General features: G+C 41.1%; 38 protein-coding genes, 4 tRNA genes, 1 rRNA gene and 1 pseudogene (1 of these 44 only partly in view). 6 read left to right on the forward strand and 38 right to left on the reverse strand.

All coding sequences use genetic code 11. From position 1 onward, the window contains the following. Positions 1-1,496: the 5' portion of a GMC family oxidoreductase gene (locus F907_RS03785; protein ID WP_016652979.1), read on the reverse strand. It extends 109 nt beyond the left edge of the window; only the first 1,496 of its 1,605 coding nucleotides appear in the window; its start codon is at positions 1,494-1,496; the stop codon falls past the left edge of the window. A gap of 392 nt (positions 1,497-1,888) precedes the next feature. Between F907_RS03785 and F907_RS03780 the strand changes: the two genes are divergently transcribed. Continuing rightward, the gene (locus tag F907_RS03780; RefSeq protein ID WP_016652980.1) at positions 1,889-2,419 is read left to right on the forward strand and encodes a PAAR domain-containing protein; all 531 of its coding nucleotides are present in this window, start codon (positions 1,889-1,891) and stop codon (positions 2,417-2,419) included. Next, on the forward strand, positions 2,409-3,035 hold the full coding sequence (locus F907_RS03775) for a type VI secretion system amidase effector protein Tae4 (RefSeq protein WP_016541606.1): 627 nt from the start codon (positions 2,409-2,411) through the stop codon (positions 3,033-3,035). The genes F907_RS03780 and F907_RS03775 overlap by 11 nt, the downstream gene beginning before the upstream one ends. 710 nt (positions 3,036-3,745) lie before the next feature. On the opposite strand, the gene F907_RS03765 is transcribed toward F907_RS03775, so the two are convergent. From F907_RS03765 to rpe, 14 genes are all read right to left on the reverse strand, one after another. Beyond that, positions 3,746-3,822: transfer RNA gene (locus F907_RS03765), tRNA-Pro, on the reverse strand. Between the two features lie 4 nt (positions 3,823-3,826). After that, positions 3,827-3,902 (reverse strand) — tRNA-His (locus F907_RS03760). A 36-nt stretch (positions 3,903-3,938) separates the two neighbouring features. Beyond that, positions 3,939-4,015, reverse strand: a tRNA-Arg gene (locus F907_RS03755). Positions 4,016-4,083: 68 nt separating this feature from the next. Continuing rightward, a tRNA-Pro gene (locus F907_RS03750) sits at positions 4,084-4,160 on the reverse strand. Between the two features lie 143 nt (positions 4,161-4,303). After that, positions 4,304-5,368, reverse strand: coding sequence for a quinolinate synthase NadA (gene nadA, locus F907_RS03745; RefSeq protein WP_016652982.1), 1,065 nt, complete (start codon positions 5,366-5,368; stop codon positions 4,304-4,306). Positions 5,369-5,511: 143 nt separating this feature from the next. Further along, entirely contained in the window at positions 5,512-6,732 is a 1,221-nt protein-coding gene (argJ, locus tag F907_RS03740; protein ID WP_016652983.1) for a bifunctional glutamate N-acetyltransferase/amino-acid acetyltransferase ArgJ, read from the reverse strand. Between the two features lie 307 nt (positions 6,733-7,039). Further along, positions 7,040-7,525: a methylated-DNA--[protein]-cysteine S-methyltransferase gene (locus F907_RS03735; protein WP_016652985.1), complete on the reverse strand. Its 486-nt coding sequence runs from the start codon at positions 7,523-7,525 to the stop codon at positions 7,040-7,042. 17 nt (positions 7,526-7,542) lie between these two features. Next, positions 7,543-7,860 carry a DMT family transporter gene (locus F907_RS0118145; protein WP_004655532.1) on the reverse strand — a complete coding sequence of 106 codons (318 nt, stop codon included), beginning with the start codon at positions 7,858-7,860 and terminating at the stop codon, positions 7,543-7,545. A 168-nt stretch (positions 7,861-8,028) separates the two neighbouring features. After that, positions 8,029-8,574, reverse strand: a complete 546-nt coding sequence (locus F907_RS03730; protein ID WP_016652987.1) for a hypothetical protein — start codon at positions 8,572-8,574, stop codon at positions 8,029-8,031. Between the two features lies 1 nt (position 8,575). After that, a complete protein-coding gene (locus F907_RS03725; RefSeq protein ID WP_016652988.1) occupies positions 8,576-9,076 on the reverse strand; it encodes a hypothetical protein in 501 nt (166 codons plus the stop codon). 82 nt (positions 9,077-9,158) lie between these two features. Continuing rightward, the gene (locus F907_RS03720) at positions 9,159-10,061 is read right to left on the reverse strand and encodes a copper resistance protein B (protein ID WP_016652989.1); all 903 of its coding nucleotides are present in this window, start codon (positions 10,059-10,061) and stop codon (positions 9,159-9,161) included. After that, positions 10,048-12,003 (reverse strand): multicopper oxidase domain-containing protein, encoded by a 1,956-nt coding sequence (locus F907_RS03715; protein ID WP_016652990.1) that lies wholly within the window; start codon positions 12,001-12,003, stop codon positions 10,048-10,050. Before F907_RS03715 ends, F907_RS03720 begins: the two co-directional genes overlap by 14 nt. Positions 12,004-12,072: 69 nt before the next feature. Beyond that, complete coding sequence (locus F907_RS03710) at positions 12,073-12,495, reverse strand: hypothetical protein (protein ID WP_016652991.1); 423 nt, start codon at positions 12,493-12,495, stop codon at positions 12,073-12,075. A 369-nt stretch (positions 12,496-12,864) separates the two neighbouring features. Then, the gene (gene rpe / locus F907_RS03705) at positions 12,865-13,551 is read right to left on the reverse strand and encodes a ribulose-phosphate 3-epimerase (protein WP_005272933.1); all 687 of its coding nucleotides are present in this window, start codon (positions 13,549-13,551) and stop codon (positions 12,865-12,867) included. 184 nt (positions 13,552-13,735) lie between these two features. On the opposite strand from rpe, the gene F907_RS03700 reads away from it, so the two are divergent. After that, positions 13,736-14,011 carry a DUF2218 domain-containing protein gene (locus F907_RS03700; protein ID WP_016652992.1) on the forward strand — a complete coding sequence of 92 codons (276 nt, stop codon included), beginning with the start codon at positions 13,736-13,738 and terminating at the stop codon, positions 14,009-14,011. A 126-nt stretch (positions 14,012-14,137) separates the two neighbouring features. Next, positions 14,138-15,145, forward strand: a complete 1,008-nt coding sequence (locus F907_RS03695; protein WP_016652993.1) for an OmpA family protein — start codon at positions 14,138-14,140, stop codon at positions 15,143-15,145. Positions 15,146-15,176: 31 nt separating this feature from the next. On the opposite strand, the gene fghA is transcribed toward F907_RS03695, so the two are convergent. From fghA to F907_RS03660, 7 genes are all read right to left on the reverse strand, one after another. Continuing rightward, entirely contained in the window at positions 15,177-16,016 is an 840-nt protein-coding gene (gene fghA, locus F907_RS03690; RefSeq protein WP_016652994.1) for an S-formylglutathione hydrolase, read from the reverse strand. Further along, complete coding sequence (locus F907_RS03685; protein ID WP_016652995.1) at positions 15,985-17,430, reverse strand: C13 family peptidase; 1,446 nt, start codon at positions 17,428-17,430, stop codon at positions 15,985-15,987. The genes fghA and F907_RS03685 overlap by 32 nt, the downstream gene beginning before the upstream one ends. A gap of 209 nt (positions 17,431-17,639) precedes the next feature. Then, positions 17,640-18,443, reverse strand: a complete 804-nt coding sequence (locus F907_RS03680; RefSeq protein ID WP_016652996.1) for a class I SAM-dependent methyltransferase — start codon at positions 18,441-18,443, stop codon at positions 17,640-17,642. After that, positions 18,443-19,264: an undecaprenyl-diphosphate phosphatase gene (locus F907_RS03675; protein ID WP_005272920.1), complete on the reverse strand. Its 822-nt coding sequence runs from the start codon at positions 19,262-19,264 to the stop codon at positions 18,443-18,445. The genes F907_RS03680 and F907_RS03675 overlap by 1 nt, the downstream gene beginning before the upstream one ends. Before the next feature lie 8 nt (positions 19,265-19,272). Beyond that, positions 19,273-19,971 (reverse strand): tRNA (adenosine(37)-N6)-threonylcarbamoyltransferase complex dimerization subunit type 1 TsaB, encoded by a 699-nt coding sequence (gene tsaB / locus F907_RS03670; protein ID WP_016652997.1) that lies wholly within the window; start codon positions 19,969-19,971, stop codon positions 19,273-19,275. A 131-nt stretch (positions 19,972-20,102) separates the two neighbouring features. Continuing rightward, positions 20,103-20,630 (reverse strand): gamma carbonic anhydrase family protein, encoded by a 528-nt coding sequence (locus F907_RS03665; protein WP_162616986.1) that lies wholly within the window; start codon positions 20,628-20,630, stop codon positions 20,103-20,105. A gap of 24 nt (positions 20,631-20,654) precedes the next feature. Further along, positions 20,655-21,269 (reverse strand): CoA pyrophosphatase, encoded by a 615-nt coding sequence (locus F907_RS03660; RefSeq protein ID WP_005272911.1) that lies wholly within the window; start codon positions 21,267-21,269, stop codon positions 20,655-20,657. A 120-nt stretch (positions 21,270-21,389) separates the two neighbouring features. Here F907_RS03660 and F907_RS03655 point away from each other — a divergent pair, with 120 nt between their 5' ends. Then, positions 21,390-21,938 carry an NUDIX hydrolase gene (locus tag F907_RS03655; protein WP_032862360.1) on the forward strand — a complete coding sequence of 183 codons (549 nt, stop codon included), beginning with the start codon at positions 21,390-21,392 and terminating at the stop codon, positions 21,936-21,938. 41 nt (positions 21,939-21,979) lie between these two features. Here the strand turns inward: F907_RS03655 and filF are convergent, their stop codons facing one another. The 6 genes from filF to filA form a co-directional block, all read right to left on the reverse strand. After that, complete coding sequence (gene filF, locus F907_RS03650; protein ID WP_016652999.1) at positions 21,980-23,998, reverse strand: putative pilus system protein FilF; 2,019 nt, start codon at positions 23,996-23,998, stop codon at positions 21,980-21,982. A 19-nt stretch (positions 23,999-24,017) separates the two neighbouring features. Then, positions 24,018-25,259: a putative pilus assembly protein FilE gene (gene filE, locus F907_RS03645; RefSeq protein WP_016653000.1), complete on the reverse strand. Its 1,242-nt coding sequence runs from the start codon at positions 25,257-25,259 to the stop codon at positions 24,018-24,020. Further along, a complete protein-coding gene (gene filD, locus F907_RS03640; RefSeq protein ID WP_171068391.1) occupies positions 25,259-26,923 on the reverse strand; it encodes a putative pilus system OmpP1/FadL family transporter FilD in 1,665 nt (554 codons plus the stop codon). Before filD ends, filE begins: the two co-directional genes overlap by 1 nt. Before the next feature lie 15 nt (positions 26,924-26,938). Further along, positions 26,939-28,099, reverse strand: a complete 1,161-nt coding sequence (gene filC / locus F907_RS03635; RefSeq protein ID WP_016653002.1) for a putative pilus system protein FilC — start codon at positions 28,097-28,099, stop codon at positions 26,939-26,941. 46 nt (positions 28,100-28,145) lie between these two features. Beyond that, positions 28,146-28,979, reverse strand: a complete 834-nt coding sequence (gene filB, locus F907_RS03630; protein WP_005239555.1) for a putative pilus system C39 family peptidase FilB — start codon at positions 28,977-28,979, stop codon at positions 28,146-28,148. A 411-nt stretch (positions 28,980-29,390) separates the two neighbouring features. Beyond that, on the reverse strand, positions 29,391-30,338 hold the full coding sequence (gene filA / locus F907_RS03625) for a putative pilus system protein FilA (RefSeq protein WP_005272895.1): 948 nt from the start codon (positions 30,336-30,338) through the stop codon (positions 29,391-29,393). A gap of 526 nt (positions 30,339-30,864) precedes the next feature. On the opposite strand from filA, the gene F907_RS03620 reads away from it, so the two are divergent. Further along, complete coding sequence (locus F907_RS03620) at positions 30,865-32,208, forward strand: anthranilate synthase component I family protein (RefSeq protein WP_016653003.1); 1,344 nt, start codon at positions 30,865-30,867, stop codon at positions 32,206-32,208. A gap of 6 nt (positions 32,209-32,214) precedes the next feature. On the opposite strand, the gene hisC is transcribed toward F907_RS03620, so the two are convergent. From hisC to rrf, 10 genes and pseudogenes are all read right to left on the reverse strand, one after another. Beyond that, complete coding sequence (gene hisC / locus F907_RS03615; RefSeq protein WP_016653004.1) at positions 32,215-33,300, reverse strand: histidinol-phosphate transaminase; 1,086 nt, start codon at positions 33,298-33,300, stop codon at positions 32,215-32,217. A 61-nt stretch (positions 33,301-33,361) separates the two neighbouring features. Next, the gene (hisD, locus tag F907_RS03610) at positions 33,362-34,651 is read right to left on the reverse strand and encodes a histidinol dehydrogenase (protein ID WP_005272886.1); all 1,290 of its coding nucleotides are present in this window, start codon (positions 34,649-34,651) and stop codon (positions 33,362-33,364) included. 131 nt (positions 34,652-34,782) lie between these two features. Then, positions 34,783-35,022, reverse strand: a pseudogene (locus F907_RS19305) (DUF4272 domain-containing protein); the annotation flags it as partial. Between the two features lie 94 nt (positions 35,023-35,116). Continuing rightward, positions 35,117-35,806: an ATP phosphoribosyltransferase gene (hisG, locus tag F907_RS03605; RefSeq protein ID WP_005239568.1), complete on the reverse strand. Its 690-nt coding sequence runs from the start codon at positions 35,804-35,806 to the stop codon at positions 35,117-35,119. Then, positions 35,803-37,062 carry a UDP-N-acetylglucosamine 1-carboxyvinyltransferase gene (gene murA, locus F907_RS03600; protein ID WP_016653006.1) on the reverse strand — a complete coding sequence of 420 codons (1,260 nt, stop codon included), beginning with the start codon at positions 37,060-37,062 and terminating at the stop codon, positions 35,803-35,805. Before murA ends, hisG begins: the two co-directional genes overlap by 4 nt. A 6-nt stretch (positions 37,063-37,068) precedes the next feature. After that, complete coding sequence (gene ibaG, locus F907_RS03595; RefSeq protein WP_005151378.1) at positions 37,069-37,320, reverse strand: BolA family iron metabolism protein IbaG; 252 nt, start codon at positions 37,318-37,320, stop codon at positions 37,069-37,071. A gap of 135 nt (positions 37,321-37,455) precedes the next feature. Further along, positions 37,456-37,797, reverse strand: a complete 342-nt coding sequence (gene hpf / locus F907_RS03590; RefSeq protein ID WP_004655596.1) for a ribosome hibernation-promoting factor, HPF/YfiA family — start codon at positions 37,795-37,797, stop codon at positions 37,456-37,458. 168 nt (positions 37,798-37,965) lie between these two features. Further along, entirely contained in the window at positions 37,966-39,414 is a 1,449-nt protein-coding gene (locus F907_RS03585; protein WP_016653007.1) for an RNA polymerase factor sigma-54, read from the reverse strand. 323 nt (positions 39,415-39,737) lie between these two features. Continuing rightward, positions 39,738-40,418, reverse strand: coding sequence for a response regulator (locus tag F907_RS03580; protein ID WP_016653008.1), 681 nt, complete (start codon positions 40,416-40,418; stop codon positions 39,738-39,740). A 156-nt stretch (positions 40,419-40,574) separates the two neighbouring features. Then, positions 40,575-40,689: ribosomal RNA gene (rrf, locus tag F907_RS03575) — 5S ribosomal RNA — on the reverse strand. Positions 40,690-40,716: the final 27 nt, after the last annotated feature.

Genomic DNA, 40,716 nt, shown 5'->3' on the forward strand with positions numbered 1-40,716 from the left:
CGCAGCCCTTCAATGCCATATACTTTTAGCTCAGGATCGACCACCGCCATCTCATCTACACCCATTTTACAACTGCCAACGGGGTGATAGACCGTGTCGACACGTTGGCGCAAAATCTCACGAATTTCATCATCAGATTGCACATTCACTGTAAACATATCTTCTTTAATTTTTTCACTTAAAGCAGGTGCATTCATTAACTTTTGCGTGACTTTAAACCCATCGACCATATCTTGCAGATCTTGTTCATCTTCAAGGAATTTAAAGTCGATTAATAATGGATCATCAACATTTTTACCACTGAGTTTGACTGAACCCCGCGCACGCGGATTCAGCAAGCAGACATGGCATGAAATCCCATGCCCCATATGCATGGTTCGCGCATGGTTATCCACTACCGCAATCACAAAATGCAACTGTAGATTCGGCTTATCCAACTCAGGACGACTTTTTAAGAAACCACCACATTCAGCAAAATTGGTCGTAATCAAACCACGACGTTCTTTACGATAACGCCCGATCTGTTTGACCAAATCAATACTGCCCCCAACTGACACCCCAAAGGTTCCTTCCATTTGCTTGGTCTTATAAGCAAAAATAAAGTCAGGATGATCATGTAGGTTTTCACCAACACCTGCTAAATCTTTAATTACAGGGATACCGTGTTTTTCCAGTTCTTGACGTGGACCAATCCCCGACAGCATCAAGACTTGTGGCGATTGGAATGCCCCAGCTGACAACAAGACTTCTTTATTGGCACGAACAACTGTGCTTTGTCCGTTGTGTTTATATTCCACCCCGACTGCACGACCATTTTCAATCACAATACGGGCAACTTTAGCTTGAGTGATCACCTGTAAATTCGGGCGTTTACCTAAATAAGGAAACAGGTAACCGCGCGCTGCGCTCCAACGTTCGCCATTTTTTTGTGTGACCTGATAAACCCCTAGCCCTTCTTGTTCTGCGCCATTAAAGTCATCATTGAGTGGATAATTGACCTGCTTCGCAGCTTCAACAAAGGTCTTTTGATATGGATTGTCAGAATGTAATTCACTGACATTCAATGGCCCGTGTTGACCATGATATTCATTACGAATGCGCTCGTTATGCTCTGATTTTATAAAGTATGGCAATACATCCTGATAAGACCATCCTGTATTGCCTAAAGCAGCCCAATGGTCATAGTCGCTATGATGTCCACGGATGTAGACCATCGCATTGATCGCAGAACTGCCACCTAAGCATTTTCCACGAGGTTGATAACCTTTACGCCCATTTAAACCTTTTTGTGGAATGGTTTCTAAAGCCCAGTTATTAATTTTAGTTGGAATACTGATCACCGCTGCTGAAGGTGTATTCACCAACCAGCTATTTCCATCACCACCAGCTTCTAATAAACATACCGAAATATTTGGGTTCTCAGATAATCGCCCAGCCAATACCGAGCCTGCCGAACCACCACCTATAATTACAAAATCAAAAGCTGTTTCTGTCATCTCTATACTCTGTTTTTTCTTTTTAAAAAGTGGAAGCATTATGCCGAATACAACATTTAAATACTGTTGTAGTTGTCTAACCAATTTATTTCATTAAGAGCAACTTAACTGCAACGCAATAAAAGCGCAATAGCCAAATCCAGCAGTCGCGTTGTTGTAAAAAGAGAGTCGATCAGAAATTGATAAACCACTTCTTTATATTACTCATTAGCTTTAGAAAAATGCGCTGAATAGTCCTGCTAATCAACACTTCAAGCTTATTCATTTAACAGATCAGGTCAATGTTTGCATTTCGCTTTACTTTGAATGGCTGAACCAAGTAAATAAACAATTTATTAGTTTTATTAAAACAAGTTTTTTAAATAACTGAATATTATTTACTGGATAACATAATGAAAGCACTCATCACCAAAGGCTGCCATACAGACCATGGCGGCATTATACAAGAGGCTGACCACACCTTTCTCATTGAAGGTATTCCAGCACATGTAGAAGGCATGAAGCACTACTGCCCCAGATGTAAAGTGATGGCTACAGCTCAATCCTCAGGCAGAGGTTTTTTAATTTCAGGCACCAGAACAATTATTATGGCAGGTGACAAAGCCACTTGTGGTGCGACTTTTTTCCCGAGTCAAAGCCTTGTGGTGAGAGATGCTGGGGGCGGTTCAAATCCTAATAGCTCATCTGCTGTCAGCAACTTTCTCAATACCAGCAGTCCTCAAGTTTTTGATGAGCAAGTTGCAGCTGAGTTTAGTTTTGCCGAAGGTATGCCCTACTTGATCGAAACAGCTGAGGGTAAAATCTTTCAAGGTACAATTGGCGCTGATGGAAAACTACCACGGATTGAAACTGAGGGACATGCTTCTTATAAGCTCTATTTAGGTGAAGAAGCACTCACCAAGCGTGGTGGTGATGCCAGTTAATCAATCAGGGACAGTTAAAACAAATCCCAAACGAGGTTCTGTTGCGGCTTGTAGTATGGTGGGAATCGTCCCGATTACCTTTAAAGAACTATGGGATAATTACTATGGTGACAAAACTCCGCCATATAACATTAATGGACAAGCCCCTAAAGGGTTTGAAAATCAATGTGCAATTCGAATGAGTGTGACTTTGCATAAAGTAGGCGTGAAGATGACTACTTTTTCTCAGAACAATCTTAAACCTGAAGGGAAAGCACCTACACTTGGTCGTATTGTATTAAACAATAAAGCGACAGCAACAAGAGCAAATGAAATGGCGATCTGGCTTCAAACAAGACCTGTTTGTGGAATTGGCCCTGCTATCGTCATAACAGGGAGAGATTGGCAATCAAAAATCAAAGGTAAAACAGGAATAATATTTTTCGGAGAGTATTGGGAACGCGATGATGAAAGTGCAGATGCAGCGAGCGGTGGACATATAGATTTATGGAATGGGAAATCACTAACTCCCAATTGGGCTTCAATGTTCCGCTTTACGCTCGGTATCAATAGAATATTCTATTTATATGCTGATTTAGGTAAATCTAAAAGAATTTGGTTTTTCGAGGTAAAATAGTGAAAAAAATAATATATCCAATTTTAAGTATCATCCTTGTAATAATTATTTTTTTTGGTCTACCTCTAATCTATGAGTTTATGATTCCTCATTCATCTGTATGTGCTGAAGGGTGTGACCCAGCATTTAGGAAATTTGTATTTTCGTTTGGTCTTATAAGTTTAATCATCGCACCAATACTTGGTTACTTATTAGCAAAAAAAACTGTTAATCGTAAAAATATTTATTCCATTCTTGCCTTCTATTTAATGATTTATTTAGTCATTGTTTGGTACAGCACAGGTTATGGCTATGGACTAAATCTAAGCTACTAATTTTGAGGTCAAATGATAAAAAAGATTATATACCCTATCTTAGGTCTCATCATTATCATTGTTTTAATGCAACTTTCGCATGAAATTTTTATTAACTTATTAAAACATAAAAAGCCATGTATAGAAGGTTGTAGTGGTTCATTTAAGAACTTTTTAATGATCTACACTTGGTTTTGGTTCATCTTAAGCATGTTGGCTGGTTACCTTATAGCGGCAAGAAAAGCTAGCTATAAATTCATCATGATCTTAGTTCTTATATTTTTAATCTCTACATTTATCGTGAATTGGTACGCCTCGACCTATGGCTACGGACTCAATTTAAGTTATTAAATTCAAAAAATCCAGACGTAAAAAAACCGCTAACTTAGCGGTATTTTATCTCATCTTTTAAGATGATGGTCGGAGCAGTAGGATTCGAACCTACGACCCCCTGGTCCCAAACCAGGTGCACTACCAGGCTGTGCTATGCTCCGAAATTGGGGTGAATGACGGGATTCGAACCCGCGACAACCGGAATCACAATCCGGGGCTCTACCAACTGAGCTACATCCACCATCAAAACTTTGATTCTATATACCAAGCTGCCAAATGGCGCGCCTGACAGGATTCGAACCTGTGACCATCCGCTTAGAAGGCGGATGCTCTATCCAACTGAGCTACAGGCGCATAACGATGATAATACTATCACGATACTTCGCCGATATTTAAAACTATGTTTTTCAACATATTTTAAATGGTCGGAGCAGTAGGATTCGAACCTACGACCCCCTGGTCCCAAACCAGGTGCACTACCAGGCTGTGCTATGCTCCGATTTCTTTTCAGCTTTTATTGTATCGCACATCGTGCGGTACGGTGTGCATTCTAGGCGCGACGCCTTAGAACGTCAACACCTATTTTCCAAAAAACTAATAAATCCTTATCAAATGTATATTTAACAAGCATTTTCAGACATTTTAGCGTTTCAAAGAAGCACTAAAGTTCAACATTCGATCTAAGGGTAATTTCGCTCGTTCAGCTAGGGCTGGATCAACGTGTATTTCTTGATCAGCATGCTGTAATACATGCAAAATGCCATCAAGTTCATTCATTGCCATCCACGGGCAATGTGCACATGAACGACAAGTTGCCCCCTCACCTGCAGTTGGTGCTTCAAATAATTCCTTATCTGGCGCTGCTTGCTGCATTTTATAGAAAATGCCCCGATCTGTTGCCACGATCATTTGTTTATGTGGCAAGGTCTGTGCAGCTTTGATCAGTTGTGAAGTACTCCCCACTGCATCTGCAATATCCACCACCGATTCAGGTGATTCAGGATGAACCAATACCGCCGCATCAGGGTAAAGCGCTTTCATCTGTGCAATACCACGCGCACGGAATTCTTCATGCACGATACATGCACCATCCCACAACAACATTTCAGCGCCTGTTTTCTTTTGAATATAACGACCTAAATGCTGATCTGGTGCCCAAATAATTTTTTCACCCAAACTATCTAAATGCTCAATAATCTCAACCGCACAACTTGAAGTCACCACCCAATCGGCACGTGCTTTCACAGCCGCCGAGGTATTGGCATACACCACCACGGTATGATCAGGATGTTGATCGCAGAATGCTGTGAACTCATCCACAGGGCACCCCAAATCGAGTGAACAGGTTGCTTCTAAAGTTGGCATCAATATTGTTTTTTCAGGAGATAAAATTTTAGAGGTTTCACCCATAAACTTCACCCCAGCAACCACCAAGGTAGTCGCAGAATGATCACGACCAAAACGCGCCATTTCCAATGAATCAGAAACACAGCCACCTGTCAGTTCGGCAAGCTCCTGCACTTCAGGATCACAGTAATAGTGAGCCACAAGCACTGCATTTCGTTTTTTCAACTCTGCTGCAATTTGGGCAAACTTTTCTTGTTTCACTTCTGGGCTAAGGCTATTGTCCTTTGGCTCGCCCAAACGATCTAAATGCGCCTGCACAATATTTTTGGCTTCGTTCGCAATTAAATTCGCATCATTCATAAAACGTCTTCTCTATCCTGCGTGCTTGCATCACTGCAAACTTTTAACGTGGGTAATGGCGTGATCATTTGGGAAAAATCACCTCATCCACAAACTAGCTTATAAAAAAAGCCCCACTGTGGAGGCTTTATTATAACGCAAATTTATGAGCGATAATCGGCATTAATTTTGACATAGTCGTAAGAAAAGTCACAGGTATATACCGTGTCTTTTGCTGTACCACGACCGAGGTCGATACGAATGCTAATTTCTTTCTCAGCCATGACAGCTGCGCCCGCTTCTTCGGTATAGTCTGGGTTTGCACCACCATCTAGGCAAATCTGTACATCACCCAGCCAGACTTGAACTTTGCTCGTATCTAAGTTCGGTACACCCGCTTTACCAATCGCCATCACAATACGCCCCCAGTTTGGATCTGAAGCAAATAAAGCAGTTTTAATTAACGGTGACTCAGCAACACTATAGGCAACATCACAACATTCTTGGGTATTGGCTCCGCCTTCCACCTGAACGGTAATGAACTTGGTCGCACCCTCACCATCACGCACAATCAGTTGCGCCAAACGATTCATGATACGTGCAAGCACATCGAGCACTTGTTGATAACGTGCATCATCTTGGCTCTGGATTTCAGCACCGCCAGCTAGACCTGTTGCTACAAAGATACAAGAGTCATTGGTCGAGGTATCACCATCAATGGTAATACGGTTAAAAGAATGCTCAACCGTGGTTTGCAATAAACGCTGTACCAGTTCAGCACGAATCGGAGCATCGGTTGCAACGAAGCTGAGCATAGTCGCCATATTCGGACGAATCATGCCTGCGCCTTTGCTAATCCCCGTCATGGTATAGCTCACACCATCCAGCTCAAACTGTTCAGATGCACCTTTAGGTGTCGTGTCTGTGGTCATAATGCCTGACGCAGCGTCCGCCCAATGATCGGCATTTAAATCATTTAATGCAGGTTGAATGCCTTGCACTAAGCGTTCAATCGGGAGTTGCTCACCAATCACACCCGTTGAAAAGGGTAAAATCTGATTGGCTTGAACACCAGTTAACTCAGCCAACTTGGCACAAGTGGCTTCTGCATTTTTATAACCGACGGTACCTGTTGCAGCATTGGCATTGCCTGTATTGATAATCAGGTACCGTGGTGTGTTCTCGGCCAAATGCTTTTTACTCAATTGAACAGGCGCAGCAGCAAAGGCGCTTTGGGTAAATACTCCAGCAACATTTGAGCCTTCGGTAAATTCAAAAATGACTAAATCTCGTCGATTTGGATAACGTACATACGCCTCAGTTGAGCCAATTTTTACACCCTGCACCACATGCATAAGTGGCATTGTTACGTCACCAACAGCCATTTTTAAATATCCATTCAATTTGTTATGAAAGGCTTAAGCTTATTCCAAAAGGCGATTAAAATCGAGTATTAACGACAGGGATAATTTATAAAATAAAGTTAGTTTTTTTAGAATTATATTCAACATTGACTATCGTGATAGGCGGCATGGATGCCGCTCGTTGGACAGGGGTTACATGGATGTACCCTCTGTCCAATAAAAGATTTTTGTTACTTTTCATCTTTGAAAAGTAAAAGAATGCCTACACAAAATACATCTGATCCATTACAGATTTATGAGGCTATGCAGACTTTGGAATTAAAATTATTTAAGCTTTGTTTTGCTCTAAACTCAGTAAAATCTGCTTCTTATCCAGACCGCCTGCAAAACCCACCAACGCCCCACTCGATCCAATTACCCGATGACACGGCGCAATAATCGAAATCGGATTCTTACCATTGGCGGCCCCAACAGCACGTACCGCTTTTTCATTGCCCAGCTGAACGGCGATCTCTTTATAACTCCGTGTTTCGCCATAAGGAATCTTCAATAAAGCCTGCCAAACTTGTTGCTGAAATGCGGTACCTTGAAAGTCCAAAGGCAAATCAAATTGCTGACGCTGCCCTGCAAAATATTGTTCTAATTGTTGTTTAACCTTATGCAGCATTGGATGCTGACGATCTTCTATCAGTTCAGAAAGCCGCACCCGTTTATGGTCTTCATTGTCCCACATCACGGCGACCAGAGCCTGATCATGAGCAACCAGTTTTAATGCACCGACAGGAGAATCCATGTACATATACACCAGTTGCATCATACTCTCCTAAAGCATTAATTTGATGACAATTTCATCAATACAAGACCTGAAACGATTAATACCGCTGCGATCATGCGCATAGCCGTCATTGGTTCATTCAAGATCAAAATGCCAACAACAAACGATCCAATCGCACCAATTCCCGTCCAGATGGTATAGGCCGTTCCAAGTGGAAGTGTCCGCATCGACATGGAAAGTAATACCACACTTAAAATCATGAAAACAATGGTCACGATACTCGGCGTTAACTTGGTAAATCCTTCAGACATCTTCATGGAATATGCCCAAATGACCTCAAAAATACCTGCCAAAATTAAAATTGCCCATGCCATTTTATTACGCTCAACTTTATCGAGTGTCGGGTCGTCCCAACGTGATTCTTTCGGGGGAGGTCGTCCTCCTAGGTGCAGCAGTGTACTGTAAAACATACAAATTATGTGATTTGTTATGTATCTAAAATGACTAAGATATTGAAACAATAAACTTTCTATGGAGATGAATCACTGCCAGACAATCTGATCGACACGCATCAATTCACATGCGCCATTACCCGTATCCTCTCGAGATAAGGAGCTCTTCCAACGCCAACCATCTTCGGCCTTAATCTCAATCAGTGAGCCTTTTAAATACACCAAATCATCTTGTTTAATTTTTTTCATTTGTGAGGCAATCGCGGCATTGGCAGGCACCAAATGCATATTGGCACTGTGGGTTACAATCTGCTGAAGTGGGATTGGAGGTTCGTGATCAATGGACCAACGATACCAACGGTTACTTTGAGAAATATCAATCTGTTTGTAGACCTGAGGATTGGCCATATCACCCCAACCTACGGCAATATCCATAGGAGAAAACTCAGCTTCACGCCCCAAGTTATAGTCTTCTCTTGAAAGCACACGGAATGAACCTTCATAATTTTCTAATGCCACAACTTGCACACCTTGCTGAGTCGTAATCTGACTGATATCAGGTGTAGGCTTAATCCATTTTGTCCACAGCATCCAACCGAGTGCAATCACCAGCAAGCCATACATCCATCTTGGCATGTTATTGATCCTGTTTATTTTGTATGGCTCTTATCCATTGCTTAAATCGATCTAAAACAGTTGAAAAGAACTGTTGAATCAGACTTAAAACATTTTCATCTTGCTGCTCATATTTATCCTGAACCACATGTTGTTTAGAGGTCGCCAGTTCCATCGGTTCATAATGCGGCATGGTTTGCTGCAATTCCGCACCAAGATTCAAACGCTGTAATGCGGCAGTCACCTCAGCAATCGGATCCTGATGATAGAGGGCTAAATGTCGTGCTTCTAAATCGATACAGTGCTCAATCAATTGATCTGAAAAAGGAAGTAATGCTTTTCTAACCCGCAGCACTTCAACAGGACTACTCATATGGGGAATATAGTAAAAACTGACATTCATACTGCCATCGGCAGGAATCAACTCAAGCTGAGAAGCCGACACACGTGCAGCTTTTTCTCGTAAATTGGTCGACGAGTTTGCTTTATCTATTATTGGATTGTGTTGTTGTTCTAAAGCCATTTATGCACCATGAATGACTCAAAAAAGATACTGTTAGTATAAACCAACAGTATCTCGAAAAAATGACATTTTAAACAAAATATCAGAACTTTAGCGAAAGACCTGCACCGTAGACCCAACCATTTTTGGAATCACTGGCAGTTTGCCAATTGGTCTGCTTACGCCCGTTACTATAAGCATAGCCAACATCGATAAAAGGCATGACGCGGTTCTTGACGATTTCATAGCGTGTTTTGATCCCCACTTCTGCATCGGCAAGACCGGTTTTAGATGCATACTTGGATTCATCACGCAGTACCCATTCCATTTCCAGATAAGGCTGCATAATCAACTTTTGAGTCAGTAACAGATCGCGTTCCGTTTCCAATACAAAGCGCCATTGTTGATCTTGTCCGATATACAGATGCGCATCGGTTTCAAAGAAATACTGCGCCATGCCGTGCAAACCGACGACACCCTCAAATTGCTCTTTATCCACTTCACGATCAGGGTTATATCGGTAATTCACCCCTGCTTGCACATCCCAGAAATCTGCAATGTTTCGACTGTATAGCGCCGCCAGACTTTGCTCCGATTTTTCTGACTCAGCTTTGGCATAATCGGCAAGGATGAATAATTTATTTTCATCGGTTCCCACCCAAGTTTTTAACTTGGATTTGAGTGTGCCTTGTCCATCTTCATCAAGTAGCCATTGCGTATCTAACTGCGTCGCTTGATAGATCTGCCCACCATGCTCCTTATAATGGCCCGCATGTTCATCTTTATTTTGCGTCTGCGGAGAAATACTTGGACTTTGATGTTGCGAATGATCCATCGCAGAGGTAGCGCTCATGGGCATATTCTGCTGCGCCGACATATCCATTTGCATCATTTGATCATGTCCTTCATGTGCAAAAGTGAATGCACTTAAAGAAGAGACCAATCCGCCCATCGCCAATAATTGTGTATAGCGTTTCATCTTGGAAGATTGCTTAGTGATGTGCATGGCTCGCTCCTTGAGACGATTGAACTGGGGTTGCTGGTGCAGCTGTGCTTCCATCTACATTGGCGACAATTAACTTACTCATCATGCCCGCACTCATGTGATACAACAGGTGGCAATGGATCGCCCACTCTCCAATTTCATCCGCTGTCAGTAAAGCCGTAACGGTCTTGCCTGGCGGCACAATCAAAGTATGTTTATTTGGCATATCCTGTGGTGCCTGACCATTTTCCAACTGCATAAACATGCCGTGTAAATGCATCGGATGCGCCATCATACTGTCATTGACAAATTTGAGACGGATACGTTCACCATAACGGACGGTTAAAGGCTTAAAGTCAGGATCACTAAACTTCTTACCATCAATGGTCCAGATATAACGCTCCATGGTTCCACCCAAACGAATCACCACTTCACGTTCTGCTGGGCGACTATAGCTTTCAGGCTGCGGATTTAAGGATTGCAAATCTGCATAACTTAACGCTTTATGCCCCGCAGGCGTTGCCGCATTGGCCCAGCCCTGCACGGTATCCGTGTTTGATGCTTCAGAAGTTGCAGCTGATTGATGCTGGCTATGATCCATATTCGCCATATTCATTTGAGTATGTGCACTGTGATCCATAGCGGGCTGCGAAGTTGTTTCAGTCTTCACCTGATCTTGTGGCATCTGGTGCTGGCTATGATCCATATTTGCCATATTCATTTGAGCATGTGCACTGTGATCTATAGCTGGCTGCGAAGTTGTTGTAGTTTTCGCCTTGTCTTGTGGCATCTGATGCTGGCTATGATCCATATTGGCCATATTCATTGGCTGATCTGAACCATGATTCATTTTGCTCATATCCATCTGACCATGTGAACCGTGATCCATGCCCATATCTTCCATGGTCAACAAGGCACGTGGTCGCGCTTTAGGGATTTGAACTGCTTGGGTATTGGGTGTCATGTCATTGTGCAATGACGCAATAGCAAAGCCCGTACGGTCAATCGATTCCGCTTCGATTTGATAATGGACTTGTTTTGGTTCGACCAGTACGTCATAGGTTTCAGCTGTACCGATACGGAACTCATCCACAGGAACAGGTTTGACTGGCTGACCATCAGCACTGACCACGGTCATTTTTAAGTTGGGAATACGTACATCAAAGAAAGACATTGCTGAAGCATTGATAAAGCGTAAACGTACTTTTTCACCCGCGTTAAAAGCACCGGTCCAGTTTTGTTGTGGGGTCTGACCATTGACCAAGAAGGTATAGCCGTCTACATCGCCCATGTCAGTTTTGGCCATACGCATCTGATTCCATGCGGAACGATCTTGCCAGGTGGCTTTTAAACCCTGCGTTTTAACTTGTTTCCAGACATCACCCAGTGTTTCACGATGGTTTTGATAGTATTCAGCAGACTTTTTCAAATTTGCCATGATCTTGTCACTTTCCGTTTCATGGAAATCCGACAACATCACCACGTAGTCGCGCTGTGCTTTTTCATGTGCAGCAACAGGTTGCTTGCCTTTTGGATAAATCACCAAAGCGCCATACAAACCGTCTTGTTCCTGTCCCTTGCTATGTGCGTGATACCAATAGGTGCCGTTTTGACGTACTTTAAAACGATATTCAAAACTGCCATTTGGCTTAATCCCTTGGAAACCATTAAAACCAGGCACGCCATCCATCAGCCCAGGCAATAACAATCCATGCCAATGCAAAGACGTATCTTGATTTTTAAGCTGGTTATGCACATGAATCACCGCTTCATCGCCCTCTTCAAACTCTAATAGCGGGGCGATAAATTTACCGTTTACAGTAATACGCTTGACGGGCTTGCCGGTGACATTCACCGTCCCTTCATTAATGTTCAGATGATATTCTTTAATTGCAGCCAGCGTATAAGGGGCAAACAATAGACTTAAGCTAGCAACAACGCCAGCATATAGTTTTGAAGACATGATAATTTCCTAATCTGTTAACTTTTCAAATTGCTCTTTTCATGGACAGAAAGAGCCTGTAAAGACAGATCAGGCTTTAGGAGGGCGTAGAATCTCTTGCCAGTAGCCCGCAAGATGTCGAGCCTGATAATCCGTATTGGTACGGGTATTCAGCTCTAAAAAGGGTGTCGCCCTTAAACTTGGGCCATACGGATCCAAAGCCAGATTAACGCTTTGACAATGCGAGATACTATTGCAGTCCTGACAATGTTGATCGCTATGCAGTTTCCCATCATGACATTGTGCTGAACTCAATGAATCTGTTTTCGATTGCATATGATGATGTTGATCCATCATTTGCTGATCATGACAGGCCATGGCTGGAATTGAAACTGAGCTATTTTGATCGGATTGAATCGCTTGAACAGCAGCCACAGCCACGCCACTTCCCCCGATGAAAAATATCATCAGGAATACAAACCACACACGTTTGTATCGCTTGAGAAGTTGCACTTAATGTCCCTTGTTTCAATCATCAAAAAAGATTTAACCTTGCCTAGGATAAGTTCTTTTGCAGTTATACACAATCATCTTTGTGTTTGAATTTCAGCAATTGCAGCGACACCCCACCCTAAACTGCTGCTTTATCAAACGAATTGACCTATTGATAAGCACGAGCAAAAATAAAGCAAAATAAATAAGTTAGTGCACAAAAAAAGGACAGAAAACTGTCCTTTTTTGATTATTTTGCTGTTAATATAAACAACTGAAATCATTTTGTTTATTTTAACAACATCTTATCCACCTGCTTATCAACACGGTTATCCACCGAGTTATAAACAAAGTTATCCACAAGTTTATGTGAATAATAGAATGAAAATACTAAACTTCTGTTGCACCAACTTGAGCCAGTTCTGCACGCATTTGATCAATCACAGTCTTATAGTCAGGTTGACCAAAAATGGCCGATCCCGCAACAAACATATCTGCACCCGCTTCTGCAATTTCACGGATATTTGCAGGGCCGACACCACCATCGACTTCTAAACGGATATCACGACCACTGGCATCAATGATCTGACGTGCTTGGCGTAATTTTTCCAACGTCATTGGAATGAATTTTTGCCCGCCAAAACCTGGGTTAACGCTCATCAATAAAATTTGATCAACTTTATCCAGCACATAATCAAGATAGTGCAACGGTGTTGCTGGGTTGAAAACCAAACCGGCCTTGGCACCACCGGCCTTAATCAACTGTAACGAACGATCAATATGATCCGTTGCTTCAGGATGGAAGGTAATGATGTCTGCACCGGCCTCCAAGAAATCGCCAATCATACGATCAACAGGAGATACCATCAGATGCACATCAATCGGTGCTTTGATGCCGTAACTTTTGAGCGCCTTACATACCCCTGCACCAAAAGTCAGGTTCGGAACGTAGTGGTTATCCATCACATCAAAATGTACAACGTCTGCACCTGCAGCTAAAACTTTCTCTACATCTTCACCTAAACGTGCAAAATCAGCAGATAAAATCGAAGGTGCAATTAAATAAGGCTTGGACATGGATGACCTGGCAAACTCTGAGAAAAATGATGCATACATTATAGCAAACTTAGTCCGTTTAGGTCTGTTACAAAGTCATTATTAGAGCATTGCAACCTTGCAACACCACGTTGCATCTAGACAGTTTTTATCTCCTGTTAGCTTTGCTATGTTATTCAATGAAATTTTAGGATAGAAGAGCAATATGAATAGCAGTACCAATATCACTACGACTGAAGGAAAACGAATCAGTAAACGTTTGGTCAACCACTGGAAACATAAGTTTGAAGTCTTGGAAACTGAAATAGATTCAAAAATTTTTATGCCGACCGCGACAGTTACGCTCACACCACAGGAACAACATTTAACCGTACTGATTGAAAATCAACAAGAAGATGTGGCTCGTCTGGAACAGGTCGTGATTGATCATTTAAATCGTATGGCGCAACAGGAATTTGTTGCTGAATGGCAGCATAGTTAAAAAACTGAAAAAAGTGTTCAATCAGCTGGCAGATCATTTTCTAATTCGATCTGTCAGCCTAAATTAAGTTAATTAAAAATCGTATTTTGTTTTGGATATCATGTATGCCTTAACTAGGGAAAGCATATGAACAATAAAATTTCATCCGTGATTTTAATGACTGCAATCATCAGCCTAACGACCATCGGTTGCAGCAAAAAACAAGAAAAGCCTGAGACAGCCGAAACAAGTGCCACGACCACAGAACATCAATCAGCAGAAGCACAAACTCAAGCAAATACTTTCAGTCTCAATCAAATTCCGATTTCAAATATTGAACTTGGAGATTTTCCATTTATTCAACTGCCTAAAGGCTATTATTTTGCTCATCAAGCCACTGAAAACTTTGCTCAAATGGAATTCTGGGTCGGAGATCGACTAGAGAAAGTTGAAGGTCAGCTTTTTAATGGACGGATCGATGCTGAAGAGAATAACAAACAAGCCTCCTTCTTAGAGTTGCAGCGTAATTTAGAGGCCGTTATTACCCGCTTAGGTGGGAAAAAAATCACAGACAGTAAAATCCCGGCAGAACTCGCCACCCAACTTTCAGAGAAATATGGGGTATCGTATGTAGAAGGCTTAGGTGATATTTATAATAATCCAACACAAAGCTATGTAATTCATCAGAATCATCGAGATATCTGGTTTCAAATCACCCAAAGCGGAAATTCAGCGGGTCTATTGGTCTTAGAAACCCGACCCATAGACATAACGGCACGTCCCCTATCCGCAAGTCAGTTAAAAACAGCTTTAGATCAATATAATAAAGTGGATATACACCTCAACTTCGAAACAGACAAAGCCACACTGTTAGCAAACTCAGATGAACAAATCACGCAAATACTGAACTTGTTGAAAAGTGATGATGCTCTAAAACTTGAAATTAATGGCTATACCGATAACTCTGGTGAGTCAGCACATAACTTAAAACTCTCTCAGGCAAGAGCACAAGCCGTCGTTAAAGTATTGACGGATGCAGGGATTGATCCATCCCGTTTAAAGGCGCAAGGCTTTGGTGATAGTAAACCCGTTTCCAGCAATGATACTGAGGAAGGTAAAGCAAAAAACAGACGCGTCGAATTAGTAAAATTATAATGATCTAAAAAAATTAAGAACCTTTCGGTTCTTAATTTTTTTCTAACTGAATCGCATGAAACTGTAAATGATCATCGATAAAACTTTGAATGAAATAATAGCCGTGATCATAGCCTTTGTGTTGGCGTAAAGTCAGATGTTGGCCTGCATCCAGACAGGCCTGCTTAAACTTTTCAGGATTTAATTGCGCATAGAACTGATCATCCAAACCTTGATCAATTAAGATTTCGTCAAATACACTGCCTTTTTGCAGCACCAAAGCCGTCGCATCATGCGCGAGCCATTGTTGTTGGTCTGCACCTAAATATTGAGTGAATGCCTTTTCCCCCCAAGGGCAAATGCTGGGTGCACAAATTGGGGCAAAGGCCGAAACTGATTTAAATTGTGCTGGATATTTAAAGGCCAAGGTCAAGGCACCATGCCCACCCATTGAATGTCCAAAAATACCAACTTGATTTTCAATTACAGGTAATTGTTGCAAGACCTGTGCATAAAGTTCATCAACCAGATAAGATTCCATTTGATAATGCGCTGCCCATGGCTGTTGGGTTGCATTGAGATAAAAACCAGCCCCCTGGCCAATATCCCAATGATCACCTTGTGCAACATTCTCACCGCGAGGCGAAGTGTCAGGTGTAATCAAAATCAGGCTTAATCGAGCAGCCATCCGTTGTGCATGTGCTTTGATGGCAAAGGTTTCTTCGGTACAGGTCAGTCCCGCAAGATAAAACAAAGCGGAACAAGGCTTCCCTGCTAAAGCAGCGGGTGGTAAATATACCCCGACTTTAGTTGTTCCCTTAAGGTGCCGAGACTCAAGTTGATAAATACGTTGCTCGCCCTCAAAACAACGGTTTTTTTGCAGTAGCTGCATGTTCATCACCCTGTGTTTTCGTTATATCTGTTGATGCAATATTCTGGGTTGGAAATAAATATGGCTCAAGCTGTGGCAGCATCAACTCCATATTTTTCCCAATTGCCCACTGCGGCTCAGAAGGTTCCACCCCCTGCGCAACTTCCCATTTGGTCACCGTTTGTTTGGCCTGCTCAAATGCGGTTTTCATTGAATATTGTTCGCGCATTGCCAAGTCAAAGAATGCTCGACCGAAATAAGTATAATCCGCTTCGTTGTTACAGCCAAAAGAGGTTTTATCCGCCGCAGATGCGGTAATAATTAAAGTATCAGGTGACTGTAATGCAGGAACAAAACTCCCTGAATAACAGGCTGAAATTACAATCACACGCCAGCGAATACCCGATTTATCCAAGGTTTCCCTCAACCATTTTGGATCAACTTGATCTAAATCCAAAGGTGCATTTTCAATTTCAAAATGATTACGCTCACCATGTGAAGTCATGTAAAGAAACAAGACATCACTGTCACGATTCATTTGTTGACCAATACGGCGTAAAGCCAACTCCATACTGGTTTTAGACGCAATCGGGACATCCAAACGTGTCGCTGGATTATTAATCAGCATAATAGAACGTCCGAAGGTGCCAAAACGCGTATCAAACTGTTCTCTTATACGTTCGATTTCAGACTTAAATACATCCACATAACTATCGCCTGCGACGCCCATAAAGTACCAGTGACTTTTGGCAATATCCCCATATTGAATCTGATCCAATGCTTTATCAAGCAAATGACTTTGTGCATAAAAGGCATTTTCGGCAAAACTTGGTGGCGTTTCTTCCACTTTCCAGATCGGCTGATCTTTCACTGAAAGTTGCCAAACCACCATGGTGGCAATGGTTGCAACAAAGACCAAAGCACGTTCCCACCATGGCCAGTTCAAGGCGCGAGAAAATACCCAAATCACAGCCAGACTTTGCCAAACAAACAGCCCAACGAATAGTGGCGGTAAGAAACCGTTATAAATACTGTCAGGAATGAAATTGAGATAGCCGTTTGAGCCGAGATATTGGATGATGCATTGCAACAGCAGAATATTGGTATCCAGTACCAGCCATAACAAGGCTGGCACTAACATTAAACGTGGCTGATTCATGCGTTGCGAGAGGAAAATACCGACAATCAAGGCAATAAATGGCCAAAGGGCATAACCAATCAGGCCTTGTGTATTAAACTCCCCCATCTGACCAGCAACCAGCCAGCTATAAAGCGAGTTGGTACAGCCCCCTAAAATACCCCAGATAATCAGTTGGGTAATCGAGGGATGTACGACCTGCAAGGAACGGCGCGACCCCAGAAACAACCACATGCCAGCAATTTGGTTACTTTTAAAATCATGCCAGATATTAATGGAGGGTTTGAGGTCTATCATAAAATTCTTCGGGAGTTTCTCTTTTCAAGCCTAAACTGAAAATATGCCATTCTAGTGATTGAATGCGCAGTACTTTTCCTAAAAGACGCAATGCGTGACTGTAGTGTAAGCTCGACAAGAATTTTTTAGCAATCATGCTTTTGCACTATATCACAAATCTTTACCGAGCATTGACGCAAGCCAAACAATCATTCAATTCTGATTTAAATTTAACCTTTTGGAAAATAAGCATCGAAACGACAGGCATCCCCTAGCCATTGGTGGTCTGGAGCTTGGTCGGCCAGATAAACTGCGTGACGTGGACGCTTCACAATGACACGCTTAGCAATCTGTGTTGCTAAATGTAGCAATTGATCCCCTAAATCCATCTCCCCATCTTCAGGTAACAACATATGCAATAGTTGCATTTGTTTTTTGACTTGTGCCTGTTTCTTGGCCGCCTGCTGATTCTGATCACGCTGTGGGAACATTGGATCTAAATACACCACATCCACTTGCTCACCTTGCTGAACCAGTTGCTGTAAATACGTGTTGGAATCAGCATAAATCAGCGTTATCCGCTGCATAAAGCTTTGCAAAAATGGATCGTGCTCAGCACTTGCTTTGCTATATTCCAATAACACAAATAAGATTGGATGACGTTCAACCAAACGAACATCAGCACCTAAATAGGCCATGAGTAAACTGTCATGGCCTAAACCTGCGGTGGCATCAATTAATGTTGGCTTTTCACCCAGTTGGCATGCGCGTGCAATCATTTCAGATTTTAGGCTGGCTCTTTTCAGGCGAGCAATTTCCCCACGCCAATCTGGCTGCATTTTCATACCATTGGCGGCAAGGCTGAGGCCATCTTCATCCAGAACCAATGCCATGTCAGGATTCAAACGCAAAAAACGGGCATTGATCTTTTCAACCACCTGCCCGTTGAGCTGTACATTCAGTGCAGCCAAACGAGTTTGCAGTTGTTGAAACGGCTGTTCATATTCCGCTGGGTACCAACACCCCATCTGCATTACCAATGCACCCAACCTGTCCACCATGTCACGAGAATAAATAAACCAAAGATAATGCGATAATAAGCAAATGCAGTGAAGTCGTGTTTAGACACATAACGGATCAACGCACGGATCACAATCAATGCTGAAATAAAAGCAACGATAATTCCAACGCCTAATACCAGCATGTCATTGCTATGCAACTCATGACGCATCTTATACATATCCAGTAAGCCAGCACCCATCAGTACCGGAATTCCTAAAAAGAAGGAAAACTCTGCTGCTGCTTTACGTGACACGCCTAAGAATAATGAACCAATAATGGTCGAGCCAGAACGAGACGTCCCTGGAAATAAAGCCAAACACTGGATCAAACCAATTAAAGTGGCTTGTTTAAAACTCAGATCATCCACTTCTTGCGTGACGATCTGATGTGGACGGCGTTCCGCCCATAAAATAATAAAGCCGCCCACAATCAAGGCAATCGCAACCGTAATCGCATTAAATAAATAGGCCTTGACCACATCACCAAAGGTCAACCCAATAATCACAATCGGGATTGAAGCAATAATTAAGTTAAGACTTAAACGACGCCCTTGTTCCTGCCCCGTCAGTGCACCAATCAGTGCACCCCACAATTTACCCCAATATTCGTAAATTACAGCTGCAATCGCACCAATCTGTACCGCGACCGCGAACATATCTCGTTTTTCAACGGTCCAGAAATCCAGCAGTTGGCCTGCCAAAATCAGATGCCCTGTACTCGAAATGGGGAGGAATTCAGTAATCCCTTCCACCAACCCCATAATTGCTGCTTTAAATAGCAATAAAAGATCCATAATTAACCTTAATTTGTTTTACCTTGTTCGGGAATTTTTTTCCAAGCATCATCACGCAAATACACAGGCAGTGCCTGTTCAGCATCCACCCATTTTTGTTGTTCCGCATAAACTCGAGCAATTGCAGCAATATCTTGCGCCGTTGCCTTGATATTTACATTTGTCGCTTGATGACCAGAAGCCTCTTCTGAGTTTATTTCAGTGGGCTTAATTAATTCTGAACCCGAGCCAATGGCTGTAAATTTACAATAAGCAGTAGCCTGCTCATAACTCAACAATTTCTCTTCATCAATGGCCTGCATGATGCCCTGCGCATCCAGACTAAAATTGGCAATGTAGACTTCTTGCATACGTGCATCAAGGACAGCAGTTACTTGCGATAAACCGTTAAGGCGATAAGCTGCTTGTGCCAAAGCCTGCAAACTTGAAACAGGAATGACAGGTAAATCCTGAGACCATGCTAGAGCCTGTGCCACTGCTGCATTAATGCGTACCCCACTAAATGAACCCGGACCACGGCTAAATGCAATCGCAGTTAAATCGGCCAGCTCAGTACCAGTTTGCAATAAGGCTTGTTCAGTTAGAGGCAAAATGGTTTGGGTTTGTGCTTTGGTTCGCTCATCCAATTGAAAATAGAGTTCTTCAGTATCATGGATTAATGAAACAGAACACTGCTCGTTTGCAGTTTCCAATGCCAGCAACTTCATGCAAAAACCTTAGAGAAAAAGAGATAAAAAACATCGCGTATCATACTCCACTCAAACGCGATAGGCGAGTTATTGTCTTTTTATCGCCATAAAAAAGCCAAGTATAAACTTGGCTTCTTCCACTGCAATGATTAGAACTGGAACGGCTCTAAATCTAAGAATTTTTTATAATGTTCTGCATAATGCAATGCACTTAAACGCAATCGTGCAGCACCCTGTTCATCCAGCGTTTTCACCACTTTACCCGGTGATCCCATCACCACCGAATTATCTGGAATCACTTTCCCTTCAGGAATTAATGCATTAGCGCCAATAATACAGTTTTTCCCAATCACGGCATGATTCAGAATCACCGCATTCATGCCAATCAGTGAATTATCACCAATGGTACACCCATGCAGCATTACTTTATGCCCAATCGTGACATATTCACCCACATTCAACTCAATGCCCGCGTCAGTATGTAATACTGCATTTTCCTGAATATTGGAAAAGTTGCCAATCCGAATTACACAATTATCGGCACGAACCACAGCACCAAACCAGATGCTAACCTGTCGTCCTAATTCAGCCTGACCAATCACGGTCGCCGTTGGTGCAATCCAACCATCCCAAGGTTCATGTAATGCTTTTGGGCTCAATCCCTGATAGGTATACATCATGATAAAAAACTCTTTTAAAGATTAGAACTTTGCAATACCAAAGTGAGGTGGATTCACCAAGAACGGCCAATTTTTTTGATAGCCTAACCCGTATTGGAATAAAGAAATCAGCATGCGAGCCGTCAATCCCCAGACAATTTCACTTTCGACCTGCATACTCGGAAAATAAAGCGACTGTCGAGCTAAACGCACTTCATAAGGCAAAGGCGGAGCATCAATCAGCTCTTGTAAAGGTGCAAAGAAAATTCGGTCAATTTCGGTCGGCTGAGCAATTAAATCCACTTGAGCGGGTATTAATCCCACAATCGGTTTAACAGACAACCCACTGCGGGCGCGCTGAATCGGTAAATCACCTAACAGTTTGACATCAAACGGATTGAGCGCGGTTTCCTCTTGTGCCTCACGTAAGGCAACCACAATATTACTGGTGTCACTCGGGTCTCTTTTTCCACCCGGAAAAGACACCTCACCCGCATGTTGAGATAATTGCATCGAACGGCGTGTCAGTAAAACTTTCGGCTGCGGCTCATGGGTAATCGCAATCAAAACAGCGGCATCTGCCTGCTGGATCCGTTTGGAAAAACGCAACCGTTGTTGTAAAAGCTGTATTAACGATGGTTCTTCCATATGACTCATCTCTTTTTCTCTTATTCCTTAATCAGCATCATAGCCGAATTTTTAACTGCAATCATAGATCATGATGCGAAGTCATCAAAATTCAGTTATGCTGAGTCATCTCTACGGCTGATGATAATTATGAGCTTTTGCGTTGTATGTGGGCATCAAACTGAAGCAAAAATTCCACTAGGTGATCATAAATCACGACTTGTCTGCACTCATTGTGGCAACATTCACTACGAAAACCCAAAAGTGATTTGCGGCGCATTGGCTCTTTGGGATGACAAAGTTCTGTTATGTCGCCGCGCAATTGAGCCCCGCTATGGTCTATGGACCTTACCTGCTGGTTATATGGAATTATTTGAGACCATGGAGCAAGGTGCTGCACGTGAAACCCGTGAAGAAGCCGAGGCCGAAGTAGAAATCGAACAACTGTATTGTATGTACAATATCCCACGTATTGGGCAAATCTATGTGTTATTTAAAGCGCACTTAAAACAAGGTTTATTTGGTGCTGGTGAAGAAAGCATTGAATGCCGTCTATTCGAAGAGCATGAAATTCCATGGACAGAACTGGCTTTCCCAAGTGTGGAACAAACGCTTCGACATTATTTTGCTGACCGTAAGACTGGACTATTTCCAACCCATTTAGAAACGCTCGGAACCCGGCTTGATCATACTGGTTAAAATAAAAAAGACCGCGGATGCGGTCTTTTTTATTTCCTCAATTAAGATTTTATCTTAATGGCATTACATGCTGGAATTTTTTGATCTGCAATACGGATACTTGCAGTTCCTTGATAACCTTTTGCAAATGCACGTTCTTGAGCTGTTGGTTCAACAAATTTGCTCTTATCTGTTCCCTCTTTATCATAAGCATTGATATAAGAGGTCATATATAAAGCCGAGTTATTCAACCAAGACACCGTATTATTAGAGAAGTTGGTTAAGTTAATTCCTGTTGCCTGACCATTCAATAAGTTATGCACATTGATTTTTGCACCACTAATATTATTTTGACCATTTAAAGAGGTAAAATTCAAACCAAGTAATACCCCATCAATTGCACCAAATTTTGAATTTGCAAAAATCATCCGTACTGTAATCGATTTATCATTGGCTGAATAAAGTGCTCCACCTGTCGTACCTATCCGATACTGTGTTACACCATATTCATCAAGCAAACTACCATCTGACTGTGGCTCTGCTTTGGCGCAGTTTCCAGACATATCCGTTGCAGTTGCATCTTTTTTAATATCAGTACGAATATCACCATGCTCATCAATCACAATACCTAAATCCACTGGTGCAATAGTGGTATCCTGAAATTTAAAGGTCAGGGTTGCATAGAGAGGGAAAGCATAACGTTGTCCAGACCGAACATTGGCTTCTGTGGTAAAGACATCTTTTGGTAAATAGCTGGCTGGATTGACTTTAAATACATCCGTCACCCCTTTATAGTTCACACCAGCAACACTTTGCTGCCACGCGCCTAGATCTTTTGCATTGTTAAATGGGTCTGTAGATTTAAACTTCATTAACTGTCGATAAACAGCTTCGGTACTCGCAATATTGGTTCCATTAATCAATTTCCCTTGAGTCATTAACACATCTTCGGATGCATTACTGTTTAATGTGAAACGTAACGGCTGATTTGGGTTGATTTCTTGATTAACCAAGTTAAACCATTGGTTTTGCGCTTTGATTTGCAGCTTGTCAGGTTTGGTCGTTCCAAGCAATACAATTGGCGGAGATACAACATTATTGGTAATCACGGGACTACCACGCCACTGTTGGCCAGAGCCAATGATATATCCCTGACGATCAGTCAATAGCTCAAAACGCCCCATCGAGTGTAATAAATTTGCACCCTTACCATCTTTAGTATTAAGACAGTCTGTATACAGGTCTCTATTACATCCAAACAGTCCATCAGGAAATACACCACTTCCCTCATTAGGAACTTCAACAACAGCCCCATTACTTCCTGCTTTAAAAATAGGTAATTCTGCATACCAAATGCCCATATTACTTAAATTCAGTAATTGAGTAACCACTGCGAATGCCTGTTCATCACTGATTTTACCGACATCTAACCAGGGTTTGAGAATCCCCGCATAGGCACCGCTCTTTAATTCTGTAGCGCCAATATCTCCGCTTATACTAGAAAGCGTATTTTTCTTTTCAGGTGTGAATTCAATCGGCTGTACGTCACCAATCGTATTCGTATCATCAGCAATACTTTGACTCTGGAAAATTTTCACCAAAGCCATCGCCACCCTTATGGTATCGTCGCTCATACTTAAACTAGCAGGTGTTTGTCCTGTCAGTCCCATCGCAAGATCAACAATCCGAATTCGTGCAGGTACTCCAGCCACTTTTGTTTTAGTGATTTTATCTAATTGAATGGTGCCCAAACTGATTTTTCTTGAGCTTTCTGCTCCCTGTAAATAAAAACTAACGGTATCACCTAATTTACAAGCCCCAGTAACGATGTTGCTATCCAGTTTCGTCGCAAAATGATTGACTTTATCACTGCTACAATCAAAATTTAGACCTGCTACTGGGTAATCCAATACAAATTGCAAGCAGTCTGTTGCACTAATACTGCAACTGGTATTTGAGGTAACGCCTATCGTGCCTTTTGTTGGATCTTCGTTGATCTTCGCGCTTTCACTACCACATCCATGTAAAAAAATAGCCAATGCTGAAAAAGCAAATGGTAATAATATCTTTTTGTTCATCATTGATTAATCCTATCCATGCTTACTGTAAAACAGAAATTTTTAACTGTCCTTGATTTGAGAGTTCAGGCTCAGAGACATCAACTGCAGATGCTAACGGTGTCATCATCATGTAATGAGCACCCTGAGGTACTTTTATCACACCTTGAATCGCAGAATGTTGTAATACCGTCGCAACCGTTTTAGTACTCTTAAATCCACTTACGCCTTCTTCAATACAGCCTTTTTCATCCAAAAATACAACGAGTGGCCAATAATAGACTGGTTTTTCACTGTTTGAAGAATATGAGTCTATCTGCATATATTGAATAGCGGGGTCGATTTTGACCAACTCATATTCAAATTTTTCTTTCAGTGGTTTACGTGGCCAAAGCCCGACATCTTTATTCGGCTTAAGTGTTTTAATCGATTTTTTATAGCCATCAATAAAACAGCGGTCATTCTCAAATGCAGATTTTAAATCTTCGCTGGATAAACGCACATAAGTTCCTGCCAATGCAATTGGTGCTGTTGATTGTTGTGAACGATTGAGCAATTTATCCAAGACCGAACGACTCACGCCTTTCTTCCTTTCAATGGTTTCCAAACGGCCAGTACCATCAGGCATGGTATAGAAACGCTTTTTACCATCTAAATTAAACTCTTGGTTTTCTAAATACTCACTATTGACATAATCAACACCATCTACTTGACTAAATCCAGTAGATGAAAGTACCTCATTAGAAGCGCTATGAGTCAAAGGAGCTTTTTCTATAATCGCTGATTTTTTGTCAATTATTGGCTTTTCTATCGTCAAAGTATTTGAAGATGTCTGGGTGGCTTTTGATTTTTCGACAATCTTCGAAACAACTTTTTCTGAATCCTTGTTAATCACTTTAGCTGGAAGGCTTGATTCTATTTTAGGCTCAGCTATTGTTATTACTGGCTCAGTAACGTCAATCTTTTTAGTTATCTTGGGTGGATTCTGTCCTAGATCAGATGACTGAGAAAATTCAATTTTCTTCTGTTGAACTGGTTCAACGACAAACTTCACTGTATTTGAATGATCACTAACTGACGAAGGGGCTTTTTCAGTACGAAGTTCCTGCTTCTGCTTATTTGGCTCTACTTCTTTTTTTCCAATTTTCATCGGCACTACCATTGGACGACCATCTGGTCCAATAATCGTATAGAAGCCATCTGCATAAACGCCTGAGACACTTGTAATCATTAAGCAAAATAATGAAATTGCAAGTGTCTGATGTTGAGTACTTTTCTTTTTCATTACCATCTTGTTCTGTAATTAATCCCAAGTAGAGTGACTTTGGTATTTGTTTTCACATTTAAACCCGCATATGGGTTTAGCAAGAGGTTATCTACCCCAGTTTTATTGGATAAACTACTGGTATTTGCAGGAATATCATCACGACTACGCAAGAAACCAATTGATAAATCCAAGTCGGTATCTTGATCGAAACGATAACCTACACCTAAACCAAACAATTGTGCATTGTTAATTGGCACCATCGTATTCCGCTTATCATCTGGAATAGAGCTCGTACGCGGTTCATAGCCCATCCGTAATTTCAGACGGTCTGTTGCCGAGTACTCAAACCCAATTCCCCAACGCCAAGAAGATTGAAATTTTAATGGCAAGGATAATGAACGATCTGTCACATCCGCAGAAAGTAATTTGGCAACTTTTAATAACGAAATCTGTCGATCAAATTCAAATTTGAATTTATCCCAGGCCGAGAAGTCAGTCCAACCCAAATCAAAGTTCATTTGTAAATCAGGTAATATTTTATATTTAATCCCAGCTTTAAAATGTTGTGGATACTTAAAGTCCATCGCTAATAAGCCAGACTCTACAGCAGGTGCATAACCAGGGAAACCTAAAATTGCAGCGAGAATTTGCCCTGTTGCAGATGAGTTAAGACCCGCGATTAATTCTCGTGGTGCATTCGCGACATTGATGAGGTATTTACCATGCAAACGCATCTTCGCTTCACTTTGATAAACCATACCAAAACTAAAATCATCCGTTGGTTCCCAAAGTAAACCCAAGTTATAACTTGGACTTAAAGACTGTTCTAGAGAAACATCCAAAGCCCCAACTTTATTGAATGGGTTCATTCCTTCTTTGGCATTACACATACCGAAAAGTAAAAGATCGGTAATAATGTCCCCATTTTGTTTAAATGGCCCACAAACCACTTCATCGACCATGCGAAGAACGCCAATTAATTCATTAGGAAAACGCAAATCTGTTTTCAGCGCAATGGCTTGGTAAGACATCCCGAAGGATGCACCTAGATATAAATTATCATTAACCTGATAACCAAAAGATGGCGATAGATAAGTAATCCGTTCTAATGCAACCTGTTGTCCCATATAGTTACTCGGGTTGCCATCTTCTGCTCCGAATCCAGCGACAAGCGGGGCGTATACGGCTGTCGCATACGTCACTTTTGAACCTGGCGGCTTATAAGAAATACCAGCAGTTGGAGCAACCAAAGGGGAGTTCGGACCTAAATCGACAATTTTCTTTAGAATAGGCACATAAATACTGGCATATTCAACATCACCACTGACTGTACCTTTGAAATTGGTACAAATATTCGAATCAACTTCAGGTCCGTCATTACAGACAAGCGGATCATCAGAATAACCAAAAACGTTATAACCTGCTGGTGCTGAATAGTCCCGCTTAATTGCAAAATTAGCAAGAATCCCTTGTACATCTGTTTGTAGTCCATCCAACTTAGCAAGTGCTGCAGGGTTGAAGTGAACAGCACTAATGCCCGGTGGATCAGCAGTTACGGCATTCCCCAATGCCAAAGAACGTAAATCTACAGATAAGTCTTGTCCAAGTTGTGCATGAGTCGCACTTGATAGTCCTGCAAAAAAAATTGCTATCGTTAATGGACATAATTTAAGGCTTTTCACCATTATTATATCTCCTTAACGGACTTTTTTACCAAAACCAATGATATCAAGCGGGAAAGACAAGCCCAGTGATACATCCGGTGCATCTTCAGTTAAACCAATACCAACCGTACCATTGACAATAGTTTCAGGTGATACGCGTACCCCTAAAGCAAATGACAACATGGCACTACTTTGATCTGCCGATTTATAGCTTTCTCCCTCGCTAAAGTAGAATTTTGCACCGGTGTTAAAGCTTTGTTGATATGACATGGTTAAAGACACATCATAGTTAAAGGAGTATGCAAACCCGAAAGAAAATCCACCACTGAGTCCAGGATCAAAACTTTCGAGAATACGCGGGCTACCAGTATTTATATTAGCACCGCGTTGTTGATTTAAACCCGACTCCTTAAAACCATAACTCGTTGAAACTGAAGCAAACAAGACAACGGGGTCAATATATTTACGTGTACTTGCCCCAGCACCAACCGAGTAGTAACCCTTACCTGTCGATAGTTCATCCATTCCGACATCGTAAGGACTATCCCCTGTTTTAGTTGATAAGCTACCAAATAAGACCAACGGCAATCGGCCTTGCTTTAATGGAAATGGTTCCCAACGCGCACCTAAATTAATATCCCCCAGACCCGCGGTAGTCTGGTCTTTCAATAAGTCTTTTTTTGCAACGAAAGGCAAAGATGCAGACAGCGTCACATTATCTAATAAACCATATTGAACCGTAAATGTATTGGTCAAGGTATGGTTAGCATCTTCTTCTACCCGTAATCTTGATAATGAACTATTACTATCATTCACGGCCAGATCAAGGCGACTATCTCGATAATAGGTATAATCCAAATCATAATAAGATGAAAAAACACCTTTTTTAATTAATGAATACTGGCGTTCATTTGAGGTAAAGACTTCTTGTAAATTTGTTTCCTGAGTTGCATCACTTTCTTTTTTTTGCAAAGCACTGGCCGCTTGATCTGCTTGGCTACTCCCCGTAGTAGCAGTTGCCTCACCCACTTGAGCTGTTGAATTTTCAGCAGCACTCTTGGCTTCTGATGCAGATTGTTCAACTTGAGCATCGACTGCCTCAACAGGTGGCTGTTGTTCTGCTGCGTAAAGTGTTGATGTGATAGCACTTAAACTTAAGGCTAACACACTCATATTCATCCATGTACCATTCATTTTACTTTTGCATCCTATTACATTAATTTTACTGATTTTTCTAAACTTACTTCCGCTTGTAATATAAGCGCATATAGGTGGTGATCGGCTGATTATAAGTTGCAGATTTCGGATCAGAATCCAATACTCGGCGCATAGTTGAAGCTTTATCCGCAATGCGTTCAAATTTCTGTGTTGGGAACTGAATCTCAGCAAGCGCATATCGGTTTACAGTAGCATCCTCAACATGACGCATATCCGCATCTTGTAAGGCCAATAAACTCTTTTGATATTGCTGAGGAATATCCACAATAAATAAAGTATTGTTATCCCATATTTCTTTAAATCGAGTTTCATCAAAACTGATATTGCCTAAAGCAGGATCAGCAACATAAACTCTTCCATCTTTATATGCTTTATATACTACAAAATGTTTAAATCCAGCATAAGTAATAGGAACAATCGCCGGCTGTTTTAATGAAATAAGATCAGAAAATTCCCCGCGATATCCCCCACTATTAATCCCTAAAGCCGAGACAAAACGTTTCATATCTAATAAAGAAAAACTGCGGCGCTCAATAATCCGTTGATATTCCCCATATTGCAGCAGACCACTCATGGTTTGTTGCTCAGTCAGCCGTAAACCACCATAGCCATTTAATAAAGTCGTCAACGCAGCAGATCCGCAACTATAGTCATAGGCTTGGCGTACAATCCCACGAAATTGCTCTTCTATTGCTGGTTTAATGACGACCGATTCACGGTGATTACGAGTGAAAGAAGGATAACGAGAATCCAAGGTTTCTGTGTAATACACAGTCCCCTCTGGTTTTTTTTCTATTTCAAAGGCTTGCGTTGTAAAGTAATACATCAATGCCGAGCCTAAAGCGATCTCTAACATAAGTCTCTTTTTCTAACAATGGCAACACTTGCCTTATTCATTTTATTTTCAGTGTCTACTGACACTACATCCCTGCAAATTGAAGATACCTTTTTTTCTAAAAAAATACATCTTTTTTTTGGTTTTTTTTGACGAAATGTTATTTTTTTTATAATTAGCTCTACAATTAAACAATTCGCTGTTGCAAGTGAACAATTCTATAACAAAGAATTCTTTCCTCCTCTCCATTTTAAACATAAGACATGCACGATGTTCGCAGGTTAAAATGATTAAACTCTAGGCATAAAATAACAACTATAGCAGTTGGATCGATATGATCAGTATTGGATATATTTTTCTGTATTTTGCAAAAAAATTTAGATGTTAAAAACAAAAAAAAGCGCAAAAGCGCTTTTTTTGTTTGAGAACTGGTTAGTGACCAGAAATCGTAATTGCCGCACCGTTACCACCAGCATATGTAGTTTTCAACCCTTGAATTTCTACATCACCAATTGAACCAGCAGTAGCGCTACCTAAATGAACACCTTTAATATAAATATCTGAACCATTTGCTGGAGATTGGCTGACAATTCTTAAGTATCCGTCATTAGCACCTGCAGTACTTTCACCAACTACACTCACATTTGCCTTAACGGTCATGTCAGTACCACCACTATCAGCAACTTTGATGCTGTCTAAACGAATTTCACCAGCAAGTGTACTTGCAACACCATTCAATGTTGTTTGACCAATTGTTGATTTATCTTTAATACCGAGATCAGTGATTTCCAAGCCACCAGTCATCGTTGTATTCAACATGATCATTGCGCCTTGAGGAGCAGCACCTAACTGGATATTCGCATCCATCGTACCTGTTTTTAAAGTTAAACCAGATAGGATTTCATTTGATGTACCAGTTGTACCACGTTGAATACTGGTTGTACCTGCTGTTCCTGAAGCAGCTACTTCAATTTTACCAACAGCGATATTCAAACCAGATACTTTCGCTGCAACGTTAAGGAACGCACCACCTGTTGCTGTAGTACCTGCATCCGTATCAATTTTTAAGTCGGCCAAATTATGAGAAGGCAATAATGCTGCCGTATTTGGTGTAATTGCCACGTTATTTACAACAATCGCACCCGCTGTACCTGTACCACCGGAACCAATAGTACCAGCTGCGCCACCGTTATTCGCATAACCATCATTATCATGAATTAATAATTTATCGATCGTTACAGATGTAACACCTAGACCAATGTTAATACCATCTTGACCAGTTGCAGCGCTTAGTGCAGCATCATCCATTGACTGCATAGCCATTGCATTTGCGCTAATCGCCATTGAAGAAACTAAAGCTAGTTTAGCAAACATTTTCATTGAGCACTCTCCCAAGAGCATTTATTTTTTGACTTACACTACTCTAAACTGTCCACGGTCGTTTTATTCTTAAATGACAACTAGAACTTCCAATCCTTGAGTAGTTCGCTTAGCAATTACTAAATTACCCGTTTGTTATTTTATGTTCAACTCCTGTTAATTGCTTTTTAACTACAACCCGATAAACGGCATATAAAACGCTCAATTCGGCAATTTTCTTTTCCAATCTGTAAGCTTATGTATACGTTAATAATTTTTACATAATCTATTTTAACAACACACATCATGTTTCCTATAACTTCTATTCACTGGTTCTAATCTTGAGCACAAAACTGTTAACAAAATGCCTTTCTAAACTTAGGTTTGATCGACCACTCATCAATTTTGATCTAAGTATAAATACAACACCTCACTCCATTTAAACACCATTCGCTTTGTGCTGAATGACTTGATAAAAACCAGTCACATCTTTTTGAATGTAGTACAATTCTTCTTTCCAAATGTATATGCAAGTATTTCCGTTTTTATGTCTTATTTTCAGCAAAAGCTTAACACGCAACTCACTTCTGCATTTGAGCTTCTGTCCCGACTTTATGATTTAACGGGATTGGTTTATTTGCACAACCAAGCTTCGCCTGTAATTGCCTTTTTACCCACAGAGTTTTTAGTTTTTCAGCATGCTGGACTGCAGCAGTTCCAACAAATACAGTTCAATCAATATCAAACCAAATCAGAAGCGAACACTCCCTTAGAATTCGCTCAGTTTGATGCTACCTCTTCCTCCGAGCAGTCTGATGGATTTTATGGTGGATATATTGGTTTCTTTAGCTATGACTATAGTGCAGATCAATTTATTGACATTGCTGCTCACCCACAACCTCGCTTTTTTTTAGGCCAATACACCAGTTTTTTAAAGTACGAAAATGGGGCTTGGTATTTTTACAGTGATGAAGATGAGGCTGAAACTCTCTATCAATACATTGCTAACTTGATCAACACGCCTAAACAACCCAATACGCTTACTTTAAACGAGCAATGTCAACCTCGTTGGTCTAAACCACAATATCGCACTGCATTTGATCAAGTTCAGGAATACATCAAAGCAGGAGATTGCTATCAAATCAACTTAACCCAAGAGTTTGTCGCTAAGACACAAGGCTCACTTTTAAGTCGTGCACAAGATTTATGGGAGCTGACCCATGCCCCTTATGCGGGTTATCTCAAAATAAATGATTTCGAATTACTCAGCTGCTCGCCCGAACTATTTATTGAATTTCAAACCAATCGAAAAATCAAAACACGACCGATTAAGGGAACTATGCCCCGTTTTGATGATCCTGAGCAGGACAAAATCTCCAAAGATAAGCTCAGCAGTTCTGAAAAAGATCAGGCTGAGAATGTCATGATTGTGGATTTACTTCGCAATGATTTAAGTGTTTATGCAGAAACAGGGTCAGTAAATACCATCAAACTCTTTGAAATTGAGAGCTTTAATCAAGTACATCACATGGTCAGTGAGATCACGGCAACCTTAAAACCCGAGATTAACCCGATGCAAATGTTGTTATCCGCCCTTCCGGGTGGTTCAATTACAGGTGCACCCAAAATCAGGGCGATGCAAATTATTGAAGAATTAGAAGGTGCTCCACGAGGCGCCTATTGTGGCAGCTTAGGTTATTTTAATTTTGATGGAACGGGTTGCTGGAATATTTTGATTCGCAGTATTCAGCAATACCAAAATCAATTATCGCTGTGGGCGGGTGGAGGCATTACCATCGCCTCTGATGCAGAAGCCGAATATCAAGAATGCTTTGATAAAATTTCTGCCATGCTTGATTTACTCAATACATGGCAGAAAACTGACAATTAAATCAACTTATAAAATTTTCGTTTTCAGGGTATCCACAAAACGTTGATTTTGTTCGTCGGTACCAATTGTGATACGCAAGAATTGATTGATTCGTGGTTTGTTGAAGTAACGCACAATAATGCCCTGTTCACGCAGTTGCTGAGCAAGTTGTGCCGCATCATGTTGTGGATGTGTCGCAAAGATAAAATTAGCTTTGGATGGTAAAACCTCGAAGCCCAAAGCGGCAAGATCACTTACCAAGTGTTCTCGACTCGCAATCACTTTTTGACATTGCGCCTCAAAATAAGCTTGATCCTCAAATGAGGCGACAGCTGCTGCAATCGCGAAACGATCCATTGGATAAGAGTTAAAACTATTTTTTACTGCTTCAAGTGCCGCAATCAAATGCGCTTGCGCAATCGCAAAGCCAACACGTAAGCCCGCCAATGAACGAGATTTCGATGTCGTTTGGCAAACCACTAAATTGTCGTATTGACTGACCAATTGTACTGCTGATTCTGCACCAAAATCGACATAGGCTTCATCAATCACCACCACGCGATCAGGATTGGCTTTAAGCACCTGCTCAATCTGCGCTAATCCTAATGCAATACTGGTTGGCGCGTTCGGATTAGTAAGAATGATCCCGCCATTTTCCTGTGCATAATCCGATACATCAATTTCGAACTTATCATTCAATGGAATCTGCTTGGTTTGCGTTGCAAAAAACTGACTATAAACCGGATAAAAACTATAGGTAATATCTGGATAAAGAATCGGCTCTTTTTGAATAAAAAAGGCTTTAAAAATATGCGCCAACACCTCATCCGAACCATTGCCGACAAAGACTTGGCTGATATCTACTTGTTGCTGTGCTGCAATCGCCTGCTTGAGTGCCGTTGCATCAGGATCTGGATAAAGACGTAGGGCATCCGCTTGATTAGCCAAAACTGCTTCAACCGCTGCCACGACTTTTGGCGATGGCGGATATGGATTTTCGTTGGTATTCAGTTTGAGTAAGTTCTGAATTTTAGGTTGCTCACCTGGCACATACGGCTCTAATTCACGAACTTCAGGACTCCAAAAACGCATTTGTTCTGTTGTAAACGCCATTGTTCTACTCTCATGTATCCTAAAAAAGGGGCTAACCAGCCCCTATCAATCTTTGAATCAGTTATTGGTAACGATAACGGGCTGAACGTGCATGGGCATCAAGATTTTCTTGTACCGCGAGGACATCGGCCGTTTTCGCCAAAGTTTTAACACCTTCCTGTGAGCACATAATCAGGCTTGAACGCTTCTGGAAATCATAAACACCGAGCGGTGAAGAAAAACGTGCAGTACCTGATGTCGGCAAGACATGGTTGGGGCCTGCACAATAATCACCAATCGCTTCTGGTGTATAACGTCCCATAAAGATTGCGCCAGCATGACGAATCTCTTGGCTCATTAATTCAGCTTCATCAAGGCAAAGTTCTAAATGCTCTGGTGCAACCTGATTAATCAACTCAATCGCTTCTGCGCGATCTTTGACCAATACCAATGCACCACGATTTTGAATCGAGGTTCGTGCAATTTCTGCTTTTGGCAATTCACTTAAATGCTTTTCAATGGCTGCATCCACAGCATTTAACAGTGCTTCATCAGGCGTAATAAAAATGGCTTGCGCAACGGTGTCATGCTCTGCTTGAGACAAGACATCCATCGCTAACCATTCAGCATTATTTTCGCCTTCGGCATAGACTAAGATTTCCGAAGGTCCTGCAATCATATCAATCCCGACCTGTCCAAAAACTGCACGCTTTGCAGCTGCTACAAAGCGGTTGCCCGGTCCTGTGATTTTATCGACCGCAGGAATGGTTTGTGTGCCATAAGCCAATGCCGCAACGGCTTGTGCACCACCAATGGTAAATACACGGCTTACCCCTGCCAAATAGGCAGCAGCCAACACCAATGGATTCAATTCACCATTCGGAGCTGGAACCACCATAATGATTTCAGGAACACCCGCTACATGTGCTGGCAAAGCGTTCATTAACACTGATGACGGATAAGAGGCTAGACCACCAGGTACATAAATCCCCACGCGATCAAGCGGTGTAACTTTCTGACCTAAGGTATTGCCCAACTCATCCACATAGGTCCAGCCTTCTTGCTTTTGTGCTTGGTGGAACGAACGAACGCGTTTTGCAGCCAATTCCAAAGCTTCACGAATTTCAGTGCTTAAGCCTTCAAATGCAGTTTTTAGTTGTGATTGGGTCAGTTCTAAATCAGAGAATTGATGCGCTGGATGTCGATCGAACTGTTGTGTTAATTTAAGTACATGTTCATCACCATGCTGACGAACATCAGCAATGATTTGGTCCACAGTTTGTACTAATTGAGGATCATTCACAGTTTCAAATGCTAAAAGTTCAGCAAAAGTCTGTTTAAAGTTCTGATCCTGAGTCGATAAACGTCGCATCAATTTACCCACAAGGCGAATAAGAGAGCGCTAAGTTTACTCTTTTTCATCCAACTTGTGGACAAGATAACACCAGCATTTCTAACTGCTTTAATAGGAAAAATCATTTTCAGGCTTAAATCTTTTAATTTTTATGTATTTAGATCAGGATGATCCCAGTCTCCATCGTGTTGTATCAGCCAATTTAAAGCACCATGGCGCTCGACAACAACCGAAGCATTTAAATTTTCAGGCGCGTTCTGTTGTTTTAAGCGGACATCTACACATGCTCAATCATAGCGATAGATCAGATCCGCCTGATCTAAAATTTCATCGATACTTCTTAACTCAACTTGCTGCATAAACGCATCAAATGAGCCACACACAGAGACCCAAATCTTAAAGAAAGGCATTTCCACCTCCCCATAAACTCAAGCGATAAAAAAAACCGCTCAGAAGAACGGTTTTTTTTATCATCATACAAAATCATGCTGAACGTGATTTCACAGCCTCTTCAAGCTGAGTCAAAATCGGATTTAACACGGCTTGCTTACGCTTAAAGCTAGCTTTATTCACAATCAGGCGTGAAGAAACTTTGCAAATTTCTTCTAATGGCTCTAAACCATTGGCACGTAAAGTATTACCGGTATCGACCACATCGACAATGTAATCACCTAACCCAACCAAAGGGGCAAGCTCCATTGAACCATAAAGCTTAATCACATCAACTTGCTCGCCTAAGCTTGCATAGTATTGGCGCGTTAGATTCACGTACTTGGTTGCAATTTTCAAACGACCTTTCGGACGCTCCATTCCAACTTTACCCGCTGTCATCAACTTACAATTGGCAATTTTCAGGTCAAGCAATTCATAAACATGTTGTGCGCCATGCTCCATCAACACATCTTTACCTGCCACACCAAAATCTGCTGCGCCATTTTCGACATAAGTCGGCACATCAGAAGCACGTAAAATCAAGATACGAACTTTCTTATGCGTGGTTGGAAAAATCAGTTTACGTGATTTATCAGGATCTTCCAGTAGGTTGATGCCCGCATTTTCAAGTAAGGGTAATGTTTCCTTTAAGATACGACCTTTACTGAGTGCTAAAGTTAAACCATGATCAAAATTGCCCATTACGTCAAAATTTGGATCATCGTTTCTTAAGTCATTCATCCTTTTACTCGCTTAATCTGAGCACCTAAACTTTGCAATTTTTCTTCAATGTGTTCATAGCCACGGTCAATATGGTAGATACGATCAACCAGAGTTTCACCTTCTGCTACTAATGCCGCGAGAACCAACGAGAATGATGCACGTAAATCAGTGGCCATCACAGGTGCTGCTTGAAGCTTTTCAACGCCAGTCACGACCGCATCATGACCTTCCACTTGAATATTTGCACCCATACGTGAAAGTTCTGGGACATGCATAAAACGATTTTCAAAGATTGTTTCTGAAATTGTTGCAAAACCACGACCAATCGCATTGACTGCCATGATTTGCGCTTGCATATCGGTTGGAAATTCAGGATGTGGCAATGTTCTAAAGCTCACTGCTTTTGGACGCTTACCTTGCATGTCCAATTCAATCCAGTCATCCCCACGGGTCACTTCGGCACCCATTTCTTCAAACTTATCCAATACTGCTTCTAACAATGCTGGATCCGTATGCGTGGTTTTAATTCGGCCACCGGTAATAGCAGCAGCAGCTAAATATGAACCTGTTTCAATACGATCGGCAACCACCGCATATTCGCAGCCATGCAAACTTTCAACACCAGTAACGACTAGAGTATCCGTATCTAAACCTTCAATCTTGGCACCCATTTTAATGAGCATTTGCGCAAGATCGGTGATCTCTGGTTCACGTGCTGCATTACGAATCGTGGTTACACCATCCGCTAGTGCCGCAGCCATCAGAATGTTTTCAGTACCGCCAACAGTGACCATATCAAAAACAACTTCGCCACCCTTTAAACGGCCATCAACTGAAGCATGGACATAACCATTTTCAACTTCAATCTGTGCACCCAAAGCCTCTAACGCTTTTAAGTGTTGATCCACTGGACGTGAACCAATGGCACAGCCACCTGGTAATGATACTTTGGCATTACCATAACGCGCCAATAATGGACCAAGCACCAGAATAGATGCACGCATGGTCTTCACCAGTTCATAAGGCGCAAAATGGTTATCTAAGGTTGAAACATCAGCACAAACCGTTTCACCTTCATAGCTCATGGTCACGCCTAGACCAGCAATCAATTTAACTAACGTGTTTACATCTTTTAGATTTGGAACATTGGTCAGCGTAATCGGAGAGTCAGCCAAAATCATTGCTGCAAGTAAAGGTAGGGCTGCATTTTTTGCACCAGAAATGCGTACTTCACCCTCGAGCTTAACACCGCCCGTAATTAAAAACTTATCCATTAATATTTAAGCTCCGAAAAGGCTTGCTTTGCGCCATTCGTCTTTTGTCATTGCACGAATCGTAACAGCGTGAACTGCACCACTCGCGATATAAGAATTTAGAGGTGCATAAACCGCTTGTTGACGAGCAACGGTACGTTTACCTTCAAACTGATCATCAACAATGCGAAGGTCAAATTTCCCAGCTTGTCCGCTCACTGCTACTTCTGCTTCAGGGAAAGCTTCTTTTAAAATTTGCGTGAGCTGCTCACTATTCATTTCAAGACCTCTTATACAACCATTGGTGTAAAACGAGCTATTTTACTATAACTCTTTCACATAATTCAGTAAGCAGTTTCTTTTTTTATCAATAAAAAAAGAGGCTCGATTAAAAGCCTCTTTAAAAATGAAAAATTAACTCAAAAGAGCCAGTTCATGCTGATAAGAACATTGAATTTTTCGATGTTTTGCAAGCTGACGTTTTAATTTATCTGTCAATTTTCTAATCGAAGTATACATATCATCGGCTGTCGCCTGTGCAAACAGTTCCACCCCCGGCAAACGGATAATTGCTTCTGCAATATGGTTTGCACTTCCCTTGTGTGAACGTTTATCAATTTGATGATCTTTAGCCAGTTTGATTTGCATGCTATTGACCTGATCAAGATGCTTGGTCATTTGACTAAACTTTTCTTTTATATTTTCTTCAATAGCTGGTGTAATGGTTAAATGGTGTCCACGAATCGTTATTTGCATAATTCTATCCCTCACCTTTTTTCTCAGGATACAAGACAATCGCTCAAGCAAATTTAATGCACATCAGTGGTTTAACATCCATTAAATCATTTCAGCGATTCCTCTAGTGACTATAAAAAATTCATTATTCCGTAATAATGAACCAATAGAATAGTCACACCTTAAAATTTAGATCAAGACTTTTCTTTCAGATGATGAAGGAATATGTAACGATTCACGATATTTTGCCACGGTGCGTCGAGCCACCTCAATCCCTTCATCCTTCAGCATTTCTGCAATTACATTATCCGACAAAGGCTTACGTGGATTTTCATTCGAAACCAGTTTTTTAATCATGGCACGTATCGCGGTTGACGAAGCTTCTCCCCCTGTTGTTGTTCCAACATGACTTGAAAAGAAGTATTTCAATTCGAATAAACCACGTGGCGTCAGCATATATTTATTGGTGGTCACGCGTGAAACCGTTGATTCGTGTAATTCAACTTCCTCCGCCACATCACGAAGCACCAAAGGCTTCATTGCTTCTGCCCCCTGCTCTAAAAAAGCACGCTGATGCTCAACAATACAGGTTGCCACTTTTAACAATGTTTTATGGCGCTCATCGATACTCTTGATAAAATTCTTTGCTTCTAACATTTGATTGCGCAGATAGACATTATCCTCACTTTGATCTGCACGACGTATCATCCCTGAATAAAATGAATTAATCCGCAATTTAGGAAGAATATCTGGGTTGAGTTGAACCTGCCAATGTAAGTCTTTTTTAGAAACAACAACATCAGGAACCTGATATTCAGAATCTTGCTGATTAAACTCCAGACCAGGATATGGCTTTAAGGTTTTAAGTAGGTCAACCGCACTTTTCAATTGCTCTTTAGATAGGCCTGTTTGCTTTAATAATTTATTCAAATCATTAGAAATAAGCAGCTCATAATATTTCAATAAATTCTTAGCTTCTGCCAAATAAGGAACTTTCTCATGCACTGTTTCAAGTTGAATTTTCAGGCATTCAGCTAAGTTTCTTGAGCCAACACCTATAGGGTCTAAACGTTGAATATGCTTTAAAACGACAATAATTTCATCTTCTTCAACCTCTTCGTCGCTCTCCATTTCTTGTAAGAGCCGAGAGACAGCCAGCAGAATATCCTCTAATTCGGCATCCAAAAATCCTTTATCGTCCAAGGAATCGACAATGCAATATGCAATCAATTTATCAACTGTCGAAAAATGCAAGAGATTGACTTGATCTAGGATATGCTCTTTCAGACTCATTTGTGCTTGGCGATTGTCTTCTCTTTCTTCATATTCTGGTGAAGCTAATGCAGTTGATTGATGAGTATAAATATCATCCCATTCAGTATCTACAGGTAAATCATTCGGAAGATGATCTGCATTAAGTTCTGTAGTTAAGTCCCCAGTTTCTTTTGTTTCTAGTGAGGAAAGACTTTCTGTTGTGCCCATCTCTTCTATTTTTTCAAGCAATGGGTTACTGTCTAATTGAATTTGAATTTCTTGTTCGAGTTCTAAACTTGAAAGTTGTAAAAGACGTATGGCCTGCTGTAATTGAGGAGTCAACGATAAACTGTTCGCAACTTTCAATCCAACAGATAATTTCATAGTCTTTCCTTTTATTTAAATAAGCAAAAAACATGCCTATAAAATTATTTATAACATAAAGCAATGTTTACGCATACAAGGAAAAAGCCTTTCATCTGACTTATCTGTTCAAAAAACTAGCAAAAGTACAAATATTTTATAAAAATATATTTAAGATCAATAATGATTTAAAAGTAATTTAGCCATTTAAGGATTGCCACCAGATTTCAACCCAATAATTTTGCTCTTAAGTAGTAAAGCCTTTGATTGAACCTTAAATATTCAAATTCACCAAAAAATTTAATAACAACTCAACCATTAAAATTTATTAGCTTGAATATTCACTACAATCTATCTAATGCTTTGAAAACATATTGAAATAAGTCAGTTGAACCATTAGTAGAAGCAAAGGCCCCTTTGGCTAGAGCCTCTTGACGATGCAAAGGAATGTTTCCTCCAGCAGCGTAAAAAATCAAAGGAATGTTTATTCTAGAAGCCTTCATTTGAGAGAGTAAAGTATAGCCTGCTCGCTGATCAGGAGGTCGTCCCATATCACTAATGACAAGATCAAAACGCTCACGAGAAAGATAATCCATTGCTTGTTCAGTCGACGTCACAAGACGGATTACAATACCTAAATCCTCAAAAACTTCCCTTTCCGCAATATTATTATCTGGTTGATCATCAACCCAAAGAATTTTTGTTTTACTAGCCCGCTTAATAGTGCGCTTTGTAAGAGCTTCAGAAACTACTTCCGCTGCAGCTTCTGCTGCTTGTTGAGGGGTATTCTTTTCACGAGTATCTACCGCTGAAACTGCTGCAATATTCGCAGCAGCTTGAATCTGTTTTTTCGCAGAGGCTTCCAGCCCTCCTCCTTTAAAAGAAAACTCGCTTAAACTATCAAAGAACCTCTTAAATGCTTCTTTGAAACGGACTAGCACAAAAATAAGAATAGCTGGCCATACCACTACTGATAATAAACGAGAAATAGCATCAAAAAGTTTTACAAGATCATCAATAGTCATTTTAAAATTATAAATTCTATTCAATAATGCATATAAAACAAAATGATACTTTTTTTACGACTCTTATCAAATATTCTTTAAATAAAGTTTTTTCTATTTTCTTCCGTGCATAAAAAAACACCCCCTAACGTTAGTTAGGGGGTGTTCGTATTTAAAAGCTGGCGATGACTTACTCTCACATGGCAAGTGCCACACTACCATCAGCGCTAAGAGGTTTCACTTCTGAGTTCGGGAAGGGATCAGGTGGTTCACTCTTGCTATTGTCGCCAGCAAACTGTTGTGGTGCTTTCGGGTCTTA

It is taken from the genome of Acinetobacter colistiniresistens (assembly GCF_000413935.1).
Lineage (GTDB): Bacteria > Pseudomonadota > Gammaproteobacteria > Pseudomonadales > Moraxellaceae > Acinetobacter > Acinetobacter colistiniresistens.

Bases quoted from the DNA above. Each gene is read 5' to 3' on its own strand.
- F907_RS03620 (WP_016653003.1), top strand. From the start codon at position 30,865: ATGTCTTATTTTCAGCAAAAGCTTAACACGCAACTCACTTCTGCATTT.
- F907_RS03585 (WP_016653007.1), bottom strand. From the start codon at position 39,414: ATGAAATTATCTGTTGGATTGAAAGTTGCGAACAGTTTATCGTTGACT.
- F907_RS03680 (WP_016652996.1), bottom strand. From the start codon at position 18,443: ATGCAGATGGGGTGTTGGTACCCAGCGGAATATGAACAGCCGTTTCAA.
- hpf (WP_004655596.1), bottom strand. From the start codon at position 37,797: ATGCAAATAACGATTCGTGGACACCATTTAACCATTACACCAGCTATT.
- F907_RS03715 (WP_016652990.1), bottom strand. From the start codon at position 12,003: ATGTCTTCAAAACTATATGCTGGCGTTGTTGCTAGCTTAAGTCTATTG.
- F907_RS03725 (WP_016652988.1), bottom strand. From the start codon at position 9,076: ATGGCTTTAGAACAACAACACAATCCAATAATAGATAAAGCAAACTCG.
- tsaB (WP_016652997.1), bottom strand. From the start codon at position 19,971: ATGAAGTTGCTGGCATTGGAAACTGCAAACGAGCAGTGTTCTGTTTCA.
- filA (WP_005272895.1), bottom strand. From the start codon at position 30,338: ATGAAAATGTTTGCTAAACTAGCTTTAGTTTCTTCAATGGCGATTAGC.
- F907_RS03780 (WP_016652980.1), top strand. From the start codon at position 1,889: ATGAAAGCACTCATCACCAAAGGCTGCCATACAGACCATGGCGGCATT.
- F907_RS03660 (WP_005272911.1), bottom strand. From the start codon at position 21,269: ATGAGTCATATGGAAGAACCATCGTTAATACAGCTTTTACAACAACGG.
- F907_RS0118145 (WP_004655532.1), bottom strand. From the start codon at position 7,860: ATGGCATGGGCAATTTTAATTTTGGCAGGTATTTTTGAGGTCATTTGG.
- murA (WP_016653006.1), bottom strand. From the start codon at position 37,062: ATGGATAAGTTTTTAATTACGGGCGGTGTTAAGCTCGAGGGTGAAGTA.
- ibaG (WP_005151378.1), bottom strand. From the start codon at position 37,320: ATGAATAGTGAGCAGCTCACGCAAATTTTAAAAGAAGCTTTCCCTGAA.
- fghA (WP_016652994.1), bottom strand. From the start codon at position 16,016: ATGCAGCTACTGCAAAAAAACCGTTGTTTTGAGGGCGAGCAACGTATT.
- argJ (WP_016652983.1), bottom strand. From the start codon at position 6,732: ATGGCTGTTGGTGACGTAACAATGCCACTTATGCATGTGGTGCAGGGT.
- F907_RS03580 (WP_016653008.1), bottom strand. From the start codon at position 40,418: ATGACTATTGATGATCTTGTAAAACTTTTTGATGCTATTTCTCGTTTA.
- hisD (WP_005272886.1), bottom strand. From the start codon at position 34,651: ATGCGACGTTTATCGACTCAGGATCAGAACTTTAAACAGACTTTTGCT.
- F907_RS03730 (WP_016652987.1), bottom strand. From the start codon at position 8,574: ATGCCAAGATGGATGTATGGCTTGCTGGTGATTGCACTCGGTTGGATG.
- F907_RS03665 (WP_162616986.1), bottom strand. From the start codon at position 20,630: ATGTATACCTATCAGGGATTGAGCCCAAAAGCATTACATGAACCTTGG.
- filB (WP_005239555.1), bottom strand. From the start codon at position 28,979: ATGTTAGAGATCGCTTTAGGCTCGGCATTGATGTATTACTTTACAACG.
- rpe (WP_005272933.1), bottom strand. From the start codon at position 13,551: ATGTCCAAGCCTTATTTAATTGCACCTTCGATTTTATCTGCTGATTTT.
- nadA (WP_016652982.1), bottom strand. From the start codon at position 5,368: ATGAATGATGCGAATTTAATTGCGAACGAAGCCAAAAATATTGTGCAG.
- F907_RS03775 (WP_016541606.1), top strand. From the start codon at position 2,409: ATGCCAGTTAATCAATCAGGGACAGTTAAAACAAATCCCAAACGAGGT.
- F907_RS03685 (WP_016652995.1), bottom strand. From the start codon at position 17,430: ATGATAGACCTCAAACCCTCCATTAATATCTGGCATGATTTTAAAAGT.
- hisC (WP_016653004.1), bottom strand. From the start codon at position 33,300: ATGGCGTTTACAACAGAACAAATGCGTTTTTGGAGTCCTGAAGTTCGT.
- filF (WP_016652999.1), bottom strand. From the start codon at position 23,998: ATGATGAACAAAAAGATATTATTACCATTTGCTTTTTCAGCATTGGCT.
- hisG (WP_005239568.1), bottom strand. From the start codon at position 35,806: ATGAATGACTTAAGAAACGATGATCCAAATTTTGACGTAATGGGCAAT.
- F907_RS03695 (WP_016652993.1), top strand. From the start codon at position 14,138: ATGAACAATAAAATTTCATCCGTGATTTTAATGACTGCAATCATCAGC.
- F907_RS03675 (WP_005272920.1), bottom strand. From the start codon at position 19,264: ATGGATCTTTTATTGCTATTTAAAGCAGCAATTATGGGGTTGGTGGAA.
- filC (WP_016653002.1), bottom strand. From the start codon at position 28,099: ATGAATGGTACATGGATGAATATGAGTGTGTTAGCCTTAAGTTTAAGT.
- F907_RS03700 (WP_016652992.1), top strand. From the start codon at position 13,736: ATGAATAGCAGTACCAATATCACTACGACTGAAGGAAAACGAATCAGT.
- filE (WP_016653000.1), bottom strand. From the start codon at position 25,259: ATGAAAAAGAAAAGTACTCAACATCAGACACTTGCAATTTCATTATTT.
- F907_RS03720 (WP_016652989.1), bottom strand. From the start codon at position 10,061: ATGCACATCACTAAGCAATCTTCCAAGATGAAACGCTATACACAATTA.
- F907_RS03735 (WP_016652985.1), bottom strand. From the start codon at position 7,525: ATGCAACTGGTGTATATGTACATGGATTCTCCTGTCGGTGCATTAAAA.
- F907_RS03655 (WP_032862360.1), top strand. From the start codon at position 21,390: ATGAGCTTTTGCGTTGTATGTGGGCATCAAACTGAAGCAAAAATTCCA.